This is a genomic window from Streptomyces sp. NPDC050674, assembly GCF_040654575.1.
Lineage (GTDB): Bacteria > Actinomycetota > Actinomycetes > Streptomycetales > Streptomycetaceae > Streptomyces.
This window is the reverse complement of the sequence record NZ_JBFAIG010000027.1, coordinates 1-57,380: the sequence shown is the minus strand read 5'-3', so window position 1 is coordinate 57,380 and position 57,380 is coordinate 1. Positions and strand designations below refer to the sequence as shown.

At 71.3% G+C, this 57,380-nt stretch carries 45 protein-coding genes and 4 pseudogenes (1 of these 49 running past the window's edge); 21 read left to right on the top strand and 28 right to left on the bottom strand.

Going from position 1 to position 57,380, the window contains the following annotated elements; translation table 11 throughout:
• The 3 genes from tgmB to AB0I06_RS32055 form a co-directional block, all read right to left on the bottom strand.
• Positions 1-762, bottom strand: the 5' portion of a protein-coding gene (gene tgmB / locus AB0I06_RS32065) for an ATP-grasp ribosomal peptide maturase (RefSeq protein WP_363122361.1). It extends 222 nt beyond the left edge of the window; only the first 762 of its 984 coding nucleotides appear in the window; its start codon is at positions 760-762; the stop codon falls past the left edge of the window.
• Positions 763-778: 16 nt separating this feature from the next.
• Complete coding sequence (gene tgmA / locus AB0I06_RS32060) at positions 779-970, bottom strand: putative ATP-grasp-modified RiPP (RefSeq protein WP_030847392.1); 192 nt, start codon at positions 968-970, stop codon at positions 779-781.
• A 119-nt stretch (positions 971-1,089) separates the two neighbouring features.
• Entirely contained in the window at positions 1,090-1,413 is a 324-nt protein-coding gene (locus AB0I06_RS32055) for a YkvA family protein (protein ID WP_363122360.1), read from the bottom strand.
• Positions 1,414-1,659: 246 nt separating this feature from the next.
• Between AB0I06_RS32055 and AB0I06_RS32050 the strand changes: the two genes are divergently transcribed.
• The gene (locus AB0I06_RS32050) at positions 1,660-3,399 is read left to right on the top strand and encodes a hypothetical protein (protein WP_363122359.1); all 1,740 of its coding nucleotides are present in this window, start codon (positions 1,660-1,662) and stop codon (positions 3,397-3,399) included.
• A 164-nt stretch (positions 3,400-3,563) separates the two neighbouring features.
• Here AB0I06_RS32050 and AB0I06_RS32045 read toward each other — a convergent pair whose 3' ends face one another.
• The 4 genes from AB0I06_RS32045 to AB0I06_RS32030 all read right to left on the bottom strand — a co-directional run bounded on the left by AB0I06_RS32045 (position 3,564) and on the right by AB0I06_RS32030 (position 8,444).
• Positions 3,564-5,675, bottom strand: coding sequence for a xanthine dehydrogenase family protein molybdopterin-binding subunit (locus AB0I06_RS32045; RefSeq protein ID WP_363122358.1), 2,112 nt, complete (start codon positions 5,673-5,675; stop codon positions 3,564-3,566).
• Entirely contained in the window at positions 5,672-6,676 is a 1,005-nt protein-coding gene (locus AB0I06_RS32040; protein ID WP_363122357.1) for a xanthine dehydrogenase family protein subunit M, read from the bottom strand. The genes AB0I06_RS32045 and AB0I06_RS32040 overlap by 4 nt, the downstream gene beginning before the upstream one ends.
• Positions 6,673-7,203 (bottom strand): 2Fe-2S iron-sulfur cluster-binding protein, encoded by a 531-nt coding sequence (locus tag AB0I06_RS32035; RefSeq protein ID WP_363122356.1) that lies wholly within the window; start codon positions 7,201-7,203, stop codon positions 6,673-6,675. Before AB0I06_RS32035 ends, AB0I06_RS32040 begins: the two co-directional genes overlap by 4 nt.
• 92 nt (positions 7,204-7,295) lie before the next feature.
• Positions 7,296-8,444, bottom strand: coding sequence for a hypothetical protein (locus AB0I06_RS32030; RefSeq protein WP_363122355.1), 1,149 nt, complete (start codon positions 8,442-8,444; stop codon positions 7,296-7,298).
• An 853-nt stretch (positions 8,445-9,297) separates the two neighbouring features.
• On the opposite strand from AB0I06_RS32030, the gene AB0I06_RS32025 reads away from it, so the two are divergent.
• Both AB0I06_RS32025 and AB0I06_RS32020 read left to right on the top strand, forming a co-directional pair.
• A complete protein-coding gene (locus AB0I06_RS32025; protein ID WP_363122354.1) occupies positions 9,298-9,738 on the top strand; it encodes an ATP-binding protein in 441 nt (146 codons plus the stop codon).
• 59 nt (positions 9,739-9,797) lie between these two features.
• Positions 9,798-10,160 carry a hypothetical protein gene (locus AB0I06_RS32020; protein ID WP_363122353.1) on the top strand — a complete coding sequence of 121 codons (363 nt, stop codon included), beginning with the start codon at positions 9,798-9,800 and terminating at the stop codon, positions 10,158-10,160.
• Positions 10,161-10,205: 45 nt separating this feature from the next.
• On the opposite strand, the gene ppk2 is transcribed toward AB0I06_RS32020, so the two are convergent.
• Positions 10,206-11,162, bottom strand: coding sequence for a polyphosphate kinase 2 (gene ppk2 / locus AB0I06_RS32015; RefSeq protein WP_363122352.1), 957 nt, complete (start codon positions 11,160-11,162; stop codon positions 10,206-10,208).
• Between the two features lie 621 nt (positions 11,163-11,783).
• Between ppk2 and AB0I06_RS32010 the strand changes: the two genes are divergently transcribed.
• Positions 11,784-13,295, top strand: coding sequence for a glycoside hydrolase family 43 protein (locus AB0I06_RS32010; protein ID WP_363122351.1), 1,512 nt, complete (start codon positions 11,784-11,786; stop codon positions 13,293-13,295).
• A gap of 28 nt (positions 13,296-13,323) precedes the next feature.
• Here the strand turns inward: AB0I06_RS32010 and AB0I06_RS32005 are convergent, their stop codons facing one another.
• Positions 13,324-14,049: an SDR family NAD(P)-dependent oxidoreductase gene (locus AB0I06_RS32005; RefSeq protein WP_363122384.1), complete on the bottom strand. Its 726-nt coding sequence runs from the start codon at positions 14,047-14,049 to the stop codon at positions 13,324-13,326.
• Between the two features lie 178 nt (positions 14,050-14,227).
• Here AB0I06_RS32005 and AB0I06_RS32000 point away from each other — a divergent pair, with 178 nt between their 5' ends.
• A complete protein-coding gene (locus AB0I06_RS32000; RefSeq protein ID WP_363122350.1) occupies positions 14,228-14,614 on the top strand; it encodes a peptidase inhibitor family I36 protein in 387 nt (128 codons plus the stop codon).
• Positions 14,615-14,642: 28 nt separating this feature from the next.
• Here the strand turns inward: AB0I06_RS32000 and AB0I06_RS31995 are convergent, their stop codons facing one another.
• The 4 genes from AB0I06_RS31995 to AB0I06_RS31980 form a co-directional block, all read right to left on the bottom strand.
• Complete coding sequence (locus AB0I06_RS31995; RefSeq protein WP_363122349.1) at positions 14,643-16,019, bottom strand: glycoside hydrolase family 43 protein; 1,377 nt, start codon at positions 16,017-16,019, stop codon at positions 14,643-14,645.
• Between the two features lie 757 nt (positions 16,020-16,776).
• Positions 16,777-17,175 (bottom strand): cupin domain-containing protein, encoded by a 399-nt coding sequence (locus AB0I06_RS31990; protein ID WP_363122348.1) that lies wholly within the window; start codon positions 17,173-17,175, stop codon positions 16,777-16,779.
• 230 nt (positions 17,176-17,405) lie between these two features.
• Positions 17,406-18,350: an MIP/aquaporin family protein gene (locus AB0I06_RS31985; protein ID WP_363122347.1), complete on the bottom strand. Its 945-nt coding sequence runs from the start codon at positions 18,348-18,350 to the stop codon at positions 17,406-17,408.
• Positions 18,351-18,467: 117 nt separating this feature from the next.
• Positions 18,468-19,220, bottom strand: coding sequence for a helix-turn-helix domain-containing protein (locus AB0I06_RS31980; RefSeq protein WP_363122346.1), 753 nt, complete (start codon positions 19,218-19,220; stop codon positions 18,468-18,470).
• Between the two features lie 120 nt (positions 19,221-19,340).
• On the opposite strand from AB0I06_RS31980, the gene AB0I06_RS31975 reads away from it, so the two are divergent.
• The 3 genes from AB0I06_RS31975 to folE all read left to right on the top strand — a co-directional run bounded on the left by AB0I06_RS31975 (position 19,341) and on the right by folE (position 21,061).
• On the top strand, positions 19,341-19,889 hold the full coding sequence (locus AB0I06_RS31975) for a DUF2231 domain-containing protein (protein WP_363122345.1): 549 nt from the start codon (positions 19,341-19,343) through the stop codon (positions 19,887-19,889).
• Positions 19,890-19,965: 76 nt separating this feature from the next.
• The gene (locus tag AB0I06_RS31970; RefSeq protein ID WP_363122344.1) at positions 19,966-20,406 is read left to right on the top strand and encodes a hypothetical protein; all 441 of its coding nucleotides are present in this window, start codon (positions 19,966-19,968) and stop codon (positions 20,404-20,406) included.
• 1 nt (position 20,407) lies between these two features.
• Entirely contained in the window at positions 20,408-21,061 is a 654-nt protein-coding gene (folE, locus tag AB0I06_RS31965; RefSeq protein ID WP_363122343.1) for a GTP cyclohydrolase I FolE, read from the top strand.
• Between the two features lie 84 nt (positions 21,062-21,145).
• Here the strand turns inward: folE and AB0I06_RS31960 are convergent, their stop codons facing one another.
• Positions 21,146-24,799 carry a LamG-like jellyroll fold domain-containing protein gene (locus tag AB0I06_RS31960; protein ID WP_363122342.1) on the bottom strand — a complete coding sequence of 1,218 codons (3,654 nt, stop codon included), beginning with the start codon at positions 24,797-24,799 and terminating at the stop codon, positions 21,146-21,148.
• A gap of 403 nt (positions 24,800-25,202) precedes the next feature.
• On the opposite strand from AB0I06_RS31960, the gene AB0I06_RS31955 reads away from it, so the two are divergent.
• The 5 genes from AB0I06_RS31955 to AB0I06_RS31935 all read left to right on the top strand — a co-directional run bounded on the left by AB0I06_RS31955 (position 25,203) and on the right by AB0I06_RS31935 (position 31,211).
• On the top strand, positions 25,203-26,225 hold the full coding sequence (locus AB0I06_RS31955) for a LacI family DNA-binding transcriptional regulator (protein WP_363122341.1): 1,023 nt from the start codon (positions 25,203-25,205) through the stop codon (positions 26,223-26,225).
• A gap of 157 nt (positions 26,226-26,382) precedes the next feature.
• The gene (locus tag AB0I06_RS31950; protein ID WP_363122340.1) at positions 26,383-27,624 is read left to right on the top strand and encodes a sugar ABC transporter substrate-binding protein; all 1,242 of its coding nucleotides are present in this window, start codon (positions 26,383-26,385) and stop codon (positions 27,622-27,624) included.
• A 10-nt stretch (positions 27,625-27,634) separates the two neighbouring features.
• Positions 27,635-28,618 (top strand): sugar ABC transporter permease, encoded by a 984-nt coding sequence (locus AB0I06_RS31945; RefSeq protein WP_363122339.1) that lies wholly within the window; start codon positions 27,635-27,637, stop codon positions 28,616-28,618.
• Positions 28,615-29,433, top strand: coding sequence for a carbohydrate ABC transporter permease (locus AB0I06_RS31940; protein ID WP_363122338.1), 819 nt, complete (start codon positions 28,615-28,617; stop codon positions 29,431-29,433). Before AB0I06_RS31945 ends, AB0I06_RS31940 begins: the two co-directional genes overlap by 4 nt.
• Positions 29,434-29,468: 35 nt before the next feature.
• A complete protein-coding gene (locus tag AB0I06_RS31935) occupies positions 29,469-31,211 on the top strand; it encodes a trehalase family glycosidase (protein ID WP_363122337.1) in 1,743 nt (580 codons plus the stop codon).
• 14 nt (positions 31,212-31,225) lie between these two features.
• Here AB0I06_RS31935 and AB0I06_RS31930 read toward each other — a convergent pair whose 3' ends face one another.
• Entirely contained in the window at positions 31,226-32,587 is a 1,362-nt protein-coding gene (locus AB0I06_RS31930; RefSeq protein ID WP_363122336.1) for an aminotransferase class I/II-fold pyridoxal phosphate-dependent enzyme, read from the bottom strand.
• Positions 32,588-32,711: 124 nt separating this feature from the next.
• On the opposite strand from AB0I06_RS31930, the gene AB0I06_RS31925 reads away from it, so the two are divergent.
• The gene (locus AB0I06_RS31925) at positions 32,712-33,194 is read left to right on the top strand and encodes a MarR family transcriptional regulator (protein WP_363122335.1); all 483 of its coding nucleotides are present in this window, start codon (positions 32,712-32,714) and stop codon (positions 33,192-33,194) included.
• 138 nt (positions 33,195-33,332) lie between these two features.
• On the opposite strand, the gene AB0I06_RS31920 is transcribed toward AB0I06_RS31925, so the two are convergent.
• From AB0I06_RS31920 to AB0I06_RS31910, 3 genes are all read right to left on the bottom strand, one after another.
• Positions 33,333-34,010, bottom strand: coding sequence for a response regulator transcription factor (locus AB0I06_RS31920; RefSeq protein ID WP_363122334.1), 678 nt, complete (start codon positions 34,008-34,010; stop codon positions 33,333-33,335).
• A 22-nt stretch (positions 34,011-34,032) separates the two neighbouring features.
• Entirely contained in the window at positions 34,033-35,214 is a 1,182-nt protein-coding gene (locus AB0I06_RS31915; protein ID WP_363122333.1) for a sensor histidine kinase, read from the bottom strand.
• Between the two features lie 285 nt (positions 35,215-35,499).
• Positions 35,500-37,302, bottom strand: coding sequence for a rhamnogalacturonan lyase (locus tag AB0I06_RS31910; protein ID WP_363122383.1), 1,803 nt, complete (start codon positions 37,300-37,302; stop codon positions 35,500-35,502).
• A gap of 539 nt (positions 37,303-37,841) precedes the next feature.
• Between AB0I06_RS31910 and AB0I06_RS31905 the strand changes: the two genes are divergently transcribed.
• From AB0I06_RS31905 to AB0I06_RS31875, 7 genes and pseudogenes are all read left to right on the top strand, one after another.
• Positions 37,842-38,891, top strand: a complete 1,050-nt coding sequence (locus AB0I06_RS31905; protein WP_363122332.1) for a glycosyl hydrolase 53 family protein — start codon at positions 37,842-37,844, stop codon at positions 38,889-38,891.
• Between the two features lie 82 nt (positions 38,892-38,973).
• On the top strand, positions 38,974-40,065 hold the full coding sequence (locus AB0I06_RS31900) for a rhamnogalacturonan acetylesterase (protein WP_363122331.1): 1,092 nt from the start codon (positions 38,974-38,976) through the stop codon (positions 40,063-40,065).
• 37 nt (positions 40,066-40,102) lie between these two features.
• On the top strand, positions 40,103-40,969 hold the full coding sequence (locus tag AB0I06_RS31895; RefSeq protein WP_363122330.1) for a GDSL-type esterase/lipase family protein: 867 nt from the start codon (positions 40,103-40,105) through the stop codon (positions 40,967-40,969).
• Between the two features lie 109 nt (positions 40,970-41,078).
• On the top strand, positions 41,079-41,786 hold the full coding sequence (locus tag AB0I06_RS31890; RefSeq protein ID WP_363122328.1) for a GNAT family N-acetyltransferase: 708 nt from the start codon (positions 41,079-41,081) through the stop codon (positions 41,784-41,786).
• A gap of 175 nt (positions 41,787-41,961) precedes the next feature.
• Positions 41,962-42,897, top strand: coding sequence for a serine hydrolase domain-containing protein (locus AB0I06_RS31885; protein ID WP_363122327.1), 936 nt, complete (start codon positions 41,962-41,964; stop codon positions 42,895-42,897).
• Positions 42,898-43,068: 171 nt separating this feature from the next.
• A pseudogene (locus tag AB0I06_RS31880) lies at positions 43,069-43,821 on the top strand (alpha/beta hydrolase); the annotation flags it as partial.
• 186 nt (positions 43,822-44,007) lie between these two features.
• Positions 44,008-44,394: pseudogene (locus tag AB0I06_RS31875) on the top strand (RICIN domain-containing protein); the annotation flags it as partial.
• A 136-nt stretch (positions 44,395-44,530) separates the two neighbouring features.
• On the opposite strand, the pseudogene AB0I06_RS31870 reads toward AB0I06_RS31875, so the two are convergent.
• From AB0I06_RS31870 to AB0I06_RS31825, 10 genes and pseudogenes are all read right to left on the bottom strand, one after another.
• Positions 44,531-47,169: pseudogene (locus tag AB0I06_RS31870) on the bottom strand (SpoIIE family protein phosphatase).
• 228 nt (positions 47,170-47,397) lie between these two features.
• A complete protein-coding gene (locus tag AB0I06_RS31865; RefSeq protein WP_363122326.1) occupies positions 47,398-48,486 on the bottom strand; it encodes an ABC transporter substrate-binding protein in 1,089 nt (362 codons plus the stop codon).
• Positions 48,487-48,764: 278 nt separating this feature from the next.
• A pseudogene (locus AB0I06_RS31860) lies at positions 48,765-49,007 on the bottom strand (aldehyde dehydrogenase family protein); the annotation flags it as partial.
• A 183-nt stretch (positions 49,008-49,190) separates the two neighbouring features.
• A complete protein-coding gene (locus AB0I06_RS31855; protein WP_363122325.1) occupies positions 49,191-50,030 on the bottom strand; it encodes an ABC transporter permease in 840 nt (279 codons plus the stop codon).
• A complete protein-coding gene (locus AB0I06_RS31850) occupies positions 50,027-50,932 on the bottom strand; it encodes an ABC transporter permease (protein ID WP_363122324.1) in 906 nt (301 codons plus the stop codon). The genes AB0I06_RS31855 and AB0I06_RS31850 overlap by 4 nt, the downstream gene beginning before the upstream one ends.
• 4 nt (positions 50,933-50,936) lie before the next feature.
• Positions 50,937-52,103, bottom strand: a complete 1,167-nt coding sequence (locus AB0I06_RS31845; protein ID WP_363122323.1) for an ABC transporter ATP-binding protein — start codon at positions 52,101-52,103, stop codon at positions 50,937-50,939.
• Complete coding sequence (locus AB0I06_RS31840) at positions 52,096-53,190, bottom strand: polyamine ABC transporter substrate-binding protein (protein WP_363122322.1); 1,095 nt, start codon at positions 53,188-53,190, stop codon at positions 52,096-52,098. Before AB0I06_RS31840 ends, AB0I06_RS31845 begins: the two co-directional genes overlap by 8 nt.
• Positions 53,191-53,442: 252 nt before the next feature.
• A complete protein-coding gene (locus AB0I06_RS31835; protein ID WP_363122321.1) occupies positions 53,443-54,123 on the bottom strand; it encodes a haloacid dehalogenase type II in 681 nt (226 codons plus the stop codon).
• A 54-nt stretch (positions 54,124-54,177) separates the two neighbouring features.
• Positions 54,178-55,173, bottom strand: a complete 996-nt coding sequence (locus AB0I06_RS31830) for a phosphotransferase (protein WP_363122382.1) — start codon at positions 55,171-55,173, stop codon at positions 54,178-54,180.
• Between the two features lie 107 nt (positions 55,174-55,280).
• Positions 55,281-56,630, bottom strand: a complete 1,350-nt coding sequence (locus AB0I06_RS31825) for an aminotransferase class III-fold pyridoxal phosphate-dependent enzyme (protein WP_363122320.1) — start codon at positions 56,628-56,630, stop codon at positions 55,281-55,283.
• Positions 56,631-57,380 lie beyond the last annotated feature (750 nt).

The following is a 57,380-nucleotide window of genomic DNA, read 5'->3' as shown; positions in this document are numbered from 1 at the left end:
GACGCCGGGCGCGAGGGAGGACGGCACCTCGACGGGGTGCCACGGCGAGCCGGGTGCCGCGAACCGCACGTCGACGTCGTCCGGGTCCGCGTCCGCAGCGGTCGCCTTGCGGGCGGCCAGCATCCGCTCGCCCACGACGGTGAGCCGTATGTCGGCCCGCTTGGTGATGCGCCGTTGCAGCAGCGTCGGCCCGAACGCGACGGCGGAGAAGTCGGTGTCCGGGGCGACCCGGCTGGTCGGCACGGCCCGCGGCGGGTCCTGCGGATGCGCACCCGACACCGGCTTGACCACCAGGTCCGGGTAGCGCTCGGCGAACTCGCGGGCGGCCCGCGGAAAGGTCGTGATCAGCGTCGCGGGCACGGGCAGGCCGCATCTCTGGGCGAGCCGCAGCTGCCACGGCTTGTGCCGCGCCCGGCGCGCCGCGTCGGGCTGGTTCATCCAGCGCGCGTCCGAGCCCCGCAGCATGCCGTAGAGCGCCTGCGCGGCCTCCTCGGTCAGCCATGCGGACGGCTGGGCCGCCCGCGCGGCCGGGACGCCGGGCCGCCGCACCCACACGGACCGGAGCCCCCCGATGCTCACCAGCCGCCCCCCGGCGGACAGATGTCCGCGGAACCGGCCGTGCACATACTCCCCCGACAGCGCGACACCACCGGTCAGATCGGCGGGGTCGACACGGACCACCGGAACCCCCGTGGCGTTCAGGTGCACGACCACCATGTCCGCGGTCACGTCCTCCTCACAGGTGAGGATCAGCACGGTCATCTTCGACGGCCCGCGGTCAGTCGTCGAAATGCGTCTTGGAGCCGGCGGTGGACGTCGTGGTGCCGAACTCCCTCAACAGGGCGAAGTCACAGGCCGCGACACGGCCGTCGCGGAGCACGTTCAACTGCTGTCCGGCGTCGTACACGTACGGAATGGCAGCTTCCAACTCCACTGCCGGGCGCGCGTAGTTGAGCGCGAACGGTTGCATCGTCTCTCCCTCGTCGGTACTGCGCCGAACCGGCACCGGCCCGGAGGCGCGGCCACCCGGTCCGCCGACTCGTTTCGGCTTCCAGAGACTTATACGAATCGAACGGGTGGTTGGTTTCCTTACTTTCCGTAGTCATCGGCCAGTTGCCGGTCCGGCCGGTGTGCCGTACTGCGCCCACGTTCGCCGAGGGAGCCGCGAACAGAGCGCAGAGCGAGCAGCAGGACGCCGATGTCGTCCAGGTACACCGGGTCGGGCACCAGGTCGGTGGGCAGCACCAGATAGAGCACGGCCCCCCAGAAGACCCAGCGCGGGCCCGTGGGCAGCCCGGCACGCCGCAGATCCCGCCGGGTCCGGACCAGCCGTACGAGGACGCCGACGGCGACGGCGAGGACGACGGCCGCGAGAACCGCGGCCAGGATGATCACCTGGGTGGTCGTATCCACGGGTTGCCCTCCTCATGACGTGCCGCGACACGGCGTGTCCTTAGCTGGATTCCCGTTTCCGGCGGCTGTATTGCGGCCGGGGCCCGACATGTCGGCGAGTCGGCGGATTTCCCCCGTGCGGTGGTCATCCCGGTGGCTCACACGAGTGGCACGGGGTGACGGGGGCGCCTAGTAATGGTCAGCGTAACGTCGCTCGTCCCACGACGGGGGGCGCAGGAGCGGCCGCACTCTTCCATGGAGGCGAGTATGACCACCTGCTCTTCATCACCCCGCTCGAACGAACCCGCCATACCGCACGAGCCGAACGGGCCCGCCCAGCCGTCCGCCGAGACCACCGTCGCCACCGGCACCCACCAGGTGGGGCAGACGAGCGCGCAGTCCGCCCCCGGCCCGTACGACACGTACCGGACGGGGTATGCCGAGTCCGCCGTGGCCGGCTCCCACCAGGCCGGCCGGGTGGCCGCCGAGCCCGTCGCCCTCGGCTCCCACCCGGCGGCCGGGGCGGGAACACAGCCGACGGCCCCCGACCCGGAACCGGCGGCGCGCACCGCTGCCGCCGACACCGGCCGGCCCGTTGCCCCCGGCCCGCACCCGGCGCAGCAGGCGCCCGCGTGGCCCCCGGCCCCCGGCGCGGGCACGGCGGCCGAGCGGCCCGTCGACCCCGCCCCGGAGCGGACCCCCGCGCCTCCGCCTCCGCCGGTTCAGGATTGGCTGGATCCCGCGGAGGCGCGGCCCGTGGCCGACGACCTGGACCGGACGCCTCCGGTACCGGAGTCCGCTCCGGCCGCCGAGTTCACCCCGGACGACGCCTCCCGGCCCGCCGCAGCCCCGGACGAGACGGCCCCTTCCGCCGCGCACGCCTCCGGCGAGGCCGGCCCGGCCGCCCCGGACCATCCCGACCAGCCGGGCCCGCGGCCGTTCGTCATCCGCTCGCTCGACGACAACCCGGTGGAACTCAGGCCCGGCACCGGCCCGGCCGGCGGCGCGCCCTACGGCGACGCCGTGAGCGACCTGGTGCACGCAGCCGTCGCCGACCGGCCGCTGGAGGAGGTCGTCGACCTCATCACCTCGCTGGAGGAGTCGCCCGACCACACGCAGGCCAGGGTCGACGCGCTCCGCACGGCCGGTGTGAGCCGGTCCGTGGAGGACGTGTCCCGGCTGATCGCCCTGCTGACCAAGCCCCCGCGCGACGCCGAGTGCGCGGACGAGGCCATCCGGGCCGCGGCCGCCCACCGGCCGGTGGAGGAAGTGACCCGGCTGGTGACCCTGCTGCACAAGGAGCCGCAGGAGCCCCACGTCCGGGAGGAGGCCCTGCGCGCCGCCGCCACCGGGCGCTCCGTCGGAGAGCTGGTCGAGCTCATCGACCGCCTCGGCCTGGAACGCCTGGACCGCAACGGCCGTCGGCCGAACGCCACCGCCCGCCCCGAGAGCGCGGCCCGGCAGCCCGAGGCGCCCCGCCGCCAGGGCAAACGCCGCGCGGCGCGGGCCGCCTCGGCTCCTGAGCCGCAGCCGGCCCTCGACGCACCGCCCGCGGAGCGGGAGCGCGCGGAGGACCGGTTCGCCCGGTCCGTCTCCTGGTCGGGCTGGATCGCCGCCCTCGCCCTCGCCGTGTGCGCGGCGGTCCACTTCCCGCTGGATCGCGGCGACGCGTCCCTGCGGCTGCACGCCGTCGCGCTCGGCCTGTCGGTGCTGTGCACGGTGCTGGCGCTGCTGCTGGCCCTGCGTCCGGTCGCCCTGGTGCTGGCCGGTGCGGTGCTGGTGCCCACGGTGCTGGCCGGTGCTCAGGCCTACGGGAACTCGTTCCCGTCGGCGTCGCTGTCCCGGGCCGTCGACCTCGCACTCGCTCCGCCGTGGCTGGCCGCCTCGGTCGCCGTGTGCGCGGCGCTGCTGGCGCTGGTCGCGCTGGTGTTCCGTGTGCTGGCGCCCATCGCCGCCAGGCAGTGGCAGGCCGCGCCGGCGCCGGAGGCACGCGGCACGGCGGAGTGAGGCCGGGGAGCGTTTCCTCCGACCGGCAGGACAGGACACGGCCGGGCAGGACAGGACGCGACACGACCGAGCAGGACCGGACCGGACCGAGCCGCTGACATCGGCCGGTCCGGTCCACTCGTGTCCGCGTCACACCGCCTTGCGCGTCCGCCCGTCGCTTCGTGTCACACCGCTTTGCGCGTCCGTCCGTCGAGCAGCCCGGTCAGCACCCGGTCGGGGGTGAGGGGGAGTTCGCGGAAGCGGACGCCGGTGGCGTGGTGGACCGCGTTGCCGATCGCCGCGGCCGTCCCGACGATGCCGATCTCCCCGATCCCCTTGCTGCCCATGGGGTTGAGACGGGAGTCCTCCTCGTCGAGCCAGTGCGCCTCGATCCCGGTGACGTCGGCGTGCACGGGCACGTGGTACGACGCCAGGTCCGACTCGGTGAAGTCACCGAACGCGGCGTCCATGGTGCTGCCCTCGGTGAGCGCCATACCCAGGCCCATGGTCATGCCGCCGACGAACTGGGAGCGCGCGGTGCGGGCGTTGAGGACGCGGCCCACCGCGTACACCCCGAGGAGCCGGCCCACCCGGACCTCGCCGCTGACCGTGTCCACGCGGACCTCGGCGAAGTGCGCCCCGAAGGCGTGCCGTGCGAAGTCGCTCTCGGCGTCCGCCGCGCCCCTGGTGTCGGCACGGACGTCGAGGCCCTGCTCGGGTACCGCCCCGGTGTGCTCGGCGAGCCGCCGGGCGAGTCCGGCGCAGGCGTCGTGGACCGCCCAGCCCCAGGAGGCGGTGCCGGACGATCCCCCGGCCAGCGGTGCCGAGGGCAGTTCCGTGCTGCCGACCTCGATCCGCACCCGGTCCAGCGGCACCCCGAGGGCATCGGCGCCGATCTGGGCCAGCACGGTCCGGGCGCCGGTCCCGATGTCGGTGGCGTTGATCCGCACCAGGAACGTCCCGTCGGGCAGCGCGCGGGCCGCCGCCGTGGAGGGGCCGACCATGACGGGGTACGTCGCCGCCGCCACGCCCGTCCCCAGCAGCACCGATCCGTCCCGGCGGGTGCCCGGGCGGGGGTCGCGCCCGTCCCACCCGAAGCGCCGGGCGCCTTCGCGCAGGCACTCGACCAGATGCCTGCTGCTGAACGGCCTTCCGCTGTCGGGTTCGACGTCCGGTTCGTTGCGGACGCGCAACTCGACCGGATCCATGCCCAGTTCGGTGGCGAGCTCGTCCATGGCGGACTCCAGCGCGTACATGCCCGGCGCCTCGCCCGGCGCCCGCATCCACGACGGCGACGGCACGTCGAGTGCCGCGACCCGGTGCAGGGTGCGGCTGTGGGGCGCGGCGTACATCACCCGTGCGGGCACCGCCGCCTGCTCCACGAACTCCTTGATGCGGGAGGTGTGCGTGGTGACCTCGTGCACGAGCGACGTCAGGCGGCCGTCCGCGTCGGAGCCGAGCCGCAGCCGGTGGAGGGTCGGCGCCCGGTGCCCCACGACGGCGGGCAGGAAGCGGCGCGGCAGGGCCACCGTCACCGGCCGCCCGGTCGCGCGGGCCGCCATGGCGGCGAGGACCACGTCGGGCCGTGGCGTTCCCTTGGACCCGAAGCCGCCGCCGACGTGCTCGGCGGTGACGACGACGCGTTCCTTCGGCAGGCCGAACAGCCCGGCGAGCACGGCGAGCACGGCACCGGTACCCTGGCTGGACGTGTGCACGGTGAGCCGGCCGTCCTCCCAGCGGGCGGTGCTGGTGTGCGGCTCCATGGGGTGGTTGTGCAGCGGCGGCACCCGGTAGGCGACGTCCACCCGCGTCGCCGAGGAACCGAACGCCCGGTCCGGGTCGCCCTGTTCACGCACGGCCGGATGGCCGCCGTTGGCCTCTTCGGGCACGTACACACCCGGGTGCGACGCCGTGAGGGCCACGTCGTGGTCCTCGGTCTCATAGCTGACGCGGACGGCCGAGGCACCGGCCCGCGCCGCCTCCAGGGTCTCGGCCACCACCAGGGCCACGAACCAACCGCGGTGCGGCACCCGCGCGTTCTGCAGCACGGCGAGCGTGGGATCGTCCGGCTCGGCCAGGCGTGGCGCGTTCTCGTGGGTGAGGACGGCGATCACACCGGGCTCGGCCAGGGCGGCCGCCGTGTCGACGCCGCTCACCCGGCCCCGGGCCACCCGCGCCGGAACCGGCCAGGCCTGGGCCCGGCCGGGGGAGTGGAACTCGGCGGCGTAGCGGGCGGTACCGGTGACCTTCTCGTGTCCCTCCCGGCGCTCGGCGGGAGCACCCACACTGCCGGTCATGAGGCCCTCCCGGTGAGTGCGGTGTCCGTGAGCCGGGACAGCACGTCCACGGCGAGATTTCGGGCGAGCGGAACCTTGTAGGCGTTGTCGCGCAGCGGCTGCGCGGCCGACAGTTCCAGGTCGACGGCGTGCTCGAACGCCGCGCGGGTCGGAGCGGCGCCCAGCAGCGCCTCCTCCGCGCGCCGGGCGCGCCAGGGCCGGTGCGCCAGCGCCCCGAAGGCGAGCCCCACATGGCCGATCACCCGGTCCTCCAGGCGCAGCACGACCGCGACGGACGCGAGCGCGAAGGCGTACGAGGCACGGTCGCGTGCCTTGCGGTAGGCCGACGGCAGCCCGGCCGTGGCGGCCGGGAGCACGACGCCGGTGACCAGTTCGCCGGGGCGGATCTCGGTGTCCTGTTCGGGCCGTTCCCCGGGCAGCCGGTGGAAGTCGGCCGCGGGCACGCTCCGTGTGCCCTCCGGCCCGTCCAGCTCGACCCGCCCGTCGAGGGCGGCGAGTGCCACCGCCATGTCCGACGGGTGGGTGGCGACACAGTGCGCGGAGTGCCCCAGCACCGCGTGATCACGGTGGACGCCGTCCCGGGCGCCGCAGCCGCTGCCCGGCTCGCGCTTGTTGCAGGGTTTCGACAGGTCCTGGAAGTACGGGCACCGGGTGCGCTGGAGCAGGTTCCCGCCGGTCGTCGCGGCGTTGCGCAACTGCCCGGAGGCCCCGGCGAGCACCGCCTGCGAGAGGGCCGGGTAGCGGTCACGGACCAGGGGGTGGGCGGCGAGGTCGCTGTTGCGGACCATCGCCCCGATTCGCAGGGCTCCGTCGGGCAGTTCGTCGACGGTGTCGAGGGGCAGCCGGGTGACGTCGATGAGGGCGGCGGGCGTCTCGACGCCGAGTTTCATCAGGTCCACGAGGTTGGTGCCGCCGCCGAGGTAGCGGGCGCCGGGGTGGGAGGCGTACGCGGAGGTCGCCTCCTCGACGCTGCCGGCGCGGACGTAGGCGAACTCCTTCACGGGATCACGTCCTCCACGGCCTCGGCGATGCGCGGATACGCGCCGCAGCGGCACAGGTTGCCGCTCAGCCGCTCCCGGATCTCCGCCCGGTCCAGCGGCACCGGCTCACCCGAGGGCGTCGCCGGGTCGGTGACGTGCGAAGGGTGACCTGCCGCAGCCTCGGCGAGCATCCCGGCCGCGGAGCAGATCTGGCCGGGGGTGCAGTAGCCGCACTGGAAGGCGTCGCGCTCCATGAAGGCCCGTTGCAGCGGATGCGGTCCCTCCCCGTCGGCGGCAAGACCCTCGACGGTGGTGACCTCGCAGCCGTCCAGGGCGACCGCGAACAGCAGACAGCTGTTGACGCGCCGCCCGTCCACCAGGACCGTGCAGGCGCCGCACTGGCCGTGGTCACAGCCCTTCTTGGCGCCTGTCAGACCGAGGTCCTCGCGCAGGAGGTCCAGCAGGACCCGCCGGTGGTCGAGGGTGAGGGTGTGGGGTTTGCCGTTGACGCGGAGCGTGCTCTGCGAGTGGTGCTGGTGGTTGCCCATGTCGTGGAGGACCTTCCCGGGCGGGCCGTGATGCTGTGGGGACCGCGTATCCAGGAGGGCACGACTGACACGTGCGTCCCACGGGGAAGGCGCTAACGCTCCGATGTCACGGGCTCGACGGCGGTGCTCGCCTCGTCCCCGGCCGAAGGCACGGCCCGCTTGACTTTGAAGCGTTCGAGCGTCCGTGTGAGCTGCTGGAGCGGGGACGCTGCGGGCGGGCCGGAGGGCTGCGGCACGACGGGAGCGGTGTCCGCGGTCTGCTGATAGGCGGCCAGGGCCTCGTGGGCGCTCTCGGCCGCCTCCCGGTACAGGTCACGGGACTTTGTCATGGCCTCCAGTGCCTCGGCGTACATGGCGACCAGGGCGCGCTGACGGTCCAGCTCCTCGTGGACCGTCAGCAGGTGCCAGTCCTCCCGCAGCGCCGTGAGGGCCTCCTGCGCGCCGTCGGGCAGGGGCCGGGGGAGCGCGGCGAACCGCTTCACCGCGTCGACGAGATCGGCCGGCTCGGAGCCGTCGAGGAAGACCGCGCGCACGGAGAAGTCCTGGGCCTCGTACCCCTCCGGCGCCGGGACACCGGGCAGCACCACCGCTCCACCGCGCGGGACCTCGACACCGGAGTCCCGCAGCGCCCAGTTCAGGCCGCGCAGCTGCTGCGGCGCGGCGCGGTGCTCCACCACGCGGGGGCGCAGCCCCGGAGGCAGCCAGCGCGCCACCGGTGTGCGACCCCGGTCGTCGGTGGTCATCGCCTCGTGGACGACGACGTGGAGGTGCCATCCGCCGCGCACCGCGTTCCTCAGCAGGCGGCGGATCTCCCTGTCGTCCTGGGGCAGCGGATTGATCGCCCCCAGGGCCAGCCCCGAGCCGGGGTCCTGCTCCCAGGCGGTGTCCGGCTCCTCCGGCCAGAACAGGGCGGTGGGGGAGGGCCACGCGTCGTCCCAGGGCTCCTCGGCCTCGGCGACCAGGATCCACTCCTGGCCGGTTCCGTCACCGGCGTCGGGCCGCACGCTCAGCCGGGCTCGCACGGTCACGCCGGCGCCGGCCCGCCAGCGCGCCTGGAACACCCGCTCCGCCGGGGCGGCCCCGTCGGCGGGCAGCTCCATGAAGTCGTCGATGGTCTGGCTGTCCTTGCGCTGCTGGAGGGAGCGCCGGAGAACGTCTTCCGCGGAGTCCGGGGTGTGGCGGCCGCGCGCCAGCCACACCGTGGAGGGAGTCGTGGAACGGACGGTGAGGGAGGTCTGCATGAGTCCATCTGTGAGCGGGGGAACGTGCGCCTGCCAGTATCGTCGCCGCAGGCCGACGGGTGCTACCCGGGGTCGCACCCTGCTGGGTGCGCCGGTGACGTCCATACCTATGACCGTTCACCCCGTCGGCCGGCACGGAGCGCGCTCCGGTCGCGCGCAGGGCCGTCGCTCGGCGTGCCGGGGACGTCCGGGACGCCGGCCGGGCTGTCCGCATCGCGCCGCTCGCGGTCGAAGGGCCGGGCCCGGTCGCGCTCTTCTTCGGTCTCGCCGTCGGTCATGCGCCTCGCCTACCCGAAGCGGGCCGTGCCATGTGACACGGCGGCGGCGCGTTGGGGCGGCGGGCGGGGTGAAGCGGTACCGGACCGGGTGAGACGGCTTCCGGAGGCGCCCTGGAGTGGTTCCGGATGCGCGGGAGGTGCGCCACGCGCGCGGGAGGCGCGCCCTGCGCACGGGGTGTGCGCGTCGCGCGCGCACCGGTGGATCTCACGCGTGGTCCGCGTGCCGGGCGGTCCCGACAATGGTGCGCGAGCAGGGCCCGCTCACCATCCGCATCGGGGCGGGCCCTGCTCGCGTACGGGTGCCCGGCCCGGACCGCCATGAGCCCCGCCCGCCCAGGTGGTCAGTGAGGCGGCACTCCGGGCCGGACGACGGCTCCCGCTGAGCGGGTGAGCAGCCGCCGGTACGCCCCGGTCACCCCTCGCGCTCGTACGAGCCCGCCCCACGGCGACCCCGGGCGCCCCCGACCTCGCCCGTCCCGGCGAGCCGGCGACGCTCTCATGCCTGGCTGTGCGCGTACCGGGTACACGGTTCCCGCACGAACCGTGCGTGGGCGAAGGAGAGGGGACCGGGGGCCGTGGCAGTGAAGGCGATGGGGTGGGCGCACTCGTTCCGGATGTCCGAAGGCGTGCGCGCCGGGCGGGAGTGGACGCGCAGGCGGCTCGAATCCCTGCCCTGGGCCGCTGCCGAGCCGGACACGGTGGATTCCGTCGTGCTGGCCGTCTCGGAGCTGATCACCAACGCGCACATCCACGCGCACAGTGACGCGCAGCTGGTCCTCACATGGGACGGCGACTGCCTGCATGTGAGCGTCCACGACGAGGATCCGTCCCTGCCCCGCCAGCGCGATCCCGAGCCGGGAGAGGCCTCCGGCCGGGGAGTGGCGATCGTGCGCAAGCTCGCCGACGAGTGGGGGATCTCGTGCCGGCGGCACGGCAAGACGGTGACGGCGTGCTTCCGCCCCGCCGACCCCGACCCCGATCCCGAGGCCGCCGGCGACGCCGGCGACGACCGGTAGGACCGCGGGATCCGCTGATCCCTGCTCACCCGTGAGGACCGCTTCCGAGGAGAAGTGTCGTGTACCTGGCACGTGGATCGAGTGACGACCCCCATGTCTGGCTCTGGGTCCTGGGAGCTGTCGCGTTGTACGCGCTGATCAGCTACGCACTGGCGTACCGCGCCCGAGCCCGGCGCGGCTCCGCGCATCCGGCTCATGAGGCCCTGCACGACCTCAAGGACCGGGAGGACCCCCAGCCGCCCGAGAACCGGTTCTTCAGCCGTCTGGTCATGCTGGGCGGGGCCGGGCTCACCGGGCTCGTCGCCTACCTGACCAGCGGCACCGTGCGGGTCCTGACGGTGGGGCTGACCGCCGTGCTGGCGGTGACCGTCTGGGCGTACTACGACCACCGCACGGAAACGCGCGCCGCCGCCCGACGCTGAGCACACCCGGGCCCCCTCGCACAGTGCCGGGGGCCCGGGGCCGTGTCAGGCGGTGCCGGGGTGGTTGCCGGGGCCGCCGGCGCCGGGGGACAGCGGGGTGGGGGACAGCGTGGTGTCCTCCTCGCCCGGCTCCAGCAGGGTGTCGGCCGCGCCCACGATCAGCGGGTCGGGCGTGCCGACCGCCTCACGGTCCTTGCTGGCGTAGTCGACGCGCGACAGCAGGCTGCGCATGGTCTCCAGCCGCGCGCGCCGCTTGTCGTTGCTCTTGACGACGGTCCAGGGGGCGTGGGCGGTGTCGGTGGCGCGGAACATGTCGACCTTCGCCTCGGTGTAGTCGTCCCAGAGGTCCAGCGAGGCCACGTCGGTCGGGGAGAGCTTCCACTGGCGCACCGGGTCGACCTGCCGTATCGCGAAGCGCGTGCGCTGCTCGGAGCGGGACACCGAGAACCAGAACTTCATCAGCAGGACGCCGTCGTCCACCAGCATCCGCTCGAAGGCCGGGCACTGGTCGAGGAACAGCTCGTACTGGTCCTTGGAGCAGTAGCCCATCACGCGCTCCACACCGGCCCGGTTGTACCAGGAGCGGTCGAAGAAGACGATCTCCCCGGCCGTCGGCAGATGAGCGATGTACCGCTGGAAGTACCACTGGCCCATCTCGCGCTCGGTGGGCTTGTCCAGGGCCACGACGCGTGCGCCACGCGGGTTGAGCCGCTCCGTGAGCCGCTGGATCGTGCCGCCCTTGCCCGCCGCGTCACGCCCCTCGCACACCACGACCAGGCGTGCGCCGGTGTCCTTGACCCACCGCTGGAGCTTCAGCAGTTCTATCTGGAGGATGCGCTTGGCCCGCTCGTACTCCTTGCGGCTCACCTTGCGGTCGTACGGATAGTTCTCCCGCCACGTCCGGATGGGGCGTCCCTCCCCGTCGAGCACGATCGGCTGCTCTCTGCGGCTGTCGTCGACGGTCAGTCCGTCCAGCAGCTTGTCGGCGTCTTCGGCGTTCATCACGAGGCTCCCCGCTCGGCTCGTACGGTTCGGTCAAAAGGTCACGCGGCTGCGGGAGGGCGGGCGCGCGCACCGCCGCGGCACACCCCATTCGGCGCCGGCGGCGACGGTGGGCATGATCGGCTCCCCGGGCTGCTGGACGAACACCCGGGTGCCCCGCCCGGCCCCTCCCATGTGGGCAAACGGTCGGGTGTGCGAATGCCGGGGCGGCCGGGCCGTGGTGCGCTGTCCCGTCCGACGCGCAGGCTCGCCGGGAGAGAAGCCGTCGCTCCGGGGCACCGGAGCGACGGCGTGGGAGTGGTCCGGCGGCGGCGGGCGGGCTCGGCGGACCACGCGACCGACGGGTGGGTGGGCTCGGCCGACCACGCGGCCGACGGGCGGGTGGGCGAGGACGGGGGACGCGGGGGCCCGGGGGAGAGGCGTCCCGGCCGGTCAGCGTGGCGTCGTGCCGCGAGCCGAAGGACATGGGGGCGGCCCTCTCCAGCACGTCCCCGCCCGGGAGTTGAGCCCCGGGGCGGAGCCAAGGGGACCATTGACCGGGGTGCTCCGGCGTCGTTAGCCTCCGGGGAGCCCTCCCTCGTACCGCCGCCCGACCGCCTTCGACGAAAGGACCCGATCAGGGTGCCGAGCAGGCCCGAGACGGACGCCACCGTCACCAACCCCGTGATCCCCGGCTTCCACCCGGATCCGAGCGTCTGCCGGGTCGGCGAGGACTACTACCTCGCGTGCTCCAGCTTCGAGTACTTCCCCGGCGTACCGATCTTCCACAGCCGCGACCTGGTGCACTGGACCCAGATCGGCAACGCCCTCGACCGGCCCGGCCAGCTGCGGCTGCCGCCCGGCACACCGTCCTCCGGCGGGATCTACGCGCCGACCCTGCGCCACCACGACGGCCGCTTCTGGCTGATCGTCACGAACGTGAGCGCCGACGGGAACCTGCTCTTCACGGCCACCGACCCGGCCGGCCCCTGGTCCGACCCGATCCGGCTGACCGGCGTGCACGGCATCGACCCCGACCTCGCCTGGGACGACGACGGCACCTGCTGGTGCACCACGGCCGGAGTGGGACAGGTCCGCCTCGACCTCCGCACGGGCGAGACATACGGCGAACGACGGAGCCTCTGGTCGGGTGCCCCCGGCGCCAAGGCCCCCGAAGCACCGCATCTGTACCACATCGGCGACTACTGGTACCTGCTCATCGCCGAGGGCGGCACCGAGCGCTGTCACGGCGTCTCGATCGCCCGCGGCAGCACACCGCAGGGCCCCTTCGAGCCCTGCCCCGCCAACCCGGTCCTGACCCACCGGGGCACCGACCACCCCGTCCAGAACACGGGCCACGCCGATCTCGTGCAGGGCCCGGACGGCTCGTGGTGGATGCTCCTGCTCGGCGTCCGGCCGCACGGTGGCACACCCGGCTGGCACGTCCTCGGCCGCGAGACGTTCCTGGCTCCGGTGACCTGGTCCGACGGCTGGCCGGTCGTGGGCGAGGTCTCACCCGACCTGGCCCGGCCGCCGTGGCCGCTCCAGGAGCCCGCGGCCGTGCCGGTCCGCGACGACTTCGGCCTCGGTGATCTCGCCCCCGCCTGGATCTCGCTCCGCTCCCGCCCGGCGGAGAACTGCACCACCGGGGAACGGCCCGGCTGGCTCACCCTGCGCGCCGCGGGCGAGTCGCTCGACGACCCCGAGGTCACCTTCGTGGGCCGCCGTCAGCAGCATGTGTCGTGCCGCGCGCGGGTGCTCGCCGATCCGTCCGCAGGACGGGGCGGACTGGCCGTGCGTCTCGACGAACAGCACCACTACGAGATCGAGGCCACACCGAACGAGGTGCGGGTCCTCACCCGCGTGGGTCCGTTCCGCACGGAGGTGGCGTCCCGTCCGACGGACGGCGGCCCGGTGGTGCTGAGGGTGGAGACGGTCGCCACTCGGAAGGTCACCGACCCACGTCAGGGACCGGACACCGTCACCCTGGGAATGGAGGATGCTCGGGGCACGTTCACCGAACTCGCCTCGCTGGACGGCCGGTACCTGTCGACCGAGGTCGCCGGCGGCTTCACCGGCCGTGTCATCGGCATGTACGCCGCGGCGGGCACCGTCCACTTCGACTGGTTCGACTACGAGCCGCTCGACGCCTGACCCGGCCCGGCGAGGGGAAGCCTTCCTCTCAGAGCGCGGTGCCGGTCTCCTCGGCCAGTGAGCGCAGGAGACGGTCCTGGAACGCCTCGTCGTGGACGGCGCGATGCGGCTGCAACCGCCGTCCGTGGTACCAGTACCCGCCGGTGGTCAGGGCCTCGGGGTCGTCGCTCGACGCCAGCCACTGCTGCGTCTGGTGGCCGAGTTCTAGGCTGTCGGGTGCGCTCGGCCCGCCCATCCTCGTCGGCACCCACCCGGGGTCCACGGCGTTGCTCAGCACCCCGGGGCGCAGCCGGGCCACCACCGCGGCGAGTGTCGTGACGAAGAGCTTGCTGTCGGCGTACGACCCCGCGCTCCCGCCCCGCCAGTCGACCCCCTCCAGCGACGGACGGCCGCCGAGATGCGCGTTGCTGCTGAGGTACACCAGCCGGCGCGGCCCGCGCAGCAAGGCGGTCAGCAGATACGGCGCGACGATGTTGACCGGCATGACGGCCGGTCCGCTCCACACCCCGGCGTTGTGGATCACCGCGTCGAGCGGCCGTGAGGCGTTCAGCTCGTCGGCGACCTCGCGCACGGCGTCACGGTCGGCGAAGTCACCGACCACCACCTGCGCCCCGCGGCCGGACAGCTCGCCCAGATCCGCCGCACGTTCGTCGTTCCGGGCGTGCACCACCACGTCGTGACCCGCGGCCAGCAGCGCCTCCGCAGCGGCCCGCCCCAGCCCGTCCGCGGAACCGGTCACCAGGATCCGGCTCACCGCTCCTCGCATAACACTGCCTCCTTCTCGCACCGAGTCGATGCCGTGGCGGTACCCATCGTTGCGCACTCTACGAAAGCCCCGGCCGGGGTTTCGTCCCTGACATCTGTCAGGGACCGGAACCCCGGCCGGGGCGCGATGCTTGGCCACCCGGAGGTCGACCGAGAGGGAGGGCACTGTGAAGGCACGGTTGCGCGAGAAGGCGGGTGTGGGCGTAGCGGTCCTGCTGATGGCGGCGGCCGCCGGTGTGGTCGCGGCGCCACCGGCGTCGGCCGCGCCGGAGGACTGCCCCCGGGAGTACGTCTGCGTGTGGAACAACAGCGTGGCCTACGGCCCGCCGACGTGGAAGTCCACGGGGAACCTGTACAACCTGTACTCCGAGCACGGGATGTACATCCTCAACAACGGTGTGCGCTTCCCGGGCGCGGACCACATCCACTTCAACCTCACCGCCCAGGCCGGCGGAAACTTCCGTGGGTGCCTGCACTACCCGAACGACCCCAACGTGGACAGCTTCCTGGGCCCGGTCACCCTGCACAGCGCGGTGTGGGGCGGCGAATGCTGAGCGGTGTCCGGCGACTCCGCCTTTGGGCTCAGTAGCCGACGCGGAAGGTGGCGTCCTGCCGGTCGGTGGTCGTGGAGACCGGGTCGATCCGCAGGGCGTTGTCGGAGTGCCGGATGTAGCGGGTCGGGTTGTTGTACGAGCGGAACGAGGTCCAGCTCGCGTCGGCCAGGCCCGCCGTGCGGTGGAACGTCGCGTCCGCGGCGAACGTCGACGTGCCGTCGTTGGTGTCGAGGCGGAGCGCGTAGTTGTAGTGCCGCAGGTAGCGGGTCGGGTAGTTGACGGACCGGAAGGAGACCGCGGAGCTGTCGGCGAGTCCCGGAACCAGAGTCCACAGGGAGTCCTTGTACGGCTCGATCGGGTACTCGTCGATCCGGCCCAGATAGTCCGCGTGACGGACGTAACGGGACGGATAGTTGTAGGACTTGAGCCGGTTCCAGGACGGCGCTCCCCACTTCGCGAGCAGGTTGCCGTACTCCGCCGAGGTGATCGGCGCGATGCCGCAGTGCTTGGAGTTGACCGGCTGGGTGTAGCTCTTCTGGTCCAGGGCGGTCCAGGTGCCGGAGGCGAGATCGCCGGACTGCCAGGCGTAGAAGACGCCGTTGGGCGTGTAGGTGTCGCCCCACAGCCACCAGGTGCCGGACGTCAGGGACTTCACCAGGGTCGGTGCCTCGGTGCCGCCGTGCGCCACGCCGGTGCTGAACTCGGTGAAGCTGCCCGGGTTCAGGGAAGTGGATCTGGCTCCCACCAGGGTCTGGTTCTTCTTGAAGTAGAGGTAGTTGTAGCCGTTCACGCCCACGGCCATGTCGCCGTCGATGACGTCGTAGCCGGGGTCGAAGAAGACCTGCGGGGCGGAGGCGGTCACGAAGTCGGTCGTGTAGTTGACCATGATCACGTTGTGGCCGCTGGAGTTGACCGAGGAGTAGATCACCGCGTACTGCCGCCGGCCCGCGTCCCAGAACGCCTCCGGCGCCCAGCTGTGGGTGGCCATGTCGTGCAGTTTCAGACGCCGGTAGCCGGTGAAGGTGCGCAGGTCGGCCGAGTCCCAGACGTGGATGTACTGGCTGTTGTAGTTCCAGTCGGTGCCCTTGAGGTCGGTGGCGAGCACGACGAAGGTGCCGTCCTGCTTGCGCATCAGGAACGGGTCGCGCAGCCCGAGCGCCCCCGCGGTCGGAGTGGCGACCGGGTTGTTCTGGTTGAGCGGTGTCCAGTTGAGCCCGTCGGGGCTGACGGCGAGGTGCAGTCCGTAGTCCGTGCCGTCGCCCAGTTTGGTCGACTCCGTGAAGTAGACCATCGCGTACGCGGAGTCGGCGGCGTGCGCGGTGCCGCCGCCGAGGGCCAGGGCGAGCGGCACGGCCGCGGTCATGCCGAGGAGACCGCGGCGGGAGAGGTGGGGGTTCGGGCTCATGTGCTTCTCCAGGGGGTGCGGGGACGCCGAACCTCCGCCGGGGCGGGCGGAGTTCGCGACCGGTCAGGGGAGCGCGGGGACGGGGCGACCCGCGCGCCGGAACCTCGGCGGTGACGGACAGCACCGTTTCCGTGCCGGGGCCGGGCGAGGAGTACGCCGTCACACATGATCGGTATATCGAACGTCGTTCGTGTTGCCGGATGGGACCGTAGGGGGCCCGTGGTGTCACCGTCAATACTCGTGCCGCCCTCACCCTCAACACCTGCCGCGCAGGGCGGGCGTTCACGGCCGCTGTCGCCTGCCGGGGGGCGAGGGTGGCAACCGTGATGCCGCGACTGCCGCTCCCGGCTCAGGCTCCCGTGCCGGTGGACCCCCGCAGGGCAGCGGTCGTCCCAACCGGCTTGGGGAGCGGTGCGTTGGGCGTTGCCACCCGTGTGCCCTGCGTCCCGGGTCGCCTCGGCCGGACGCCGGGCCGGGGCGGAATCCGCTGACCGTTACGGAGTTCATTGCCGTCGCGCGGGCGCACGGCGTCGGTCATGCGGAGGCCGGGGCCCCGCGGAGGCCGGGGCCGCCTCACCTCGGCGGTGCGGTGCGTGTGCCGGCCCTGCCCGCCGTGGCCGACCCGGAACACCTGTGATCCCACATCACCGCCGACGCACCCGGCGCTCGGAGGACGAGTCGGTCCTCCTCGACACCGTTCACCTCGCACGGGACGCGTGCAGCCCCGGGATCTGTGGCTGTTCGTCCGGCCCCGCCGTCACGCGTCCGGCCGGGGCCGGATCCGCATGCCCGGGCGGCGGCGGTGCACCGTCACGTACGACAGGCCGCTCTCGCCCACGGTCAGTCCGCGCACGCCGCCGTGCGGCAGCCAGACCAGGCTGCCGGGCTCCAGGGGGCTCGGCCCGGCCGCGGAGCCGAGCGTGCCGTGGCCGGAGACGACGAGCAGCAGGACGTCGAGGTCGGGTTCCGCGTGCGCGTCGACCGACCCGTGGGGCGGGATGCGGACCAGGTTGGCGTCCAGCTGCCGGCCGGGTTCGGCCAGACGCCACAAGGCGCCGGTCGACGCCGGTTCGGCGGCGGCGAGCGACGCGGTGTTGCACAGGACCCGCGGCACGGGAGCGTCGGCCGCGCCGAGGGGCGTCTGAGGGTCGGTCATGGGGCGTGCCACCTCCGTTGCGGGCCTGCCCCGGGGCGGTCCACCTGGCCGGCAGGCGAGCCGCACCGCTCACGGGCGGATGCACGCAGGAATCTAGCATCGGCCCCGTGCGCGATGATCATGCCCCATTGGCCGGGCCCGGCCGCCCCCGGCCGCGGCGCGTACGTCCTGTCCGCGCCGCGGCGAGGCGAGCCCGGGCCCGCGCTCGCAGGCCCGTCGCCTGCGTGCCGTCACTCCTCGTCGGACGTGGTGGGGCGCGTCCGGCCGGGTTCCGGTTCCTCGCCCTGCTGCGCGCGGGCGTGGAGCACGTCGCCGATGAACAGGTCGTACACCAGGACGCCGATCACACCGCCGACGAGCGGCCCGACGATCGGGATCCACCAGTAGTCGCTGAACGCCCCGGCCAGACTGCCCGGAAACGCCAGTTGCTCCCATCCCGCCATCCAGGTGAACAGCCGCGGGCCGAAGTCACGGGCCGGGTTGATGGCGTACCCCGCGTTCGCGCCGAAGGACATGCCGATGGCGGCCACGACGAAACCGATGATCAGCGGGCCCAGGTTCGCCTTCACGGCCGTGTTGCGCAGGTCGATGAGGGCGACCACCAGCATGACCAGGAAGGCGGTGCCGACGATCTGGTCGATCAGCGGGCCCCAGACCCCGCCGTTGAAGTACGGCGCGGGGAACGTGGCGAAGATCGAGAACGAGGCGAGGGTCTTCCCGTTCGTCTTGGGCCCCTTCATGGCGGCGTCGAAGGCGTTGATGGCGTCGTGGTACACGGCGTAGACGAGAGCGGCCCCCGCCAGCGCGCCGAGCACCTGGGACACCCAGTAGGGCACGACCTTGACCCAGGGGAACCTGCGGCGGACGGCGAAGGCGAGGGTCACCGCCGGGTTGATGTGCGCGCCGCTGACGCCGCCGGCCACATAGATGCCGAGGATCACGGCCATGGCCCAGCCCCAGGTGATCAGGAGCCAGTCACCGGCGCCGAGGAAGAAGACGGTGGGCCCCTCGGTGCGCCCCGAGCCGGGCAGGGCCGCCACGGTCATGGCCACCACGCCGCATCCGAAGGAGATGAGGACGAACGTCCCGAGGAACTCGGCCAGGCACTCGCCCGCCAGGCCTGCACGGCGTCTGAGCCTGGAGGGTTTCACCAGAGGCTTGATCTCCACTGCCATGTGATTTCTCCCTGGGTTCGCCGCGGTCCGGGCTGACGCGCGGTCATCACGTCGTAACCCGGGGCGAGGGGCGCGGCAACCGCAGGAGATGCCCACATGGCGCGGTGGCGCGGTGGCTCAGTCGCTCCGGGGCGCCCCGTCGGCGGGCTCGCTCTCGCCGGAGCCGAGCCGGACGCAGCACTCCCCGGGTTCGGGCGCCAGGACAGCGCGGACGCCGTTGACCTCCAGGCCGTCGAGGTAGCCGCTGAGGAAGGCGTGGTTCATGCCGCACACCAGGTCGGGGGCCTTCGCGGCCAGCGGGTGGAAGGGGCAGTTGCGCAGCCGGAGCCGGGTCGGGGTCTCCCGGACGGGCTCGTAGCCGTACCGGTCCAGCAGGCGCTCGCAGGCGGTCAGGCCGCGCTCGGCGCCGAGCCGGCCCGGACGGGTCTCGGTGCGTGCCGCCTCGCCCACCTGCCGGCCTCGCTCCCGCGCGGCGCGCATCGCCGCCTGGCCGGCGTTCTCGTCGGCCCGCTCGGTCAGGACGGCGTCCAGGAGCAGGTCCGCCAGCAGTTCGTGGCGCCGGTCGGGGATGTTCACGGTGATCTGGGCGTCGGTGGGCTCGTACACCTTCGGCTGTCTGCCCACCTTGCGGGTTCCGTCCGGCGCCTCGTAGCGGGCGCGCAGCAGCCCGGCGTCGACCAGCTTGTCGAGGTGGAAGGCGGCGAGCTTGCGGGAGATGCCGACGCTGGCGGCCGCCTCGTCACGGGTGACGGCACGCCGGGCACGCCGGATGAAGGCGAACATGCGTCGGCGTGAGTCCTCGCTCAGGACGCTGACGGAGTCGATGGCGCTGTCGGCCTGGTCGGCCTGCGCGGACGGGTCGGAAGCCACGGGACCACGGTAACTCCCACAGGCATGGGAACAGCAGTTCTTTCGCCGCTCTGTGCTGCATGACTTGACGGCGGCACGGAATAACACCAAGACTTGTTGGTGAAACCCCTGGAGGTCACCATGGTCGAAGAGTCACAGCTTCAGGCGAAACGCCCGGTCAGCCCTTCGCTCGCCGGGCCGTACGGCCATCCGTTCCACCCGATCCTGGTGACCGTGCCGATCGGCGCCTGGGTCACCAGCCTGGTGTTCGACATCGCGTCCCACGTCGTCAGCCGCCCGGGCTTCCTGACCCAGGCCTCCGAGTGGCTGATCGCGATCGGGGTGATCGGTGCCCTGCTGGCGGCCATGGTCGGGTTCCTCGACCTGTTCGCCCTTCCCGGCGCCACCCCCGCCTTTCGCACCGCCCTGGTGCACATGACGCTGAACCTGCTGGTCACAGCCGCCTACGTCGTGAACTTCCTGTGGCGTCTCGGCGATCACGCCGACGGCGGAAGCGTCGGCGCCGGCCCGCTCGTCCTGTCCGCCGTCAGCGTGGCGGCCCTGGGCGTCTCGGGATTCCTGGGCGGCAAGCTCGCCTACCGCTACGGCGTGCGTGTCGCCGACGAGAACACCCAGGCCGAGGGCTTCACCACCGACCGCGGCCCGGGGCGCTCCCGCTCCTCCGTATGACCGGCCCGGCCGGGCCCACCCGGCGACCGGTGCCCTCCGGCCGCCCCCGACATCGTCCTCACCCTCGGAGCTCTTCATGGACATCGCCGCACTGATCGCCTGGGTGGTCACCGCCCTCGGCGGGTTCCTCATGCTCGGCACCTGGATCCGGCGCGGCGGGATCCACCGCCGAGGGACGGGCGCGACCCGCCTGCCCGCGCCCGTCGTCTTCGGCCACTTCGCCCTGGCCGCGCTGGGGCTGGTGGTGTGGATCGTCTACGTCGTCGCCGACGAAAGCGCCCTGGCCTGGACGGCGTTCGGTCTGCTGCTGCCGGTCGCCCTGCTGGGCTTCGTGATGCTGGCGCGCTGGATCCCCGTCCGCCGCGCCCACCCGGCGGTCTCCGCCGCCCCCGCGGAGTCCGGGACCGTCCCCGCCGAACGGCACTTCCCGCTCCCGGTGGTCATCGCCCACGGACTCTTCGCCGTGGTCACCCTCGTCCTCGTCCTGCTCACCGCGCTGGGCATCGGAGGTAGCTGACATGACCGACTACCCGGTGCAGACCTCCCTGCGCAGCGACCTGCTCGACGACGTGCCGGGGGCACCCGCACGGCCGGCCTTGCGGGTGGTCCACGAATCCGACGGGGTCGACCTGGCCGCCGCGGAGACCGCGGCAGGCCGGTTCCTCGAGGCCCTCGGCATCTCCACGGCTTCGGAGAGCCTGCGCGGCACACCCGGCCGGATGGCCCGCGCCTACGCCGAACTCTTCAGCCCGCGCCCCTTCGACCTGACCACGTTCCCCAACGACGAGGGGTACGACGAACTCGTCCTCGCCCGGCGCATCCCGGTCCGCACCGTCTGCGAGCATCACCTGCTCCCGGTGGTCGGCGTCGCGCACGTCGGCTACCTGCCCGGCGCGCGCATCCTGGGCCTGTCCAAACTGGCGCGGGTCGTCGAACACTTCGCCTGCCGCCCCCAGGTCCAGGAACGGCTGACCAAGCAGGTCGCCGACTGGTTGCAGACCCAGCTGGAACCCAAGGGCGTCGGCGTGGTCATCGAGGCCGAGCACTCCTGCATGACGCTGCGCGGCGTCCAGGCCACCGGCTCCGACACCCTGACCTCGACCCTGCTCGGCCTGCTGCGCTCCGACGCGCGCTCGCGCGCCGAGTTCCTGTCGCTCACCGGGGTGGCCTGACCCTTGGTGTGCTGTCCCGAGAGGCCGGTGACGCGGGCGCCCGGAGCCGTCTGGAAACGGCCCCGGGCGCCGCGGGTCAGCGGCTCACCGCAGCTCTCGCGCATAGGGCGCGAGGCTGATCCGGTCGATCAGCGGCGCGTACCGGGAGCGGAGCAGTACGCCCGGGAAGGTGTCCGAGGCGTAGGTGGTGCCGTCGAAGTTCGGCCGTTCCTCGGAGCGGAAGCCGATCGTGTTCTCGCCCTTCTTCAGCTGAACCGGGACCGTCAGCTCCCAGAAGTTGTTCTGGTGGAAGCTGTGCGGGAAGCCGACGCGATGTGCCGGGCCGCCGTTGACGCTGAGGTCGGCGTGGCGGGCGAGCGGGTCGGGGTTGTAGTGGGTGGCCTCGGACTGCTCCGGGTTGGAGTAGCGGATGCGCAGCGCGTACAGGCCGGCCCGGTCCGCTGAGACGGTGAACGTCGCCGTGTTGCCGTTGCCGGGAGCCCCGCCGATGCCCGTGATCGCCGTGCCGTCGGTGGCCAGGGAGAGCGGGGCGAGCGTGGCCGAACCGGCGAGCCGGGCGTCGCCCGCCTCGTAGGTGCGCACCGGCAGTGTGCCCTCGGTCGGTGTCACCGTGAGGCGGTCGACGAGGGTCGTGGCCGGACCACCGGTCACCGTCACCTTGTTGACTCCGCCGGAGAGGGAGACCGCCGCACCACTCCGGCCCTTGGCCAGACGCAGGACGTCATGGCCGTTGACGGAGAGCCGGGCGCCTGTTCCACCGAGGGTGTCGACCCGGAGGGTGGCCTCACGGTCGGCCGGTGAGTAGACCCAGAAGGTCGCGCTCTGGCCCTTGGCGAGGCGCATCGCGCCCGAGCCGGTGGTCGCCGGCTTCGGAAGGTCGTAGACCGGGCGCGCTCCGCCGGACGGCCAGGCCAGTTCACCTTCGTACACCTGCGTGTCCGCCGAGGCGCGGGGGAGGGAGAGGGTGAGGCGGTCGACGATGGCGTCGCCCTTGGTGGCGCGCTTGCCGTCGGCGCTCTTGGCGGCGAGCGTCAAGGTGTGCTTGCCCTTGGTCAGTTCGAGGGTGGTGTCGGTGTGGTCCCAGACGACCCACTTGTAGCCGAGCGGCAGGTGCAGTTCCCGCTCACTGCCCGCCTTGCCGTCCACGCGCAGGAAGACGTTGGTGGGGCCCTGCTCCTTGACCTTGTCGAACGTGTTGAGGGAGTTGGCGAAGACGCTCAGGTCGTAGGTGCCGTCCTCGGGCACGTCCACGGTGAAGTCGAGTGCCACGTCCGACCCGGTGCGCAGGCCGCCGACGTCGTAGCCGCCGGAGGTGTAGAACTTCGACACGTCACGCGGTGACCCCTCCGGGCCGTTCTTCGACCAGCCGGAGCCGGTGTGCGCGGCGTCCTCCGCCTCGTACGAGGACTGCCAGCGCACGGGCGGCGCCTGCGTGCCCTTGGCCTCACCGGCCGGGCTGAGCACGATCTCGTAGGCCGAGGACTCCTTCAGCTTCGGCAGGGTGCCGTCGCCGAAGTCGAGGGCGACCGTGCCGTCGTCACCGACCTTCAGATTCGACTCGGCGAGGAGCTTCGGACCGGACGAGTCGCCGACCTGCCCGCTCCACTCGATCTCCCGTACCCAGGCGTGCACGCGCTTGCCGAAGACCTTCTTCGGGACACCCGCGAAGGTGATGTGGCCCTTTCCGGTGGACCCGCCGAAGATCAGCCGGGACTGCTTCTTCTTCTCGTCGAGGGTGGCGACGCCCTGCATGGTGTAGTTCTCACCCGGGAACGGCGGGGCCACCTTCACCGTGTGGCCGCTCATCGAGGCGTACGAGTTCAGCAGCCACCACTGCCCGTTGCCGCGGTTCGACTGCACCGCGGAGTCCGACAGGTTGCCGTCGATGTTCCAGTACGCGATGTCGGCGTCGACCTTGGACTCCTCGATCGCGGACACCCACTGGATCATCTGGCCCGGCACCGAGGTGTGGTAGTTGAACGCGTACTCGTTGATGTTGATCGGGAGTTGTGTGCCTTCCCGGTCGGTGCCCTTGAAGAGGTCCTTCTCCCACGCCCGGTACTTGGCGACGCTCTGGCGGACCGCCTCCGGGTGGCTCAGCTCGTGCCAGGTGACGACGTCCGGCAGCGTTCCGGCGGCCAGGGTGTGGGTGAGGAAGCCCTTCACCTGGTCGTAGAGGACGCTGGTGTTGGGCCCGGCGATGCGGGCAGCCGGCATCTTGCCCTTGATCAGCTTGTACGCGTCGTCCCAGGCGGCGAAGAAGGCGTCGGGGTCGTTGAGCCAGCTGACCTTGTCGTAGCTCCACTCGCCGGTGCCGAACATGTTGCCCTCGGGCTCGTTGAACGGCACGAAGACGATGTTGTCCTGGTACTGCTTCGGCAGCTTCAGGACCTGGTCGACCTGCTCGGCGATCTTCTCCTTGTAGAGCTTCAGCTTCTCCGCGGGGGTGTCGCCCGGCCACTGGTACGGGAAGCCCCGGTGGATGTCGGTCATGTAGATGTACACGTCACCGTCGGTGGAGTCGGCCAGCGGCTTCACCACCTCCAGGGCGTCGGCGCCGGGGTGTTGCGGGCCGTCCTGCGCCTTGGTGGAGACCGTACGCAGGCCCATGCCCTCGATGAGGTTGTTGGTGGGGACGTCCGGCCCGTACACGCCGTACAGGGTGCCCGAGGCGCCGCCGTGGAACGCGCCGGTGTTCGAACCGAGGTCGACGGTGAGCTGCCCCTCGCGGACCACGGTGACGGTGGCCTTCACCGCGCGCCCCGCCGCGGTTCCGGCGACGGTGAAGGTGCCCGGCGTGGCGTACTCGGAGGAGGGGACGGCGTCCCAGGCGACGGGGGTGTCGCGGTCGTAGCCGTCGGAGAAGGAGGCACGGACGGCGGCGGGCAGGGACGGGGCGGTCCCGGTGGTGGTGCGGACGTCGAAGGACGTCCGCGAGAGCTCCTGGACGGTCGGCACGGCACCGACCGTACCGGCCACCTGCTCCGGGCTCAGCGCCGCGTGCCACACGGTGAAGTCGTCGATGGCGCCCTTGAGCAGCGGGTCAGGGTAGAGGGACTTGCCTATGTACCCGGCGGCGGTGGCCGAACCGTCCAGCAGATCCCCCGCCTTGATGCCGGTCGCGGCGGAGGACACCGCCACGCCGTCGAGGTAGGTGGTCAGCCGGCCCGCGGCGGTGTCGAGGGTGACGGTGACCGTCCGCCACTCGTTCGCGGGCAGGCTCGCGTAGCCGCGGACCTGGGCCTCGGCGCCCCCGCCGCCGGTGGTCACGGACGTCTGGAACAGCCCGCCGCCGTTGTACGGCGTGGCGAAGAGGTACTTGGTGGTGTCCGTGCCCAGATCGAAGAGCCGCTGCCAGGGCGAGGTGTCGCCGCTCCACTTCACGCGGGCGGACACGGTCAGGTCGGTCGTCCCGGCGAGCACCTGGCGGGGCAGGCGGACGTACGCGCCACCGGAGGTCGGCGCACCGCCGGGCAGGGAAAGCGCCCTGCCTCCCGCCGTGCCGTCGACCGATCCGGCGGTGGAGCCGTTCACCAGTGTCGCCGTCAGGCCGTTGCCCGAGCTGTCCGTGATCTTCCCGGAGACGAGGTCGTCCTGGTCGAAGGAGTAGCGGGCGGCGGGCCGGGGCGTGTCGGCGGCCTGCGCGGGGGCGGCCGGTGCGGCCAGCAGGCCCGCTCCGAGGGTCAGCGCCACGGCGGCCGGGGCCCGGCGCCGCGTGAATCTGTCAGCGGATGGCATGGATGGCGTCCTCAGTCGTCGTGTCGTCGTGTCGTCGTGTCGTGCCAGGCATGTCGTCGTGTCATGGCTGCGTCGCTTCGCCGAGCAGCGGTCTTGGTCGGCGTGCCCGTCGAACCGGTTCGATCCATGGCGCGCGGGAGGGCGGGGAACACGTGGGGACGGCGGGTACGGCGGCCTCGCGGCTGGGGCGTGGGGGTTTCCGCTCCACCGCTGCCTGAACGGCTCGCTGTGTCGAACCGGTTCGCGAAGCTAGCACCGGGACTCACGGCCAGCAATCCCTCTGACATGAGGATCTTGTCGGGACATTCGATCCACCAGGGACGCGCGTTCGGGGTATTGACAGGGGTCCGGGCAGTTCCTACCTTCCTGCCAAGCGAACCGGTTCGACGAGCTAGGAGTTGCCGTGAACATCGGTGAGATCGCCCAGCGTGCCGGTGTCTCGCGCAGCACCGTGTCCTACGCGCTGAGCGGCAAGCGCCCGGTCTCGGAGGCCACCCGCCGGAAGATCCAGCAGGTCGTCGACGAACTGGGCTACCGGCCCAGCGCCAGCGCCCGTGCCCTGGCCAACGGGCGGACCAGCACGATCGGTCTCGTCTTCCCGCCGGCCGGCAACCACTACACCGGCATGCAGCTGGACTTCATCGGCAGTGTCGTGGAGGCCGCCGCGGCCTACGACTACGACGTGCTGCTGTCACCCAGCGGCGTGGACAGCGACCGCTCGTTCCAGCGGCTGCTGGGGGAGCGGCGGGTCGACGGCGCCATCCTGATGGAGATCAGGCTGGAGGACGACCGGGCCGAGCACCTGGATGCGCTGGATTTCCCGGCCGTCGCCATCGGCCGCACCGCCCACCCGGAGCACGGCTGGTGGGTGGCGCTCGACCACACGGCGCTGGCGGCGGCGTGCGTCCACCACCTCGCGGACCTGGGCCACCGCAGGATCGCCTTCGTCAACCGGCCGGAGCAGCTGCTGAAGGCCGGGTACGAGTCGGCGCACCGCGGTCTGGACGGCTTCACCAAGGCCGCGGCCGAGCGCGGGCTGACCGTCCGCACGTACTGCTGCGGGGACGACGCCGCCTCGGGCCAGGCCTGCGTGGAGCGGATCCTGCGCGACGAGCCGGAGACGACCGCCCTGGTCACGCTGAACGAGGCCGCGCTGGGCGGCCTGTACCGGGGGCTGGCCGGGGCCGGCCGCCATGTGCCGCGCGACTTCTCCGTCACCGGAGTGGTGGCGAGCCGGTGGGCGGAGACGGTGACCCCGCAGCTCACCGCGGCGGACGTACCGGCGGAGGAGATGGGACGGCGCGCCGTCGAACTGCTGGTGGAGCGGCTCGACCAGCCCGGTGCCCCCGCCCGCCACCACCTGCTGACACCCCCCATCTCGCTGCGGGCCAGCACCGGCCCCGCCTCCGGCTCCCCACGGCCCTGACCCCTCCTCTCCTTTCCTCTCGTTCCCTCTCCTGTCTCCACCTCTGTTCTCCTTCTCCTTCTTCGGGCTCACCCCTCACCGCCTCCCCCGGGTGTGCCCGCTGCCCGCACGTCGCCCCTGTCACGGCACCCCTGTGCCAAGAACGAAGGAACCCGCGATGCACATCGACTCCAGACGGCGCCTCGCCGCCGTGGCCCTGTCGACCGTCCTCGCCGCCGCCGGCACCGCCTGCTCCTCCGGCTCGGGCAGCACCGACACCAAGGGCGCGGACAGCGGCACCTACACGATCTGGGACCCGTACCCGCAGTTCACCAAGGGCTCGGCATGGGTGAAGCTGCTGGACGCCTGCGGTGCCAAGGCCGGTGTGAAGGTCAAGCGGACCGGGTTCGACACCAGCGACCTCGCCAACAAGACGCTGCTGGCGGCACAGCAGGGCAACTCCCCGGACGTCCTCATCGTCGACAACCCGGTGGTGTCCACTCTCGCGGAGGCGGGCGTGCTCACCACGACCGACGACAACAAGCTCGACACCTCCGCCGTGGACCCCAACCTCCTCGCGGCCGGGCAGTCGGGCGGCAAGACCTACGGCACCCCCATCGGCGCCAACACCCTCGCGCTCTACTACAACAAGAAGGTCCTGAAGCAGGCCGGTGTCGACATCGCCTCCGTCAAGGACTGGAAGTCGCTGACCGCCGCCCTGGAGAAGGTCAAGAAGGCCGGCAAGAAGGGCATCACCTTCTCCGCGATCGGTACCGAGGAGGGCAGCTTCCAGTTCCTGCCGTGGTTCTGGGGCTCCGGCGCGAAGCTGACGGAGCTCGACTCCGACCAGGCCGTCTCCGCGCTGTCCCTGTGGAAGAACTGGCTGGACAAGGGCTACGCCCCCAACTCCGTGCTCAACAACACCCAGACCACCAGCTGGCAGGAGTTCGCCAGCGGCGACTACGCCTTCGCCGAGAACGGCACCTGGCAGCTCGCGGCCGCCAAGAAGGCCGGCTTCGACTACGGCGTCCTGCCCGTCCCGGCCACCGGCGGAGGCAACGCCGCGGCCCCGACGGGCGGCGAGTTCGTCACCGTGCCCGTCCAGGGCGACACCGCCCGCTACGCCACCACGAGCAAGCTCACCACCTGTCTGACCAGCACCGCCCACCTGTACGACACCGACACCACCCTCTCCTACGTAGCCCCCACCGAGGAGGTGCGGAAGAAGCAGGTGGCCGCCGACCCCGCGCTCACCGCGTGGGTCGACGCGGTCAAGGCGGCCAAGGGCCGCACCAGCGACGACCTGGGCACCAAGTACCCCAAGATCTCCGAGCAGCTGTGGAAGGCCGTGCAGTCCGCGCTCAGCGGATCCAAGTCGCCCGAGGACGCCCTGACTTCCGCGCAGGACGCGGTCAAGTGACATGGGTCCGATGAAGCAGACCGTCCAACCGCCGGACCACCGGCCCGCACGGCCCGCTCCGGGGGCGGCGCACGCCGCCCCGGGACCGGACCACACCGCGCGACGCCGCCGGCCCGCCTCGACGCAGTGGGCCGCCTGGGCCTTCCTCACCCCGGTGACCCTCTACCTTGCCTTCTTCTACGCCTATCCGCTCTACCGCAACCTCGACCTGAGCCTGCGCGACTACACCGTCCGCTCCTTCGTGCAGGGCGACGCGCCGTTCACCGGCCTGCGGAACTACCAGAAGGTCTTCGACGACCCGACCTTCGCCCCGGCCCTGCTGCACACCGTGGTGTTCACCGCCGTGTGCCTGGCCTTCCAGTACGCCATCGGGCTGGCCCTCGCCGTCTTCTTCAACCAGCACTTCCGGCTCTCGGCGACCCTGCGCGCCCTGTTCCTCGTCCCCTGGCTGCTGCCGCTGATCGTGTCGGCCTCGACCTGGTCGTGGATGCTCAACAGCGACTCCGGCATCGTCAACGCGGCACTGCACGCGCTCGGCCTCGATCCCGTCAACTGGCTGACCTCGCCTTCCTGGTCGCTCACCTCTGTGATCATCGCCAACATCTGGATCGGTGTCCCGTTCAACCTGGTCGTGCTCTACAGCGGTCTGCAATCCATCCCCGCCGGGCTGTACGAGGCGGCCGCCCTCGACGGAGCGGGAGCCTGGCGCCGCTTCTGGAGCATCACCTTTCCGCTGCTGCGCCCCGTCTCCGCGATCACCCTGCTCCTCGGCCTGGTCTACACACTCAAGGTCTTCGACATCATCTGGATCATGACCAAGGGCGGTCCGGCGGACGCGTCCACCACCTTCGCCACCTGGTCCTACCGGCTCGGCTTCGGCAATCTGCTGCCCGCCTTCGGCCCGGGCGCGGCCGTCGGCAACCTGCTGGTCGTGGCCGCCCTGGTGTTCGGCGGGGTCTACATGAGGGTCCAGCGAAAGCAGGCGTACGCATGAGAAGCCGACGCTCCTGGGGAAAGACGACGGTCGGCGTCCTGCTGACCGCGATCATGCTCTTCCCGGTCTACTGGATGCTGAACGTCTCCCTCACCCGCGACCAGGACATGCGCAAGTCCCCGCCCGGCCTCTTCCCCGTCCACGGCACCCTGGCCGGCTACCGCACCGTCCTCGACGAGCAGTTGCCCTACCTCGGCACCAGCCTGGTCATCGGCCTGGGCACGGTAGCCCTCACCGTGGCCCTGTCCGCCCCGGCCGGTTACGCCCTGGCCAAACTGCGCCCGCGCGGCGGGGGAGTGCTCAGCTTCCTCCTGCTCGCGGCGCAGATGATTCCCGGCATCATCATGGCGATGGGCTTCTACGCCATCTACCTCCAGCTCGGCCTGCTCCAGTCCGTGCCCGGCCTGATCGTCGCCGACTCCACCCTGGCGGTGCCGTTCGCGGTGCTCATCTTCACCGCGTTCATGTCCGGCATCCCCGGGGAACTGCTCCAGGCGGCGCGGACCGACGGTGCCGGTCCGCTGCGCACCTTCTGGTCGGTCGTCCTGCCGATGAGCCGCAACGCCGTCGTCACGGTGTCGCTCTTCGCGTTCCTGTGGTCCTGGTCGGACTTCGTCTTCGCCGGCACCCTCGTCAACGGCGGGGCGCACGAGCCGATCACCCTCGGCATCTACCACTACATCGGCAACAACAACCAGGAGTGGAACGCCATCATGGCCACCGCCGTCGTGGCCTCGCTGCCCGCCGCGGTCATCCTCGTCCTGGCCCAGCGCTACGTCGCAGCCGGCGTGACGGCCGGCGCGGTCAAGGACTGACCCCTTCCCCCTGCGCGAGAAACGAGTGCCCCTTCATGACCGCCGACCACTCCGGCCCGGCCTTCTCCGTCCACGACATCCCGTTCAGCACCTACGGCTCCTGGTTCGGCATCTCGCCCGTGGTGGCGGAGAAGACGTACGCCGAGGACCTCCATCTCGTCTCCCACCAGAACGGCCTGCACGCCGTCCTGCGCCTGACGCCCCTGGACCCTGTGACGGGCGACCGGGTGGAGACCCGCGTGGGGGCGAGACCGGGCCTGCTCAGCTGGACCGGCGCGGGCGGCCGCGTCGACCTCGCCTACGAGTCCCCGGACACCGTGCGCCTGCGCGGGAGCGGGACGGGGATCGCCGTCCGGGCGGCCGCCGAGGTCCTGACGCCGTTCAGCGGAACCTACTTCTTCCACGACGCCGCCGCCGGCGCCCATGTGTTCACGTCGTACGAGACGGGACGCCGCTATCGCGTCACCGTCCTGTCCGGCACCGCCGACGTGACCGGTGCCCAGGCGCTGGGCAGTGCCGAGCGCGGTCTCGCGATGGCTGCGGAGACGGGCGGGACCTGGGAGATCGCGATCGAGGAACTCGACACCGCCCGCCCGCCGTACTCGTCCGAGGCGGCCTTCGACGAGATCGCGGCAGCCACGCGAGGTTCGTTCGCCGAGTTCGCCGACGCCGTCGCTCCCTGGCGCTCGTCCGCCACCCCGGCGGCCGAACTGGCCGCCTACGTCCTGTGGTCGGCCACCGTCCGCCCGACGGGCCTGGTCACCCGGCCCGCGGTGCTGATGTCCAAGCACTGGATGGACAAGGTGTGGAGCTGGGACCACTGCTTCAACGCCCTGGCTCTCGCGCCCGGTTGTCCCGAACTGGCCCGGGACCAGTTCTCCCTGCCCTTCGACCATCAGGACGCCAGTGGTGCCCTGCCGGACTCGGTGACCCACTCCGAGGTCCTGTACAACTTCGTCAAACCGCCCATCCACGGCTGGGCCTTCGGGCACCTGCGCCGCCGTCTGCCGACGCCGCCCGGCCCGGACGAGCTGGCCGAGGTGTACCACCGCCTGGAGCGCTGGACGAACTTCTGGCTCACCGCCCGGCGCGCTCCCGGCGCCACCTTCCCGCACTACCAGCACGGCAACGACAGCGGCTGGGACAACGCCACCACCTTCGACCCCGAGCGGGTGGTGGAGACCGCCGACCTCGCCGCCTTCCTCGTCCTCCAGCTCCGCGAACTCGCCGACCTGGCCCTGGAGCTGGACCGGACGGACGAGGCGGGCCGGTGGAAGCGGGCCGCCGAGCAGACGCAGGCGGCGATGCTGGACCAGCTCTGGAGCGGCGACCGGTTCGTGGCCCGGGGCGTCGGCACGGGCGACACCTGGGACAGTGCCGGGCTCCTCGACCTGATGCCCATCGTGCTCGGCGAGCACCTGCCGGGCGAGGTCAGCGCCGCTCTGGCCGACCACATCAAGGCCCATCTGACCCCCTACGGTCTCGCCACCGAGCTGCCCACCTCACCGCACTATCTCGACGACGGTTACTGGCGCGGCCCCATCTGGGCTCCCGCGACCGTCCTGATCGAGGACGGCCTGCGCCGCGCCGGCCACCGCCGCCTGGCGGACGACATCAGCGCCCGCTTCCGCGCCCTGTGCGAAGCGCACGGCTTCGCCGAGAACTTCGACGCCCTCACGGGAAGGGGACTGCGCGACCGCGCCTACACCTGGACCGCCGCCGCCTACCTCATCCTCGCGGAGGCGTACGCGCTCCGAGGTGAGCATGACCTGACGTGAACCGGTTGCGGCGCTCACGGCCCGGCGAGACGCGTGACCCGGTCGTGGAGGTGCTGCACATAGTCCTCGGACTCCGGCTTCATCAGGACGCTGCGCAGGATGCGGGCGCCCTCGGCGTCGGCGGTGACCTTCGGATGGCGTGCGGTGAACGCGTCGCGGTCGGCCTTGAGGGTGCTCAGGAACACGGGGTCGGCGTCCGCCATGCCGTCGGCCAGCACCCGGGCGGACGCCGCGTCGATGGCGGTGAGGGAGGCGGGGTCCGTCACCGGGAAGTAGCTCACGATGTCCAGCTCCGGCTGCTGGTACAGCTCCAGGGCGTCGGAGGCGGAGATCAGGTCGGCCCAGCGCAGGGCGGCCCGGCGGCCGGCCCCCAGGACGCGGCCGAGTCCGTCGGGGGTGGGCGGGAGGACCTGGAAGGTGAGCCACAGGGCGGCGGCCGAGGCGCCGGCGCGCGAGCACTCCAGGCTGATCTCGCCCAGGTGGAGCTCGCTGGAGGTGAAGTAGGTGTAGGGCGAGTCGTGCAGGTAGAAGCGGCCCACCTCGGGATCGCGGAAGAGGACGGCACCGCAGCCGTAGGGCTGGAGTCCGTGCTTGTGCGGATCGACGACGACCGAGTCGCACCGGGCGATCGCCCGCCAGGGCTGTTCGGGCAGGCCTTCCGGTCCGTCGGCGCCGGCGAGCAGCGTGAAGAAGCCGCCGTAGGCCGCGTCGACATGGAGCCGGACACCGTAGCGGTCCCTGAGGGCGAGGGCGTGGTGGATCGGGTCGACGGCACCGAGGCCGGTGGTGCCGGCGGTGAGGACGACCGTGCCCACCTCTCCCGTCCGCAGGATCTCGTCCAGCGCGTCGAGGCTGATGCGTCCGCGGTCGTCGGTCGGGACGGGATGGCCCTTCATGCCCAGGACGTGGCACATGCGGCCGTGGGTGTAGTGGGCGTCGGCGCTGTAGGCGACACCGCGGCCGGGGTGGAGTTCGCGGGCGACGAAGAGGGCTTCGAGGTTGGCGATGGTGCCGCTGGTGGTGAGGTGGCCGAGGTGGGTGTCGTAGCCGAACATCGCGGCCAGTCGCGCCACGGCCTCGCGCTCCATGCGGGCGGTGGCGGGGCCGCCGTCCAGCGCGTGGTTGTTGGGGTTGATCAGCATGGTGGTGAGGTGGCCGACGATCGCCGCCGGGTGCGGGGGCTTGAGCATCTGCCCCGCGTAGTGCGGGTGGAAGAAGGGATAGTTCTCCTTCAGTCTTCCGGTGAGCTCCTCGAAGGCCGCGGCGAAACGATCGTCGTCGACGAGGAGGGACGGGTGCTGCTCGTAGGGGCCGAAGCTGTCGGCCCACTGCTGTATCGCGTCGTCGGCCCGGCCGAGCCAGTGCTGAAGGTCCACTGATCTCCCTCTCCTCCGTGGTGGCGGGGTGGTGGGTCACACCATAGGATTTTGTTGACTGCTCAGCAATTGATTGCTCAGTAATTGAGACGGCAGTAGATGAAGAGGCAGTAAAGTCGGGGGCATGAGCCCCGCCGAACGAGACGACGACGCAGCCGCCCGTGCCGCCGACAGCCCGCTCGTGCACGACTTCGGGCTGCTGCTCAAAGCCGCCACCCGCCTGGAGCAGCGGATCGACGCGGCGCTGCGCGAGGAGTGCCAGGTCGGTCACACGATGTTCGAGGTCCTCATCCGGCTCTGCCGGCATCCGGACGAGGAGATCTCACAGCGCCGGCTCGCCGAGGACCTGACGCTCACCAGTGGCGGTGTCACCCGGCTGATCGACCGGATGGAGACGGCCGGTCTGGTGCGGCGGGTGCCCGCCCCCGGCGACCGCAGAAGCGTCCTGGTCGAGGCGACCGAGCACGGCCGTGCGGTGTTCCTCCGGGCCGCCGTCGTCCACGCGCGGGTCGTGGAGCGGTACTTCGTGGCCCCGGTGCCCCGGGCCGACTACGGGCGGCTCACCCGCTCGCTGGGCGAGATCGAGGCGGCACTGCGCGACGGCTGACCTCCGCCCTGTGCACCCCACCCGTGCGGCGGCTGTTCCGCTTCGTCCTGGAACCCCGGCTGGACTGGGCGTTCCGACGGGAGCCCGCCGAGGCGCCACGCACCGCACCCACCGGAGCGTGAGCGACACCGGCGAGCGTCAGCTCCGGGTCTCCCCGGAGCGGACCAGCCCGCTCTCGTAGGCCATGACCACGAGTTGGGCCCGGTCCCGGGCGCCCAGCTTGGCCATGGCCCGGTTGGCGTGCGTCTTGACGGTCACCGGAGTGACGAAGAGCCGCTCGGCGATCTCGTCGTTGGACAGGCCCGTGGCCACCAACTGCATGACCTGTCGCTCCCGGGGCGTCAGCGTGGCCAGCCGCTCGGGATCGGCCAGGCGGCCGGGGGAGGGCTGGGAGAGGAACCGGGCGATCAGACCCTTGGTCGCGGCCGGTGAGAGCAGCGCCTCACCGGCCGCGACCAGCCGGATGGCGTGCAGGAGTTCGGCCGGTTCGACCCCCTTGCCGAGGAAGCCGCTGGCACCGGCCCGCAACGCCTCGACGACGAACTTGTCCACCTCGAAGGTGGTGAGGACCAGCACCTTCACCCCGGCCAGGTCATCGTCCCCGCCGATGAGCCGTGTGGCCTCGATGCCGTCGACCCCGGGCATGCGGATGTCCATCACCACCACATCGGCCCGCGCGGACCGGGCCAGCCGCACCGCCTCCTGGCCGTCGGACGCCTCGGCGACCACCTCCATGTCCGGCTGCGCCTCGATGAGCAGCCGGAAGGTGCCCCGTAGCAGGGCCTGGTCGTCGGCGAGCAGGACGCGGATCGTCATGGTGAGTCTTACCTCGTGCGGGTCAGGCGGACGTGGGGGCGAGGGTGAGGGGGAGTTCGGCGACGACCCGGAAGCCACCGTCGGGCAGGGGGCCGGTGGTGACCGAGCCGCCGATGGCGGTCGCGCGCTCGTGCATGCCGATCAGGCCGTGACCGGAGCCGGGGCCCGGCAGGGCGCCGGGTCGGCCGTCGTCCGTCACGGTGACCCGCAGCCGGTCCGGTCCGTAGTGCAGCTCCACCTCCGCCCGTGTCGCCGACGCGTGCTTGTGGGTGTTGGTGAGCGCCTCCTGGATGATGCGGTAAGCCGTCAGTTCCGTGGTGGGAGCCACGGGCCGGGGTGTGCCGGTGCACACCACCTCCACGACCAGTCCGCCCGCTCGCACCCCACTGACCAGGGCGTCCAGATCGGCCAGTTCGGGGATGGGTGCGCGGGAGTCGGGCCCGTCGTCGGGCTGGCGCAAGAGGCCCACGGTGGCGCGCAGTTCGTCGAGGGCGGCGCGGCTGTTGTCCTTGATGTGAGCCAACGCCTCGTACGCGCGGTCGGGATCGTGGCGCATGAGGTGGTGCGCCACGCCGGCCTGCGCGTTGACCAGGGTGATGTGGTGGGCCACCACGTCGTGCAGCTCCCGGGCGATGCGCACCCGCTCCTCGGTGACCCGCCGCCGCGCCTCCTGCTCCCGGCTGCGCTCGGCCCGTTCGGCTCGCGCCTCGACCTCGGCGAGGTGCAGGCGGCGGGTGCGGACGACGTCGCCCAGTGCGGTGGCGGCGATCGCGAGGTCGAAGTGGAGCAGACTCGAGCCCGCGAGAGGTGGTTCGGAATCGGCGACCGCGTAGACGGCCATGATCAGGACCGACGCGATCAGGCCGGTGATCCAGGCGGTGCGCCGGCTGCTCCGGGAGGCGAGGGTGTAGAGCGCCACCAGGCTCGCCGCCGGAGTCAGGGAGAAGCCCGGCGCGACGGACAGGTGCGCCAGATCGACGGCCAGAGAGGCGATCACGACCGGTAGCGGCCATCGGCTGCGGAAGACGAGCGGCGCACACGCCAGCGCCATCCAGGCCACCCCGCCCGGCCGGGGGGCGTGCCAGCCGGAACCGCCCTCGCCCGCGGCGGTCGCCGCCGTGCCCACCAGGATGAGCACCACCGCCGGAAGCGCGTCCCGGATCCGCTCGTGTCGGGCCATCAACTGCCGACTCACCGCTGCCACCTGCACTCCCTCACTCTACGCAGCGCGGCCCGGCATGCGCCCCACCCCGATGGTCGTCACCCGTGCCCAGGGGATGAGCGGACCCACCCGGGCCGGCGTGCCGGTGGCACCAGCGGGCGAGAAGGGACAACGACGAGCCTTTCCGGAAGAACACGGGCCGGAATCCCGGCGCACTGCAACGCTCGCAGTCCGCCGGGCTCTCGTCGTCGGCCGAGCGTAGACACGTGCCCCTACCGCGATCGCAGTAGGGGCACGTGCCCGCGTGTCAGGGCCGGTCGGAGTGGGTCAGGGTGTGTAGACCGTCGGCCGGGGTGCCGTCGGCATGGCGTTGCCGATGAAGAAGGACGGGTGCGGGGGCTGGTTGTAGGCGGTGTTCTGCCACGCCAGCGCCGTGCGGTACTGGGTGTCGTGGAGCAGGGTGGTGATCTTGGTGTTGGTCTGGTGCGGGGTCGAGTAGATCCTCAGGGCCCTGTTGTCGCCGGTGCGCCAGACGACCTCCTCGCGCCAGTCGCCGAGGATGTCGCCCGACAGGGCCGGGGTGGACTTGGTGCCGTTGTTGGAGGCCACCCCCGAGCCGGTCAGCAGCCGGGTGTCGCCGGACGTGCCGTACTTGTCGATGCGAGTGCCGTCGAGGAGCTCGCGGACGGGGTCGCCGTCCCACCAGGACAGGAAGTTGACGCTGGAGGGCTCCCGGCCGAGCGAGGCGCCGGTGACGGAGCGCAGCGTGGTGTCGGTGGCGGACCAGGCCTCGGCGCCCGGACTGCCGGCGTAGATGTCGGCGGCGACGCCCCGGCCGTTGTCGGAGCCGGACGCGGTCTGCCAGAGCCTCGCCCCGGTGCGGGCGTCGGCCATCCAGGAGCCGGGCTTGCTGGAGTCCTCCGAGACCTTGAAGTACTCAAGGCCCGGACGGGACGGGTTCAGGTCGCCGACGTGACCGGCGTCGCCGTGCCCGAGCCTGGTGGTCCACAGGCCGCTGCCGTTGTCGTCGACGGTCATCGCGCCGTAGACGATCTCGTCCTTGCCGTCGGCGTCGACATCGGCGATGGACAGGCTGTGGTTGCCCTGGCCGTCGTAGCCCTTGCCGCTGTTGCTGGAGGAGGACGTGTCGAAGGTCCAGCGCCGGGTGAAGGCGCCGTTGCGCCAGTCCCAGGCGGCTATCACCGATCGGGTGTAGTAGCCGCGCGCCATGATCAGCGAGGGGCGGGCGCCGTCGAGGTAGGCGGTGCCGGCGAGGAAGCGGTCGACGCGGTTGCCGTAGTTGTCGCCCCAGGAGGAGACGGTGCCGCGGCCCGGGACGTAGTCGACGCTCTGCATCGCCTTGCCCGTCCGGCCGTTGAACATCGTCAGGTACTCGGGCCCGGACAGGACGTAGCCGCTGGAGTTGCGGTGGTCGGCGGAGGAGCTGCCGATGACCGCGCCGGTGCCGTCCCGGGTGCCGTCGGCGGTCTTCATGGCGACCTCGGCCTTGCCGTCACCGTCGTAGTCGTACACCTGGAACTGCGTGTAGTGCGCGCCGGAGCGGATGTTGCGGCCCAGGTCGATACGCCACAACCGGGTGCCGTCGAGTTTGATGCCGTCGACGATGGTGTTGCCGGTGTAGCCGGACTGGGAGTTGTCCTTGGCGTTGGTCGGCTGCCACTTCAGCACCAGATCGAGGGCACCGTCGCCGTCGAGGTCGCCCACGGAGGCGTCGTTGGCCTCGTAGGTGTAGGCCGAGTTGCCCGGTGCGGTGCCGCCCGCGGGCGGGGAGATCGGCACGTCCTTGTAGCCCGTGCGGAACTGCACCGCGGGCGCCGAAGCGGCCTGCTCGGTGCCGTTGACGACCGCGCGCAGCGTGTAGTCGGCCGAGGCCGCGGCGCCCGCGTCGAAGTAGTTCGTCGAGGCGGTGACGGGCGAGGCGTTGACTCTGGTGCCGCCGCGGTAGACGTTGAAGGACACGTCGTCGGGGTCGGTCGCCAGCCATCGCCAGGACACCAGGTTGCCGCTGCCGGTGTGCACGCTGGACAGGCCGCGGTCGAGCTTCTCGACCTGCCGTGCGGTCGCGGCCTGGGCGGTCTGCGGCAGTGCGACGAGCGCGGACAGGGCCAGCGCGGCGGCGGAGAGGCCGCCGACGAGCCGGCCGCCCGGCCGGTGCGGTGATCGCCACGGTCGTGGCGCGATGCGGGGACGCCGGTGAGGGTCGGTCACAGTGGCCTCCGGGGCGTGGGGGGTATGGGAACGCTCCCATGAGGAGGGAGCGTAAGAATGCTCTGATGCCTCGTCAAGGATTCTGTCCAGTCCGCTGTGCGGCCCTGTTCGTATCCGTGAGGTTTTCGTGACCTATGGATTGACAGCCGGGTGGAGGCCCGAGAACACTGCGTGAGCCGCCTCACCGTCACCTGTGGTCGAAGGCAGTCGAACGGGTCGCCCGCCTTCCAACCCTGGTGCCGCACACGGCAGTTCGTGGATCCCGCACCTGCACCCTTTTCCCATCGAGGACGGAGCGCTCCGTGTCCACCTGACAGGTTGTGAACGTTCCCAGCAGATGCGGGCGGATCGAACCCAGTCCCGGAAACTCCACCCCCCACAAACCGCTGCCCGCCGGCCGCGACGTCTCACGCGCGGCCGGCGGACAGGGAGGAGCGACCATGTCACCGAGCCCTGCTCCCGATCCGATCAGCCGCCGGACGCTGCTCAAGGCCACCACCGCGACCGCCGGCGTCCTCGCCACCTCCGCCGCGCTCGCCGGACTCGGGACGCCGGTCCACGCCGCCGCCGGCTTCGTCAAGGGCGTCGACATCAGCTGGGTGCCGCAGATGGAGGCGCGCGGCTACTCCTGGAAGAACGCCAGTGGCCAGACACAGGATCTGCTCACCATCCTGAAGGGGTACGGCATCACGGCCGTCCGGCTCCGTACGTTCGTCAGCCCGTCCGGCGACCCGGCCAACGGCCACTGCTCCATCAACGAGGTCGCCGCCTTCGCCAAGCGGGTCAAGGCCGCCGGCATGTTGATCATGCTGGACTACATGTTCGGCGACACCTGGAACTCCGTCGGTGTGCAGAACCCGCCCGCCGCCTGGCGGAACATGGGCTACAGCCAGATGCTCGCCGCGATGAACACGTACGTGAACCAGTCGATGACCGTCATGAAGAACAACGACGTGCTCCCGACCTGGGTGCAGATCGGCAACGAGATCAACAGCGGGATCTGCCGCCCCGTCGGCAGCGTCTCCAGCCCGGCGCAGATGACCGGGCTGCTAAACGCCGCCTACACCCAGGTCAAGGCGGTGTCACCGAACTCGACGGTGTGCATCCACCTGGCCCAGCCGCAGAAGTACGACGTGATGACGACGTTCTTCAGCCGCTTCGCCGCGGCCGGCGGCAAGTGGGACATGTCCGTGTTCTCCTCCTACGGCAGCGCCGACGTCGCGCCGGGGATCGTGGAGAACATGCGGAAGATCTCCGCCGCCTACGGAAAGCCTTTCCTCCAGAGCGAGTTCGGAGGCCGGGTCGACCGGGCCGCCTCCACCCAGGCCGCGCTGGTCGCCTACACGAAGGCGCTCAAGTCCGCCGGCGGGCAGGGCATCTTCTACTGGGAGCCGGAGTGCATGTCCCCGTTCACCGGCTACAACATGGGTGCCTGGGACTCCGCCAGCAAGCGCCCCACCGCCATCATGAACGGCTTCACCCAGGCCTGAGCGGCGCCTCGGCCCACTCGACGCGCGGCTCCCGCGCGCCGCCACCCCGACCCCGTACCTCTCCCTGACGAAGGACGGACCCATGACCACGACGACCCTGCCGCCCCGACGCGCCGGCGGACCCGGCGCCCGGCTGGCGACGGCGGGCCTGCTGACCCTGGCGGCCCTGGCCGGCACCGGGGCGGTCCACAACGCCGCCGCCGCACCGCGGGCGCTGCCGGCCGGCTGTACCGGTACTTCGGCGATCACCTGCCACTATGCGGTCGCGCCGGGCAACTACGACGTGACGGTCTCCATCGGCGGTGCCTCCGCCGGACAGACCGAGATGTGGGCCGAGGCCCGGCGGCTGATGCTCCCGGCCACGAGAACGGCGGCCGGAGCGGTCGCCACCCACACCTTCACCGTCAACGTCCGTCAGCCGGAAGGGCAGCCGACCGGCCAGGGCGGCACCGGAACCCCCGGCCTGGACCTCCGCTTCACGGGCTCCGCCCCGCAGGTCTCGGCCGTCTCGGTGAAGCCGGCCGCCCAACCGCTGGTCGTCTACCTGGCCGGTGACTCGACCGTCTGCGACCAGCCGACCGCTCCCTACACCGGCTGGGGGCAGATGATCACCTCCTCGATCCGCTCCGGCGCGGTCATCGCCAACTACGGCGACTCGGGGGAGAGTTCCGGAAGCTTCCTCAGCAACTCGGCGCTCCTGCCCGCACTGCTGGCCAAGGTCAGGGCGAACGACCCGGTCTACATCCAGTTCGGCCACAACGACAAGCAGACCAGCGCGTCCGCCTACCGGAACAACCTCACCACCATGATCTCCCGGATCCGCGCCAAGGGCGGTGTCCCGGTCCTGGTGACGCCTCCGGTCCGCCGGCTCTTCGACGGCAACCGGCTCACCGGCACGGCACTGCACATCAACGGGGTCGGCGTGAACCTCCCCGCGGAGATGCGCGCGGTCGGCGCGGCACAGCGCGTCCCGGTCGTCGACCTGACCGCCCGGAGCAAGGCGCTGGTCGAGTCCCTCGGACCGTCCGCCTCCGCGCAGCTCTTCCTCCGCTCCTCCGTCGACGGCGTCACGGACAACACCCACTTCTCGCAGTACGGCGCGGCCCAGATGGGCGCGCTGCTGCTCCAGGCCGTGCGGGAGCAGAACCTGCCCCTGGCCGCCCACCTGCGCTGACCGACGCATGGGGGCGCCCGCCCCCGGGAGGTAACCGATGAAGAACGTACCGAACGCACGGGTTCTGATCACCGCCGTGCTGCTGCTCGCCCTGTCGAGCCTCGGGCTCAGCACCGCCTCGGCGGCCGGCGACGCCGCGGCGCGCTGCTCCGGCTCCGCCGCCCCTGCCGCCCGGGCGGCCGCCCAGCCCGTCACCGTGTGGCTGGCCGGCGACTCGACCGTGGCGAACCCGGGCTCCGCCCGCTGTCCGGTCGGCTGGGGAAGCCAGTTCGACGCCCTGTTCAACGCCGACGTCACCGTCCGGAACCAGGCCGTGGGCGGCCGCAGCATCCAGACCTGGATGTACGAGGGGAACGTCAGCGGCACCAAGGGCTCGGACGGCGAGTGCCGCCTGACGTCCAATGCGTACTCCTCGCGCTGGCAGTCGATGCTGAACGCGAGCACCGGGATGAAGGCGGGCGACTACCTGTTCATCCAGTTCGGCATCAACGACTCCTCCTCGACCTGCCCCCGCCACGTCGGCCCGGCCCGCTACCGGCAGCTGATGACCACGATGGTGCAGGCCGCCCTGGCCCGGGGAGCGCACCCGGTGCTGCTCACGCCGGTCGCCGCGATCACCTGCTCCGGAAGCACGGCGACGAAGAACCGGGGCTTCGTGAACGAGACCTTCGCCGTCGGCTCCGCCACCAGGGCGCCGGTCGTCGACCTGCACGCGCTCAGCGTCTCGCTCTACAACAGCCTGCGCTTCTGCCCGCACAACGGCGACTACGGATCCGGCCCCGTCGGCGCCTTCTTCTGCAACGACCACACCCACTTCGAGACGTACGGCGCCCAGCGGATCGCCGGACTCGTCGCCGGTGACGTACGCCGGCAGAACCTCCCGCTCGCCGCGTACCTCAGGTAGCGCCGGAATCGCGCCGTGCGGGGCTGACTAGCATGACGGTCGGCATCCGAAGAGCCGTGTCGGCCTCCCGGCCGACCGGCTCCGGCACACGGCGGGAAGGCACAGCACGATGACGGGGCTCGGCGACGCCGTCGCACTCGACGACCCGGTGGGCGAATCCCTGCGCGGGCACCACGCGCATCTCGCCCGCCGCCTCGGCGGCGCTCTCACCTACGCCCCCGGAGTCGCGACCTTCTGCGCGGTGTCCCGCGAGCCGGACGGGCAGAACTGGGCGGATCTGGCCAAGCTGCTGGGACCGGGCGGGTTCGCCGACCTGTTCAGCTGCCCGGCCATGCCGCCCCCCGACTGGGAGCTGGTCTTCGTCCTCGAAGGCCGACAGCTGGTCTGGACCGGCGGCAGCGCCCCCGGCCCCTCGTCGGCCGAGCCCGGCTCCGGCGTCGTCGAACTCGGTGCGGAGAGCGTGCCCGAGATGCTCGACCTCGTGGAGCGGACCCGGCCGGGGCCCTTCGCGCCCCGCACCCATGAGCTCGGCACCTATCTCGGCGTCCGGGACGGCGGCAGGCTGGTGGCGATGGCGGGGGAGCGGCTCAGACCGCCCGGATGGACCGAGATCAGCGCCGTCTGCACCGCCCCCGAGGCACGCGGACAGGGCCACGCGGTCCGCCTGTTGCGCGCCCACATCGACCGCATCGTGGCGCGCGGCGAGCGGCCCTTCCTGCATGTGGCCGAGGCGAACAGTGGCGCGCTCGCCCTCTACGAGCGGCTCGGCTTCACCACGCGCAGGCGGGTGACGTTCCGCGGGTTCCGCATCCCGTGAGGCGTCGGATCCGCCCCCGACCCTCCCGGGCGGTGGCGCCGGCCCGGTAAAACGCTTGCGGTTCGAACGGCCCCGCCCCGACCATTCAGCCGAGCCGAGCCGAGCCGAGCCGAGCCGAGCCGAGCCGAGCCGAGCCGAGCCGAGCCGAGCCGAGCCGATGTCGGGGGAGGGGCCGTTGACGATCGAACACGCCGTGGCCGAGGCGGACGCACGGATCCGGCGGGAGCCGGAGCTGGCGCACACCGAACACCTCGTGGTGGAACACGGGGGCCGCGCGGTCGCCGCGTACGCGTACGGCCGGCGGGCGGTGGACGAGCCCGGAGACATCTTCTCCGTCACCAAGAGCGTCCTGTCCACACTCGTCGGTTGCGCGGTCAGCGACGGCCGACTCGAACTCGATGCGACGGTAGGGGAGTTGCTCGCTCCGATGGTCCCCGAGGGAGCGCGGCGGACGACCGTGCGCCACCTGCTGACCATGACCGGCGGCACGGACCCCTCCGGCGACTGGGACATCGACGCGGTCATGCGGCTCTCCGCGGGCTGGACGCGGACGCTCCTGACCGCTCCCCGGCTGGCCCCGCCCGGCACCCGCTTCCGCTACGACAACGGCGCGAGTCACGTCCTCGCGGCCTGCCTGGCCCGGGTGCTGGACGAGGACCTGGAGGAGTACGCCGGGCGCCGCCTCTTCGGCCCGCTGGGCATCGCCCGGGCGCACTGGCCCCGCGATCCGGCCGGACTGCCGTACGGCTTCGGTCACTTGCGGCTGTCCGCGCTGGACCTCGTCGCCCTGGGCCGTCTGTGGTCGACCGGAGGCATCGCCGCGGACGGGCGGCGGCTGTTCGACGCGGCGTACGCGGCCGAGGCGACCCGCCCCCACACCGCCGGCGGGCCGCCGGAATCCGCGGGTTACGGATACCTGTGGTGGGTGACCGAGATGGCCGGGCACACGGCCTTCTTCGCGGGCGGCTACGCGGGGCAGCACGTCGTCGTCGTACCCGATCTCGGCCTGGTCACGGTGACCACCGGCGCGGAGGCGGCATTGCGGCCAGGCCGGCGCCCCGCGCTGTGTGTGATCCCCGGCATCGTCGCCGCCGCGAGCGCACACGCATAGATCTCAACAGGTCTCAACAACAGATCCCTACAGGATCCTTGACGGCACATCAGGTCCTCCCTACGCTCACCGACCTGGGAACGCTCCCAGAGCACCTGTTCGCGCACCCCCCCACTCGCTGCGTACCGCCCGTCCTCCCCGTGGAGGGCAAGGGCAAGGAGGAACAGGACCATGCAGATACCCCGGCGCAGAAGCAGGGCGGTCGGGCTGAGGGCCGTCCTGGCCGCGGCCGTCACCGGACTGCTCGCCACTCTCGTCTCCATCCAGCCGGCGTCGGCCCAACCGCCGTCGCCCCGCGCGGTGGTCGCGGACAACCCGTACGAACGCGGCCCGGCTCCCACGGTGAGCAGCGTCGCGGCCCAGCGGGGCACGTTCGCCACCGCGGAGGTCACCGTCCCGTCCGGCAACGGCTTCAACGGCGGCAAGATCTACTACCCGACGGACACCAGCAAGGGGACCTGGGGCGCCATCGCCGCCGTGCCCGGCTACACCGCCAAATGGTCCGCCGAAGGCGCCTGGATGGGGCCCTGGCTCGCCTCCTTCGGGTTCATCGTCATCGGCATCGACACCAACAGCCCCACCGACTACGACACCGCACGCGGAACCCAGCTCCTCGCCGCACTGGACTACCTCACCCAGAAGAGCCCGGTGCGCGACCGCGTCGACCCGAACCGGCTGGGCGTGCTCGGCCACTCCATGGGCGGCGGCGGCGCCATCAGCGCGGCCGTACGGCGACCGTCCCTGAAGGCGGCCCTCCCGCTCGCGCCCTTCTCGCCCTCGCAGAACCTGTCCACCCTGCGCGTCCCGACCATGATCATGGGCGCCCGGGACGACGGCACGGTGACCCCGTCCTACCTCGACAGCCTCTACGGCGGCATGCCGGCCGCCACCCAGAGTGCCTTCATCGAACTCTCCAGCGGTGGCCACGGCTTCCCCACGTGGGGCAACTCGAACGTGACGCGCCGAACGATCCCCTGGCTCAAGATCTTCCTCGACAACGACACCCGCTACACCCAGTTCCTGTGTCCGTCACTGGCGGACCGCACCAACATCTCCCGCTCCAAGACCAAGTGCCCCTACGTCCCGCCGGGCGGCACGACCCCGCAGCCCACCGGCGGCAAGATCGTCGGCGCGGGCTCCGGCCGCTGCCTGGACGTGCCGAACTCCTCGCAGACCAACGGCACTCAGGTGCAGCTGTGGGACTGCCTGGACCGCGACAGCCAGAAGTGGACCCGCACGGCCGCCGGCGAGCTGCGCGTGTACGGCGGCAAGTGCCTGGACGCCGAGGCCTCGGGCACCTCGGCGGGCACCCGGGTGGTCATCTGGGACTGCCACGGCGGCCAGAACCAGCGCTGGAACGTCAACGCGAACGGCACGATCACCAGCGTCCGTTCCGGCCTGTGCCTGGACGCGTCGAACTCCGGCACGGCCAACGGGACCCAGGGAGTCCTGTGGACCTGCAACGGCGCGGCCAACCAGCGCTGGACCGTCGGGTGACACGGACCGATCCCGTCCGCTGAGGACCGGCCACGTCGAACGGCGGGCGAGTTGCCGGGAACGCTGATGTTCCCGGCAACTCGTCTTTCGCCGGCGACGTCATCGTCCGTACGGCATCGCCCTGTGACCCGGTGACTCACCAGGCCGCGTCCTCCCACTGGTCGAGCAGGGCGTCGGCCGACATCTCCTCGGGCTCCGCGACCGGGCTCCGGGTCGACTGCTCGGTCCAGATCACCTTGCCGCGGGCCAGGTAGCGAGTGCCCCACCGCCGGGCGAACTGGGCCACGAGGAACAGTCCTCGTCCGCCCTCGTCGGTGATCGCGGCCCGGCGCAGATGCGGTGAGGTGCTGCTGCCGTCCGCGACCTCGCAGATCAGGCTGTCGCCGTCGTGCAGCACCCGCAGGCGGATCGGTCCGATCCCGTAGCGGATGGCGTTGGTGACCAGCTCGCTGATGATCAGCTCGGTCGTGAACGCCATCTCCTCCAGCCCCCAGGTCCGCAGCCGCCCGGAGACCCCCGCCCGGATCTCCGCGACCACCGCCGGATCGCCGGGCACGTCCCACTCGGCCACCTGGGAGGGATCCAGCAGCCGGGTGCGGGCGACGAGCAGGGCGATGTCGTCACTCGACCGAGCCGGAAGCATCGCGTCGAGCACGTCCTGACAGGTCTCCTCGGGCGCGCGCCCCGCGTGCGTCAGCGCGTCACGCAGCGCCGCGAGACCCGTGTCGATGCCCCGCTCCCGGTCCTCGACGAGACCGTCCGTGTAGAGGACCAGCCGGGACCCCTCGGGAAGGGCGAGTTCGGCGGTCTCGAAGGGAAGGCCGCCCCCCAGCCCGAGCGGTGGGGAACCGGGCACCCGCAGGAACTCCACGGTGCCGTCGGGACGGACCAGCGCCGGCTCCGGATGCCCGGACCGGGACAGGGAGCACGTCCCCGAGGACGGGTCGTAGATGGCGTAGAGGCAGGTGGCGCCCGAGACGCCTTCCCCGTCCCGCTCGGTGTTCCCGTCGCCGTCGATGCGCGCCACCAGCTCGTCCAGGTGCCCCAGAAGCTCGTCCGGGGGCAGGTCGAGGGCGGAGAAGTTGTGCACCGCGGTGCGCAGCCGGCCCATCGTGGCGGCGGCATGGAGACCGTGCCCCACCACGTCACCGACCACCAGCGCGACCCGCGCACCGGGCAGCGGAATGACGTCGAACCAGTCACCGCCCACGCCGTCCAGGGCCGGCAGATAGCGGTGGGCGACCTCCACGGCGGCGTGATCGGGCAGGGAGCTGGGCAGCAGACTGCGCTGAAGGCTCTCGGCCAAGGTGTGCTCGCGGGTGTAGCGGCGGGCGTTGTCGACGGCCACCGCCGCCCGAGCGGCCAGTTCCTCGGCGAAGGCCAGATCCTCCGCGCTGAAGGGATCGCCGTCCGAACGCCAGAAGCTCGCCATGCCCAGCACCACACCGCGAGCCTGGAGCGGCACCGTGATCAGGGAGTGGAAGCCCAGGTCCAGCACACGCCGGGCACGAGCGGGATCCTGGGCGCTCATCCAGCCGCCGGAGGCGGTCAGGTCCACGTCCAGGACCGCACGGCCGCGCTCGGCACCGACGGCCACGGGCGAGGCCGGCACGAAGCGGATCAGCTCACCCACCGGATAGAGCGACCGGGCCCCGTCGGCGCCGTGCACCGCCACCCGGCGCATCTCGGGGCCGGGCCCTGCCGACACCGCGCCCCGCAGGACCGGATCGAGCAGGTCGACCGTCGCGGCGTCGGCGAACCGGGGGACCGCCACCTCGGCCAGTTCCCGCGCGGTGCGCACCACATCCAGCGTGGTCCCGATCCGCACCCCCGCCTCGTACAGCAGCCCCAGGCGTTCCCGGGCCACCTCCGCCCGGCCCGCCAGCGCCCGCAGCTCCGTCGTGTCGCGCAAGGTCGCCACGCTGCCGGCCGGCCGGTCCTCGGGGTCGACCGGCCGTACGTTGACCGCCAGCAGGCGGTCACCGGCCAGGTGCACCACGTCGGTGACCGGCCGGCCCGAGGCGAGCAGCGCGGCGGTGCCCGCCTCGAGGCCGAGCTCGCCCACCCGGCGCTCCTCGGCGTCCTCGGGCAGGTCCAGCAGCCGCCGGGCCTCGTCGTTGGCGAGCAGCAGCCGTCCGTCGCCGCCGATGATCAGGACGCCTTCCGCACCGCGTGCAGCACCGCGTCGTGGTGCTCGTACATCCGGGTCATCTCGGAGGGGTCCAGGCCGCGGGTCTGGCGCCGCAGCCGCCAGGAGACCAGCGCGGTCCCGCCCGCGGCCACCGCGAGCGCGCCCCCGGCGAAGCCCAGCAGCTGCGGCAGCTGGTCCTGCACCACGTCGTCGACGCTGGCCACGGTGACCCCGACGGACACGAATCCGACGACGGTGATCCCGTTGGTGTCGTAGACGGGGACCGTCGTGTCCACGGCCAGCCCCAGGCTGCCCTCGAACGTCTTGGTGAACGGCCGGTCGGCGGCGGCACCCTCGCGCAGGGCGTAGATGTGCTTGCCGATCAGCTTCGGATCGGGGTGGGACCAGCGAAATCCCTGGGGATCGAAGGTCACCACGTAGTCGACCCCGGTGTTCTTCCGGGTGTCCTCGGCGCGCGGCTGGAGCAGTTCGGTGGCCTTGCCGGACTTCATCGCGGCCAGCGTGCCCGGGGCCCGCGCGAACGACTGGGCGACGCCCTTCGACAGCTGCCGTGCCTCCTGCGTGCTCGCGTCCCGGGCCTGCACGACGAGGGCCCCTCCCGCGGCGGCGGCGAACAGCACCATGATCACCAACTGGAACAAGAACACCTGGCCGGCGACGCTGCGCACCTTGGGCACGCCCTTCCGGCGCGCTCCCGCGGCCCGCGCGCCGGGCTCGTGCGGCGCGGCACGCCGTGTACGCCCGCCGGTGCGCGCGAGGGAGCGAAAGGCCGAGAACCGACCGAGGTGCCGGAGCATACGGACTCTTTACCATGCAGGTTCATATTCAGCCATATGGCTGCAATCAGCCGGTCAGGCGCGAGACCACTCCTGCCAGCGCCTGGTCACGGAGTTCCCGTGCTTCAGCCACCACTCGATGTCCAGGTCGAAACCCGACAGCAGATGACCGGGCGTGCTCGGCAAGTGCACGGCGGTGGACTCGGTGAGGTGTCCGTACGCGGCGGGCACCACGGGACCGTCGGGGTAGAGCCGCGCCATGTGGGCCTGCACCTCGGGCCGCAGCGCGAAATCGATGAGCCGGTAGGCGGCGTCCGGATTGGCCGAGCCCTTGGGGATTCCGTAACCGTTGCTCTGCCTGCGGGCACCGTTCCACTCGTACGCCACCGGGCTCCCCCTTTCGACCAGGCTCTGGAGGCGCCCGGCCCAGGTGCTGGAGGCCACGACGCCGCCGCGGGACAACAGCTCGCCCGGTTCCGCGCCGTACTCCCAGAATGTCCGCACCGAGCCCCTGATCTCGTCGAGGACCCGGAAGGCGCGGTCCGCGTCGAGGGGGTACAGCCCGTCGAGCGGTACACCGTCGGCGAGCAGGGCGAACTCCAGCTCCGGCCAGTCCACCTCGCCCTGCATCGCGCGTCGGCCCGGGAAGCCTTCCACGCTCCAGAAGTCCGCCCATGACTCGGGCTTCCTCCCGTCGAAGACATCGGTGCGGTAGGCCAGGACGCTGGCCCAGTAGCTCTTGCCCACGCCGTTGGGCGTGAGCAGGGACTGCGGGATGCCCGCGTTCCGGGTGTTCTTCAACCGGCCGTAGTCCAGTGGCTCGGAGGCGCCCTCGTGCTCGAAGAGCACCAGGTTGGTCATGTCGATGTCCATGACGTCGAACCGCGGACGGCCTTCCTTGATCTGCGCGAGCATCTCGGCGTGCCCCAGGACGACCGTCTTGATCCGGATGCCGGTCTCCCGGGTGAACGGGTCGTACACCGCCTTCCGGTTCGCCTCCCCGTAGGAGCCGCCGAAGTTGCGGACGACGAGCGTCCTGCTGCTCGCAACGGGACTCCGACCGGTGCGGCTCTCGCACCCGGTGAGCGACGCCGCGGCCGCGCCGACCGCCGTCCCCCCGACTGCGGCCAGGAAGGCTCTGCGCCCGATGTCGACGTCTCCCACCGGCTGCCTCCCAGTGTCGTCTGGATCATCCGTGACGGAGGGCGGCCCCGAGCGGTCCTGTCTCTCCTGCGGCTTTCACCAGTGTTTACCAGGAAAAGTTCTGACTTCACAGGCGTGACGGGTGGGAGGCCATCAGGTATCCGCGGTGCTTGTCGACGACGTTGCGGAGCGGCAGGCCCTCGATGCGGCGGGTGAGGTTGTCGGGGAACAGTTCGGTTGTTGATCAGGCGGGCGCCCGGTTTCATCGCGGCGAGGACGGGGGCGTCGACCATGTGCCGGGTGTCCTGGGTGAGGGGTGCGGCCAGGACGACGTAGTCGGCTTGCGCGGCCCAGGCCGGCTGCGCGGCGACGGCGGCGTCGACGGCACGCTGTCCGTCGGCGGGTGAGGCGTCGGCGACCCGGCACAGTTCCTCGCCGGTGGCCGGGTTGTCGACGGACAGGGTGCGGCCGGACTCGGCGTCCTGCCAGCCACCACCGATGAACAACTGCTTCGGAACATCACGGACAACGGGCCTGGTCATGGCTGGTCTTCTCCTTGAGGGCGTGGTGCAGCTGGTGGTGTGGAGGTGCGGCCCCTGTCGTGACGCTTGAGCAGGCCCGGAGGAGCGGGGCCGGGCATCGGGGGAGAGACGCCCGGCCCGCTGGTTCAGCAGCCCATGAACCCGGCCGGCTCGCTCTTCTCGGTGAGAAGGAAGGTTCCTGGATCAGGTGAGGGGTTCGACGGGCAGCGCGGTCTGGCCGTTGCGGTGTCCGCCGAGTTTGCGGACGAGGGCGACCAGGGTGAGGGCGAGGATGGCCAGCGCGATCAGGACGGCGCTGACGGCGGTGACGGTCGGGTCGACGTCGAACTGGAGGGCGTTGAAGACCAGGACCGGCAGGGTGCGGGTGTCGGGGGTGGACAGGAACTGGGCGATGAAGAACTCGTCGAAGCTGGTGATGAAGGAGAAGATCGCTGCGGCGACGAGGCCGGGGGTGGCCAGGGGGAAGGTGATGCGCCGGGCGATGGTGAGGCGGTTTGCGCCCATGCTGGCGGCGGCGTCCTCGAGGCGTTCGTCGATGCCGCGCAGGGTGGAGATCATGATGAGGATGGCGATGGGTGCGGCGAGCACGGTGTGGCCGAGGGCGATGGCCAGGGGGCTGCCGAGCATGCCGGCGGGTTCGAAGAACAGGAACAGCCCGAGGGCGATGACGACTTGGGGGATGAGCATGGGGGCCAGGACCAGTCCGTAGACGGCTGCGTGCAGGGGGAGGCGGCCGCGGGCCAGGGCGGTGGCCGCGGTCACGCCCAGGATGAGGGCGAAGACGGTGGTCAGGGCGGCGATGAGGCTGGACAGGGCGATGGAGGTGGCCCAGTTCCCGCCGGGGGCGGCCATCTGCTCGTACCAGCGGGTGCTGTAGTCCTTCGGGGGGAACGTGCCGATGCCGTCGGCGCCGAAGGAGGTGACCAGGATGATCACGATGGGCATGGCCAGGAACAGCAGGATCGCGGTGGCACTCAGGGCGCGTCCGGCGCGTCCGGCCCGGGTGGGAGGCAGTTCCATCATGAGCTGCTCCTTCGCTCATGGGTCTTGGCGCGGCGGAGCTTGGCCAGGCCGAGGATGCCCAGTCCGGCGAAGGTGAGCAGGAGCAGGATGACGCCGAAGGCGGCGGCGGAGTTCCACTGGTCCTGCTTCATGACCTGCTGGTCGATCAGGGCCGCCACCACGGTCTGCTTGTCGCCGCCCATCAGGGCGGGGGTGATGTAGTAGCCCAGGCACAGGATGAAGCTGAGCAGGCCCGCCGTGCCCACGCCCGGAGCGACCAGCGGCAGGTAGATGCGGGTGAAGATGGTGAAGCGGGATGCGCCGAAACCGGCGGCCGCGGCCAGGAGCCGGCCGTCGACTCCGCGCATCACGCCCTGGAGAACGAGGACGGTGTAGGGGAGCATCACGGAGGTGGTGCCGATGACCACACCGGTCTCGTTGTAGAGCAGGGAGAAGGGGGCGCCGGGGATGTGCGCGGAGGTGAGCAGGGTGTTGATGATGCCGTGTTCGCCGAGCATGATGATCCACCCGTAGGTGCGTACCAGGGCGCTGATGAAGTGCGGTACAACCACGATCAGCATCGCCAGGGCCGCGAGGACGGGTCGCATGCGGGCGATGGCGTGGGCCAGCACAAACCCCACCAGCAGACTCAGCACGGCTGTTTCGGCGGAGATGCGCAGGGTGGAGATCAGTACGGACAGGTTCACGCCGGTGAGGGCGTCGGTGTACCAGTGGAGGGTGAAGCCGCCGGTGTCGCCTTCGAGGCTGAGGGAGAGCACCCCGATGATGGGGTAGACGAACAGCACGAGCAGGAACACCGTGACGGGGACGGCGTTGAGCAGGGCGATGCGGGAGCGGTGTCCGCGTTTGGCGGATGTTGTCTTCACGCGCACCTTGCCGGGTGCGAGAGCGGTGCCGGCCACGGGTTCACCCCCCGTCCGACTCGTCGAAGACACTGACATCCTCACGGTCAGCGGTGACACACACCCGCTCACCCACGCGCGGCGGGGCCGCGGCGGTCTCGATCCGCAGCGGCGGCGTCCCCGGCGCGGCACCGTCCAGACGCACCGTCACCCGCGTCGACGAACCGCAGTACACACCTGTCTCGACCGTGCCGGCGCAGCAGCTCTCCTCGGCGTCGACCAGGCGCAGCTTGCTCGGTCGGACCGCGGCACGGACCCGCTGCCCCGGCACGCACGCGTGGGCACGGGCCGTGAGCACACCGCCGGTGTCCAGCCGGATCCGAGTGCTGCTGCCTTCCCCGCCCTCTTCCACCGTGCCGGTGAGGAAGTTCGCGGCGCCCAGGAAGTCGGCGACGAACGGGGTGCGAGGACGCTCGAACAGGCCACGCGGGGTGTCGAACTGCTCGATCCGGCCGTCCTTCATGATGGCGATCCGGTCCGACAGAACCAGCGCCTCTTCCTGATCGTGCGTCACATAAACGACGGTCAGGCCCAGTTCCCGCTGGATGGTCTTGATCTCGGTCTGCATCTGGTCGCGCAGCTTCTTGTCCAGCGCACCCAGCGGCTCGTCCATCAGCACGACCGGCGGGCGGTAGACAAGGACCCGGCACAGCGCCACACGCTGCTGCTGGCCCCCGGACAGTTCGCGCGGCTTGCGGCCGGCGAACTTCGACAGGCCCGCCGCCTCCAGCGTCTCGCCGACCCGGCGGCGGATCTCCGCCTTGTCCACCCCGCGCAGGGTGAGCGGGAAGGCGACGTTCTCGTGGACGGTCATGTGGGGGAACAGCAGGTACTGCTGGAAGACGAAACCGAAGTCACGCTTGCCGGGGTTGAGGCGGGTGATGTCCCGGCCGTCGACGGTGATGGTGCCGGAGTCGGGCTCGGTGAAACCGGCCAGCATCATCAGCGTGGTCGTCTTGCCGGAGCCGGAGGAGCCGAGGAAGGTGACGAACTCACCCGCCGCGATGTCCATGTCGACCCCGTCGACCACCGTCGTCCCGCTGTAGGACTTCCGCAGCCCCGTCACCGACAACGACTTGCCGGTGGCGGAGTCGGACTGCGGAGCCAGGACGGCGGCGAGTTCGTCGACCGACAGCTTCCCGGTGGTGAGGCTGGTGGTCCGCTCAGGCATCCGCCCACTCCTGCCAGCGCTTGGTGACGGCGTCGCGGTTCTTGTCCCACCAGGCCACGTCCGCGTCGAAACCGGTCTTCGCGTTCTTCGGCGAGGTCGGCTGGTTGACCAGATCGTCCTCCGAAAGCAGCTTGGTGGCCGCCGGGACGACCGGGCTGCCCGAGTACAGCTTGGCGAAGCCCGCCTGGACCTCGGGGCGCAGGGAGAAGTCGATCAGCTTGTAGGCGGCGTCGGTGTTGTCCGCGCCCTTGGGGATGCCCCAGCCGTTGGTCATCCTGCGGGCGCCGTTCCACTGGTAGGCCACCGGCATGCCCTGCTTGATCAGCTCGTCGGCGCGGCCGCCCCACAGGCTGGTCGCGACGACCTCCTTGCGGCCCAGCAGCACCGCCGGCAGAGCGCCGGTGTTCCAGAACTTCTTCACCTCGCCACGGATGCGCGACATCGACTTGAAGGCCCGGTCCACATCCAGCGGATACAGCCCGTCCATCGGCACCCCGTCCGCCAGCAGCGCGAACTCCAGCTCCGGCAGGTCCACTTCGGCGCTCTGCAGGGAGCGCGGACCGGCGAAGGCGTCGGTGTTCCAGAAGTCCTCCCAGCTCTTCGGGGCCCGCTTCAGGCTGTCCGTGCGGTAGGCCATCACACTCGCCCACACGTTCTTGCCCACCGCGTGCTCGGCCAGCTGCGCCTTGGCGATGCCGGCACCCTTGACGTTTTTCAGCCGGCCGTAGTCCACCGGCTCCAGACAGTCCAGACGCGCCATCTTCTGGAAGATCAGCAGCCCGTTGTCCATCAGGTCCACCTGCGGACGACCCTGCTTGACCTGCGCGATGACCTGCGCCGACTGATAGTTGACCGTGGAGATGGCGATGCCGGTCTCCTTGGTGAAAGGCTCGTAGATCGCCTTGGTCAGCGCGTCGTTGTAGGCGCCACCGCTGTTGCTGACGACGAGCCGCTTCTTCCCGCCGCCCGACGCGGTGCGACTCTCGCCGTTGCCCATGAGCGAGCCGCATCCCGTCATCGCCGTCGCGGCGGCCAGAGCGCCTGCGGTGCGAAGTACGGTTCTGCGTCCTATCCGGTTGCCTTCCATGGCGGTGCCTCCTGGAAATCGCTGGGGATACGGGGGTGTGTGTTGCAGGGACGTACGGGTCGCCCAGGACCGGCTGGCACGTCGTGGTCGACCAACGGAAACGCGCAGGGCGCATGGGGGTGCCGCGCGATACCGGGGAGAGAGAAGAGAACGCTGGTCCAGGTGCGCGAAGCACCGGATGTGTCCGGCACGGCAGACAGAAATTGCGGGAGATACCCGGACGTCTGCCGTGCGGGACTGTGGTGGCTTCGGTCAGATGCCGAGCATGGTGTTGAGGTCGTCCAGGGACTTCACGGTGACGTAGTCGTAGCCGTGGGTCACCGGGTCGTAGCCGCGGTCCAGCAGGACCAGGTTGCGAAAGCCCATGTCGTGCATCGGCTGGTGGTCGTAACGGGTGTGCGAGGCGACGTGCACGAAGTCCTCGGGGGACGCGTCGAGCTTGTCGAGCATGTACTCGAAGGCGGCATAGCGGGGCTTGTAGTAGCCGGCCTGCTCAGCGGTGAGGACCGCGTGGAAGTCCGCCCCGAGCTTGGGCACGCTCTCCGCGAGGAAGGAGTCGTCGGCGTTGGAGAGGATCACCAGCTTGTAGTGCTCGGCCATCTTCTTCAGCGGCTCCACCACGTCCGGGTGGGGCCCCCAGCTGCGCACGCCGGCGGCGAACCGCTTGCCGGCGTCCGGCGCCGCCTTGACACCCCACTTGCGGCAGACCCGCTCGAAGGAGTCCTGGAGCACCTGCTCGTAGGGGTAGTACTCGCCGCGCACCTGGTCGTAGCGGTAGCCGCGGAACTCCCGCACGAACTGGTCCCACTGCTCCGCGGGGATCTGGTCGCCGACGAGTTCATACGTGATGGGGGTGATCGGGTATTCGATCAGCGTGCCGTAGCAGTCGAACGAGACGTACTTCGGTCGGAACCGCAGGGAGGGAATGGCCATGGAGATGTTCCAATCTGTTTCTGAGGGAACCGCACAGGTTCGGGGAAGGGCTGTTCAGGAATGCCCGTGAGGGGCTTCCCGCAGGTGCGCGACGACGTCGTCCTGGGGCACGCTCAAGGAGCGCTGGACGTTGATCCAGTCGTCCTTGGCGTGGTCGAGGAGATACTCGCGCCGTTCGGGTACACGCTCCGCGCGCCAGTTCGTGATCAGCGCACGCAGGGTGAGCCGTGCCAGCGCGGCGACCGGGAGGAACGGCAGTTCGAAGGCCCGGACAGGCCGCTCCCGCTGGTAGCCGGCGAAGAAGGCGCAGGCGTCCCGCCAGGGATCATCCGGCGTCCTGCCGAGCAGGTTGGCCATGGGGACGGCGGGGTCGAAGATCACTGCACTGCGCACGGTGTCGCCGAAGTCGATGACCCCGGTGACGAACCGGTCACTCGTGGGATCCACCACGATGTTGTAAGGGCTGAAGTCACCGTGGATGACTTGCGTCTCGAGATCGCCCAGGCTCGGGACGACGGTTTCGCCGAAGAGCCGGAGGACCGTTCGGGCCGACCGGCGGTGCTCGGGGTGAGGCGTGTGCTCGACCAGCTCGGCCAGCCGGTGGAAGTGCCGGATGTCCCACGCCAGACCTCGTCGGTCTGCCGGGTGTGAAAACTCTCCGAGTGCCACATCGACCAGCCCGAGCATCTCACCCGCCTTGGCAAGCCGCTCCGCGTCGGGGTCCACATCGGCCAGGACCTGGCCTTCGACGAAGTCGAACACCCGCAGGATCCGGGTCCTTCCGTCGTTCAGCCTGATGGTCACATGGTCTTCTCCGCCGGCGGTCAGCTTCACCCGCTGGACGGGCAGGTGCGGGGCGGTGCTCTCGAGGTAGCGCATCGCGGCGGTCTGGAGGGCGACGACCCCCTCGGCCTCTTCAGGGGGTGAGACCTTCACGAGGTGGTGGCTCGACTCGGTGCCGAGCCTGAACGTGTCGTCCTTCTCGGTCGCCAGTCTGTCCAGACGCCCACTGAGGCGGTAGTGCTTCTCAAGGAAGATGCTCACCAGCATCCCGTCGATGGGCTCATGGGACGACGTCAGGCCGCTCTCTTGGAGAAGCCGTTGTGCGAAGGTCGGAGCTGGTGAGGCGTTCACGGTCAGTCCCTTCGGCCGGCCTGCTACAGGCGGTTTTTCGCGACCTCGGCGAAGGTCTCGAGGAAGCGGGTCACATCGGCGGAGTCGAAGGCCAGCGGGGGGCGGATCTTCAGCGTGTTCGCCGACGTGCCCGTGCCGTTGATCAGGATGCGGCGGTCGCGCATGTCGTTGATGACGTCTTCGGCGAGTGCGCGGTCGGGCTCGAGCGTCTCCCGGTCCTTGACGATCTCCACGCCGACGAAGAGACCGGCGCCGCGGACTTCACAGACGTAGGGGGAGTCCTTGGTGATCTCTCGCAGCCCGGCCCGCAGAGCCTTGCCGCTCTCCAGGACACGCTGCTGCACGTTCTCCTTCTCGATGACGTCCAGCACCGCGGCGCCGGCCGCCACGGGGATGGAGCTGCCACCGAAGGTGTTGAAGTAGCGGACGTTGCGTCCGAACTCCTCGCAGACCTCGGGGCGGAAGACCACACCCGAGATCGGCAGACCGTTGCCCATCGGCTTGCCCATGGTGACGATGTCCGGCACCACGCCGTGGCGGCTGAAGCCCCACATCGAGTCCCCGAGCCGGGCGAATCCCGACTGGACCTCGTCCGCGATGTAGACACCGCCCGCCGCGTGCACCTCCTCCACCACAGCCTGCATGTAGCCGGGCGGGTCGGTGAAGATGCCGTCACTGCTGTAGGCGCAGTCGGTGATCAGCGCGGCGAGACGGTAGCCGTGGCGCTCGAGGTCGTCGATGGCGCCGCGCACCTGCTGCCGCATGTGCTCGTCGAGTGTGGAACCGGGCGCGACGATGCGCGGGTCGGGAGCGTCGATCAGCCGGACGTTCGGGCCGAGCGGTGAGCCGGCGCCCAGGGTCGGTGAGAAGCTCGCCACCTCGCGGGTGATGCCGTGGTAGGCCCAGCGGGTGACGATGATGCCCTCGCCGCCCGTGTGGAACCTCGCCACGCGCATGGCCAGGTCGTTCGCCTCCGAGCCGCTGCAGGCGATGCTCAGCTTCGACAGCTCCTCGGGGAAAGTCGCGAGAAGCCGCTCCGCGTAGTCGACCAGTGCTTCCTGCACGTAGCGCGTGTTGGTGTTGACGGCGGTCATCTGCCGGGCCACGGCCTCGGCCACGTGAGGGTGGGCGTGCCCGACGCACGGGACGTTGTTGTAGGCGTCGAGGTAGTCATTGCCGTCACGGTCGATCAGGTGGGCGCCGTGACCGGAGACGAACTCGACGGGCTCCTTGTAGATGAGCGTGTATCCGGGGCCCAGGACCCGGTCGCGGCGCTCGATGGTCTTTCGGAGGTGTTCGGGGAGTTCGCTCACCGCGCCCGGGTCGAACCGATTGGGGTAGTGGGCGATTGCCCGACTAAGCGTGGAAGTCATCTGCAGGCACACCTTCCGTCTGTTTTCCGTCGAGGTCGCTCGCTGCTGTGGCTGAGACCATACCACCCTGTGTTCCAGTTCCAACCTGAAACTAGAAAGTTTTCCGGCTGGATGTGCATGATTTTTCTCGTGCCGGGCAGCGTCTGGTAACTCCCGTTCAGTCAAGGAGAGTTGGGGGACTTCTGCGGGTGGTCTGGAGCGTCGCCCGCCGACCTGTGGAGCCCCTGTCGGACGCGAGACCCCACGCCCGGCAGGGGGAGGGGAGCCGGGCGTGGGGCGGTCGGTGGGTGGCTGGAACCAGCTGTCGAACTGGGTGGCGCAGCTGAAGCCGTCGGCGATGACGGGGCGTCCGTCGAGGTGTCGAGGCGGGGTGTGAGGGCCAGGTCGGCGACGGCGATGGAGGTGCCGTAGTGCTGGGCTGCGAAGCCGAAGCTGCCGGCCAGGCCGCAGCATCCTTCGGCCTCGTCGAGGCTGTGCACACCGAGCCGTCGCAGCAGGTCGGCGGGGTGGCGGCCTTTGAAGGTGGCGTATTCGTGGCAGTAGGTCCGGGGCACGACGCTCTCGGGCAGCGGCGGCGGGCTCCAGCCCGGGTCGGCCGGATCGGTCAGCGCACCCGTGAAGGATCCGGGCCGAAGTCCAGCGTCTGTCCGACGCCTACTTGATGACGTCCATGAACTTGTAGAAGCCGCCGGCGAAGGGCAGGAACCAGGGCGGGCCGAAGTGGCCGGGGATGCGCTTGAAGGGCAGGTC

What these genes read in the sequence shown, in the direction of transcription:
- tgmA (WP_030847392.1), bottom strand. Translation starts at nt 970, where the DNA reads ATGCAACCGTTCGCGCTCAACTACGCGCGCCCGGCAGTGGAGTTGGAA.
- AB0I06_RS32050 (WP_363122359.1), top strand. Translation starts at nt 1,660, where the DNA reads ATGACCACCTGCTCTTCATCACCCCGCTCGAACGAACCCGCCATACCG.
- AB0I06_RS32045 (WP_363122358.1), bottom strand. Translation starts at nt 5,675, where the DNA reads ATGACCGGCAGTGTGGGTGCTCCCGCCGAGCGCCGGGAGGGACACGAG.
- AB0I06_RS32035 (WP_363122356.1), bottom strand. Translation starts at nt 7,203, where the DNA reads ATGGGCAACCACCAGCACCACTCGCAGAGCACGCTCCGCGTCAACGGC.
- AB0I06_RS32030 (WP_363122355.1), bottom strand. Translation starts at nt 8,444, where the DNA reads ATGCAGACCTCCCTCACCGTCCGTTCCACGACTCCCTCCACGGTGTGG.
- ppk2 (WP_363122352.1), bottom strand. Translation starts at nt 11,162, where the DNA reads ATGAACGCCGAAGACGCCGACAAGCTGCTGGACGGACTGACCGTCGAC.
- AB0I06_RS31995 (WP_363122349.1), bottom strand. Translation starts at nt 16,019, where the DNA reads ATGAGCCCGAACCCCCACCTCTCCCGCCGCGGTCTCCTCGGCATGACC.
- AB0I06_RS31990 (WP_363122348.1), bottom strand. Translation starts at nt 17,175, where the DNA reads ATGACCGACCCTCAGACGCCCCTCGGCGCGGCCGACGCTCCCGTGCCG.
- AB0I06_RS31985 (WP_363122347.1), bottom strand. Translation starts at nt 18,350, where the DNA reads ATGGCAGTGGAGATCAAGCCTCTGGTGAAACCCTCCAGGCTCAGACGC.
- AB0I06_RS31975 (WP_363122345.1), top strand. Translation starts at nt 19,341, where the DNA reads ATGGTCGAAGAGTCACAGCTTCAGGCGAAACGCCCGGTCAGCCCTTCG.
- AB0I06_RS31970 (WP_363122344.1), top strand. Translation starts at nt 19,966, where the DNA reads ATGGACATCGCCGCACTGATCGCCTGGGTGGTCACCGCCCTCGGCGGG.
- folE (WP_363122343.1), top strand. Translation starts at nt 20,408, where the DNA reads ATGACCGACTACCCGGTGCAGACCTCCCTGCGCAGCGACCTGCTCGAC.
- AB0I06_RS31960 (WP_363122342.1), bottom strand. Translation starts at nt 24,799, where the DNA reads ATGCCATCCGCTGACAGATTCACGCGGCGCCGGGCCCCGGCCGCCGTG.
- AB0I06_RS31950 (WP_363122340.1), top strand. Translation starts at nt 26,383, where the DNA reads ATGCACATCGACTCCAGACGGCGCCTCGCCGCCGTGGCCCTGTCGACC.
- AB0I06_RS31945 (WP_363122339.1), top strand. Translation starts at nt 27,635, where the DNA reads ATGAAGCAGACCGTCCAACCGCCGGACCACCGGCCCGCACGGCCCGCT.
- AB0I06_RS31940 (WP_363122338.1), top strand. Translation starts at nt 28,615, where the DNA reads ATGAGAAGCCGACGCTCCTGGGGAAAGACGACGGTCGGCGTCCTGCTG.
- AB0I06_RS31935 (WP_363122337.1), top strand. Translation starts at nt 29,469, where the DNA reads ATGACCGCCGACCACTCCGGCCCGGCCTTCTCCGTCCACGACATCCCG.
- AB0I06_RS31925 (WP_363122335.1), top strand. Translation starts at nt 32,712, where the DNA reads ATGAGCCCCGCCGAACGAGACGACGACGCAGCCGCCCGTGCCGCCGAC.
- AB0I06_RS31920 (WP_363122334.1), bottom strand. Translation starts at nt 34,010, where the DNA reads ATGACGATCCGCGTCCTGCTCGCCGACGACCAGGCCCTGCTACGGGGC.
- AB0I06_RS31905 (WP_363122332.1), top strand. Translation starts at nt 37,842, where the DNA reads ATGTCACCGAGCCCTGCTCCCGATCCGATCAGCCGCCGGACGCTGCTC.
- AB0I06_RS31900 (WP_363122331.1), top strand. Translation starts at nt 38,974, where the DNA reads ATGACCACGACGACCCTGCCGCCCCGACGCGCCGGCGGACCCGGCGCC.
- AB0I06_RS31895 (WP_363122330.1), top strand. Translation starts at nt 40,103, where the DNA reads ATGAAGAACGTACCGAACGCACGGGTTCTGATCACCGCCGTGCTGCTG.
- AB0I06_RS31890 (WP_363122328.1), top strand. Translation starts at nt 41,079, where the DNA reads ATGACGGGGCTCGGCGACGCCGTCGCACTCGACGACCCGGTGGGCGAA.
- AB0I06_RS31855 (WP_363122325.1), bottom strand. Translation starts at nt 50,030, where the DNA reads ATGATGGAACTGCCTCCCACCCGGGCCGGACGCGCCGGACGCGCCCTG.
- AB0I06_RS31845 (WP_363122323.1), bottom strand. Translation starts at nt 52,103, where the DNA reads ATGCCTGAGCGGACCACCAGCCTCACCACCGGGAAGCTGTCGGTCGAC.
- AB0I06_RS31840 (WP_363122322.1), bottom strand. Translation starts at nt 53,190, where the DNA reads ATGGAAGGCAACCGGATAGGACGCAGAACCGTACTTCGCACCGCAGGC.
- AB0I06_RS31835 (WP_363122321.1), bottom strand. Translation starts at nt 54,123, where the DNA reads ATGGCCATTCCCTCCCTGCGGTTCCGACCGAAGTACGTCTCGTTCGAC.
- AB0I06_RS31830 (WP_363122382.1), bottom strand. Translation starts at nt 55,173, where the DNA reads ATGCTGGTGAGCATCTTCCTTGAGAAGCACTACCGCCTCAGTGGGCGT.
- AB0I06_RS31825 (WP_363122320.1), bottom strand. Translation starts at nt 56,630, where the DNA reads ATGACTTCCACGCTTAGTCGGGCAATCGCCCACTACCCCAATCGGTTC.